This window comes from Citrobacter sp. Ce104 (assembly GCF_030334595.1).
In the GTDB taxonomy this organism is placed as follows: Bacteria; Pseudomonadota; Gammaproteobacteria; order Enterobacterales; family Enterobacteriaceae; genus Citrobacter; species Citrobacter europaeus.
Genome location: NZ_JAOWDP010000053.1, coordinates 57,672 through 106,160 on the forward strand (window position 1 = coordinate 57,672; position 48,489 = coordinate 106,160).

Here is a 48,489-nt window from a genome sequence, read left to right on the forward strand (position 1 = left end):
GCCAGCACTATTAACCTGAAATCGAGGGCGATTCCCAGCGATTATCGACCGATTGTTGACGATGCGCTGAGTAAACTAGGCTATCGGTTTCGCTTAGCGTCTCTAAGCCATGAATCCGTGTGGGACGGCGGACAAACGCTGACATTAAACAGCACGTGGTATAACGAAGGTATCGCCCCGATTTATCTGCCCTACACGCTGGCATTTCGTGTGGTGGATAAAGCTAATAAAGTGGTGGCGCAGGGGAATGCGGCGGATGATATACGACGTTGGCTCCCGGGTGTTTATCAGGTCAGCTATGCCTTGCCCATGCCGGGAGGACTGGCGAAAGGGCAATACGTGATTGAGGTCGCGATGCTGGATAAATCCGGTGCGCCGAGAATTAACTTCGCCAACCAGGGTAAGCAGAGCAGCGGCTGGTATCGCGTATCAACGATAACGGCACGCTAACCCAGCACGGCAACGCGCCTGGCGGTCAGGCGCGTTGCCGCATACATCAGATGTGATACCCATTCGGGTTATTTTTTTGCCAGTTCCACGTGTCACGCATCATTTCATCAAGGTTATAGATGGCCTTCCAGCCTAACTCTTTGTATGCCAGTGACGGGTCAGACCAACATTCGGCAATGTCGCCGGGTCTTCTGTCGACAAACTGATAGTTTATTTTTGTCTGCGCCGCTTTTTCAAACGCCTCAATCAGATTAATTACGGAATAACCGACTCCGGTACCGAGATTAATCACCTTGTAGGCAGCGCCTTTGTTCTGGCAATCCAGTGCGGCTAAATGGCCGGTCGCTAAATCCATTACGTGGATATAATCACGCACGCCGGTGCCGTCGGGAGTGGGATAATCATTACCGTACACCGACACGGTTTCCAGCTTACCAATCGCGACCTGGGAGATGTACGGAACCAGGTTATTAGGGATACCGTTAGGATCTTCACCAATCCGACCCGATGGATGGGCGCCGACCGGGTTGAAATAGCGCAGGCAGGTAATGCGGAAATCGGGTTGCGCGCGTGAGAAGTCGGCCAGGATTTGTTCGACCATTAATTTAGAGGTGCCGTACGGATTGGTGGTTCCGCCCGTACGCGATTGCTCGCTCAGCGGTACGCTTTCCGGATTGCCATATACTGTAGCTGATGAGCTAAAAATGAATCGATTAACGCCTGCGGCCAGCATCTCATCCAGTAAAACCAGCGTACCGGTGACGTTGTTTTCATAGTAGGCGAGGGGGGCTTTTATCGACTCTGAAACCGATTTTAGCCCGGCAAAATGAATGACATCGGTGATGTTATGGTTGGCGAAAATATTTTTCAATGCCTGTCTGTCGAGAACATCGGCGATATAGACAATGGGTTCTCTTCCGGTGAGCTCCGCGACCCTGTCCAGCGAGATTCGGCTCGCATTCGCCAGATTATCGATGACTACGACATCATCGCCTCTTTCCAGTAGCGTTAACACAGTATGTGAACCAATATAACCTGCACCACCAGTGACAAGAATTGCCATACAGACTCCAGAAAAATGCTATCAAAATGGGCATTAATTCACGTCACTGCCCTGGAAGAAGGTTATGGGTGACGCCTGGTAAGATAATAGTTACGATACCTCACCATACACTTGTAAGATATTTTTTTAAGTATAGATAAAAAGCTGAATTTGTTTATTTTTGTATCATAAGCAATATAGTTACTTGAGAAATTCAGCGTGTGGACACCGTCACTGTGGTTGATCGACGAGTTGATTTGTTCGATCAGATTCTCATCAAAATTAGCGTTATTCAGGGTGACTAATTCCTTGATGTAGATAGATTTTCCATAGGTTTCAGGCGTGCATTCCTGGGTGAGAAAATACATTTTGTTATCGACAAGATAAGGAGCGCCCGCTCCACGATGATGAGGGTTGCTCACCTTCAAGGCAGGAGTAATTCGCTGCCACTGTCCGTAAAGATGCTCTGCTGAATGAATAATTATTTTATTATCCATGGTGGTGGACATCAGATAGCAGGTCTCATTCATTGAAAGAAAAATGTTATCGGTTACTTCGGTATCAGAGATTAGAACTTTAATTTGCTTCCAGCGAGCTGGAAATTCTACCGACTGAAACAGTATTACTTCTTTTCTTTCTGATGACTCAGGAATCATGAAGAGCTGATCGTTGATATTAATCAGGAAGGGAAATGACAAATGACACATCAGGTCGTCAAAACCTTCGAGCTTCACATCATCAATTTCAGTCAGTTCACGATCAAGAATGCGGCATCGGAGCGTGCCTTTCGAGTTGCGAAAGCTAAAAGCTTCATAAAAAACATAGAGTTTGTCGTCTTTTTCAATAAGAAAAGGATCGGCCTGAAACGTATATTTCTTTTTTAACTGCTGTGCGGCTGATTTACTTAATATTTCCAGCGTATTATTTGGGAATAAGTGTGTGCCGTGATCCTTAATAATCATGATATCCCACGACTCATGATAGAATAACATATTTATTATTCTTTTTATTTTTGCTTGCATTCGTACCGGCTCCTTTTATCGCCTGCACCATGTATGAACGGCCGTTTGCGACTCAGTGCATGAGACCTGCCGCAATGTTATATTAATGTGCGAAAACCGATGTGGGAACACCAGTGGCTATTTTAAAGCTAGTCGCAAGTGTGTTTTTTGTCTATAGCACAAAAGTAGGTAAAAGCTATCCAGAGCATCCTTGCTCCAGTGAATGATTTACTCGAAATGCACCTGCGGGTTATCTGCAAGAGAAACGTAGGTTTTGCTGTTTTTATCCAGGGTACGGATTTCACCGCTTTCGATGTCATAAACCCATCCGTGCAGACGAAGCGCGTTGTTTCGCAAGCCAACCGCGACACAAGGATGCGTTTTAATGTTGTTGAGCTGTGCGATAACGTTCTCTTCCACCATGGCGTTAACTTTATCGATTGGGTTATCCCAGGTTTTCTTCTCGACCACGGCTTTCGCGGCATCGGCATAGTGCAGCCAGTGAGCGACAGCAGGCATCGGATCCAGAGGCTGGCTATCGGCAATGGCTTTCATCGCGCCGCAGTTGGAGTGCCCGCAGATGACGATATCCGTCACGCCAAGTGCCACTACCGCGTATTCAATAGTCGCGGAAACGCCGCCTGGTTCCGGTCCAAAAGACGGTACGATATTCCCGGCGTTACGGATAACGAAAAGCTGTCCGGGCTCTTGCTGAGTAACGAGTTCTGGCACCAGACGACTATCGGAACAGGAGATGAAAAGCGCTTTAGGATTCTGGCTGGACGCCAGGCTGCGAAAGAGTTCCTTACGTTGAGGGAAAATCTCTTTTTGGAAGTTGAGGAAGCCCTCAATGATATGTTGCATAGCAGTGTCTCTTTTCTCTGTTTAAGCAGGTTATGATGAAGATCACACTTTCCAGTTTAACACCAGCCGACGGAAGGGAAAGAGTTTATAGCAGTTCTGCAACATCTTTGGATAATTTTGCCCCACAGTAGTGGGGCGAATAGTGTGCTGTGCGTTATGCTCTCTGCCGTTTTTCGTACGCCGCTTTAAGCCGGTTCATCGCTTCTACCAGTACCGGGCGCGGGCACCCAACGTTGAGTCTCATGTGGCCCTCGCCGCCGGGACCATATTGCGCGCCGGGCGACAGACCAAGCTTTGCTTCATGCACAAAAAAAACGTTTAGCTGTTCATCGCTAAGATTCATCTCTTGTGCGTTCAGAAACAGAAGATACGATGCGCCGCCATACACAATTGAGATTAAAGGGCAGTGCTGTTCAAGTTCACTTTTAACAAATGCCACATTGTCGGCCAGGTAGGCTAATAATTTCTGGTGCCAGTCGCCGCAATGGGTAAAGGCGCTGTAAATGGCTGCCTGCTGTAAGGAATGCGTCTCGGCAAGGTAGCAGTTATCCAGGAAACCATAAAACTGATGGCGTAATTCATCATTTTTAATAATGGCTATTCCGCCCTGGATCGCAGCGGTATTGAAGGTCTTGCTGATAGAGGTCAGCACGATTGATTGGCTGCCTGCCGCTTCGTCGAGAGTAAAAAACGGCAGATGGCGCTTGCCGGGCAGCGTTAAATCACTGTGCACTTCATCAGACAGAATAATGACGCCAGCAAGCTTGCAATAGTGACTGACTTTTTCCAGCGTTTCTCGCGACCACACCATACCGCCCGGATTATGCGGCGAAGGGAAAAGAAACATTTTGCACTGCTTGAGCTTCTCGCTGAAATCATGCCAGTCAAATTCGTAATGACCGTCATTTTCAATGAGGCGCGTTTGAATCAAATTCCTGCCGCTGGTTTTTACCAGATTAGGATAGGGGTCATATATTGGCGTACAGGTTAAAATATTATCGCCCGGACGGGTAAGCGCCATTAAAGAAAGTACGATAGTTTTTATGACACCGGGAATAAAATGTAACCAGTGTGCCTTGATGTCAGTATTATACTGTTGTTTATACCAATCGATAACGGACTCTTTCCATTGTGGATAATCCATGTTATAGCCTTGTACCGGTTGTGACACCACCGAACGCAACGTGCTCATGATTGGCTCTGGCGTTACAAAATCCATATCTGCAATCCACAGCGGTAATACATCGGTGGTACCGTACATCTGTTGTAATTGTCCGTATTTACGGCAATTCACATCCCTTGTGACAATATCATCAAACAAAGACATTGCTGACTCCTGGAAAGTCTCTGAAAATAATTTAAGCAACGCAATACAGCGAAGAATGTTTATGTATATCTAATAGATATAGTAATTAACCCTGGTGGTGGTTAATTTTAGCGATTAATAACCTATGACTTTTGCTCCACCATATGCTCTGTAGATTCGTTGGGTTCATATTTAGCAATGCCAATACCGGTTGCTGCCCACAACAAAGCAAAGATAACCCCGCTGTAGCAGAGGATTGCCCATGGCAAATAATCAAGCGTTGCCACGCCCAGCATCGTGGCGCAATAAACACCTGAGGCAGACCAGGGAATAATCGGTTCGACAACGGTTCCGGCATCTTCGGTAGTACGCGAAAGATTCTTTGTCGCAAGCCCTCGTTTTTTGTACTCCTCTTTAAAGGCATCACCACACAGCAGCAATGGCAAGGTCCCATTTGCCGTGCAGGCACAAATGGTGACCGTCGTTACAATTGTGGTAGCCACCAGGCGAAATGTGGATTTCACGCCTTTAGTAAGCGCGTTTATCACGGTGTGTAGAGAGCCTGTCGCACTCATTGCTCCGGCAAAGCTGAAGGCGCTGAAAACGGTAACGAAGCTGCTAAACATTGAAATGGCGCCGCCGCGTTCCAGTAAGCGAGAAACATCGGAAGACAGTGTTGGCAGATTGTCTCCGGTGAGCATCGCGAGCTTAAAGCCGCTGACCACGGATTCACCGACCGAAGATGCGGTAAATTGCTGAAAGACTAATGCCAGAATCATTGAGACGATTGTGGATAAAAAGAGCATCGGGATTGGTGGTCTTTTTGATAGTGAGCCATACAAAACGATGATCGGCGGCAGCAGTAGCAGAATGTTGAAGTGATAAATCTGACCGATAGAGTTCATCAGGCTGGTGATATTTGCCGGCGCGCTGGACGAAGCATCAATGCCCATGCCCATATAGCTGTAAACAACGCAGCAAACAATAAAGCCCGGGCCGGTGGTCCACAGCAGATGGCCGATATGTGAGTACAGGTTTACCCCGGCAGCCAGCGCCGCCATGTTGGTTGAATCAGAAACCGGCGAGAGCTTATCACCAAACCAGCAGCCGGAGACAATAGCGCCAGCAGCAATCGGCAGCGAAACATTCAGGCCAATTGCTACGCCAATCATGGCAATCCCGACGGTGCCGATGGATCCCCAGGAAGTGCCGGTACATACTGAGATCAACGCTCCCAGCATAAATGCTGAAATATAGAAAAACTGCGGATTAATCCATTTCAGACCATAATAAATCATCATTGGAATAGTGCCTGACACCATCCAAGCGCCAATTAAGAAACCGATACTGGCAACAATTAATATAACAGGCAGCGCTTCAGATATTTTATTACAAATAGATTGTAGAATGTCATCCCACGTGTAGCCGTGCGCGATGGCGATAAACGAGGCGGTTGCCGTTCCCATCAGGATCATGGGTTCAGCACGAATATTAAAGATAAAATACCCGATGCTAATTCCGCCCAGCATGACAACCATCGGTAAAACTGACCAAAAGAAAGACAATGGCTTTCTGTTGTTAGCGGTGCAGCTATTTAATTCCATAATTCCATCCCAATCGTTAATGGTTGAACACGTCAAATAAATACCTGCTACAGGTCACTCATGTCTGAGTAACATAGTTGCCAGAGCTCATGGCTGAACCCTATTTTATTAACTGCAGCAGATTATCTGTTTTGACCTGCTATTCTGGTGCTTATATTTTGGTAGTAAGGTAAGAGAGAGTCTGGCGAATAAATTACCCCTCGGCATAAGGTGAATGATTTCGGCGTTGTTGGCTCAGTTTGCGATACTGCTGCGGCGGCATGCCGACGTATTTATGAAACGAGCTGTAAAAACGGCTGCTGGAGCGAAAACCTGCAATCGTCGCGATATCCAAAATTGTTTTATCCGTGTCGCTGAGTAAAGCCCGCACATGGTTGATACGCATTGCGGTAATGTACTGTTTCATGGTTAGTTGCATCACCCGGTGAAAAATACCCATCGCGTAATTGGGGTTGAGCTTAACGTGTTCGGCAATAGCATCGACCGTGAGTTGTTTGTCGCAATTGGCGGCAATAAACTCCAGCATCTGGCTAACGTAAAATTGTGAATGCCGTGAAATGCTGTTTTTCTGGGTGCGTGACGTCTTGTTACCCAGTACCGGCCGCCAGCCAGCGAGGCTAAATCGCTTGAGCATCAGGGCGATTTCATCAATGGCTAACTGACGAATTTGCTCATTGTCGCTGTTGAGTTCACCCTGCCAACGCTGCACTTCAAATGCGCTCAACTGCTGCGAAACAAGCGAAGTGATCACCATTCCGTGCGTCACGTGGTTAATCAGTTCCCTGTCCAGCGGCCAGGACAAAAACAGATGCATCGGTAAGTTGAAGATGGCCATCTGTTTACAATGCCCGGCATCCGTCAACTGATGAGGTGTGCAGGCCCAGAACAGAGTGATAAATCCCTGTTTGCTCTTCACCACTTCGTCATTGAAAAGGTACTCCACATCGCCATCAAACGGCACATTCACCTCAACCTGACCATGCCAGTGGCTGTAGTTCATGGCCAGCGGCGCCCGCAGCTCGACGTCCATACGCTGATACTCAGAGTAGAGTGCCAGCGGACTTCGCGACTTTTTTTCATAGCTGCGACACATATGTGGGTCGAGCGGCAGCTGCGGGGTACTTTTTGCCATTATGGGTGGGTTCCTGAATAGTGGATCTGACCATGGGTAGCGCCAAAGCATGAACATAGCTTAACTGAAAAAAAACGCCGTTTTCTCTCCATTTTCGCGAAGTTATTCCCAAAAACTCAGATCCTGTGCCTGCCGCTTGCCGATCTGAGTTAACGGGAAAGGGGAGTTTTAATCTTAAAAACGGTCAGACATAGGAGGCTTTGTTTTACCTGCCGGATGGCGGCGCTGACGCCTTATCCGGCCAACTAAAGCTTGTAAGCCGTAGCCCTGATAAACGAAGCGTCATCAGGCTGTGCCGATCTCCAGCCCTGTTACAGCCTGTTTTTTGCTCTCATCCTGTCCCCTCAATCATGCGTTTTGGTATCCGATTTTACCCCTTGAACCCTAATCTCATGACCGCTGTCACATTTATAACCTGATTTATGAACGATCATGTTCAAAAATTATTTTTAGAGTGATAACGTCAGATTGTGCGAGGTTGATGTCCGCTTGTTACCCAGCTCATGCAATTTTTTATTGCATGAAAACAATTATTTAAAGAAATTCAGGGGGAGCAATGAGTGAAGCCAATTTAGACAGAGTAAGCCAACTGGATGTCCCGGAAGAACAGGGTGCCAGTAAGAAAACGATCCGCAAAGTTATGTTCGCCAGCATTTCAGGAACCGTTATTGAATGGTATGACTATTCGCTGTATGGAGCAGCTGCTGGACTGGTTATTAATAAACTCTATTTTCCGAATCTTTCGCCAACCATTGCCACGCTGGCCGCTTTTTTAACCTTTGCGGTCGGCTTTGTCTCTCGTCCTTTAGGTGGGGTAATTATTGCCCATATTGGCGATCGTTATGGACGTAAACCGGCCTTGATTTTTGCTGTGGTATTAATGGGCATCGCCACATTGGCGTTGGGACTGTTACCCACGTATCACCATATTGGTATTTGGGCGACAATTGCGCTGGTGGTTATCCGCCTGATGCAGGGATTTGGTTCGGGCGCGGAGCTCGCGGGGGCGCAAACCTTTGTTGCTGAATACGTACCGGTTAAACAGCGTGGTTTTTATACCTCGCTGATTAATGCCTCTACCGGGGTCGCTATTCTTCTTTCATCGCTGGCGTTTTTTCTGGTAACGCAATTGCCGGATGAGGCCTTTATGAGCTGGGGGTGGCGTGTTCCATTCTTGTTCTCCATTGTATTGTTTATTGTGGCTATTTATATCCGTAAACATCTGGATGAAACCCCTGAATATGTAAGATCAATGGAGAAAGCTGAAACTAATAAGAAAACCCAGTCTGTCCCTATTAAAGCGTTGATCGTTAATAGCCCGAAAAACCTCATCTGCGGCTTCTTCAGCCTGGCAGGCCATCAGGCAAATGGGTATTTGCTCAGCGTTTTTAGTATCAGTTATCTGACTAATACGCTGGGGATGGCGAAATCTGAGGGTTTGATGGCGCTGATGATTGCCGTGACGGTCAATACCATTATGACGCCGATAATGGGAAAAATGGCCGATAAATATGGTACTACCGTGGTCTTCTCTTTTGGCGCGATTTTCCTCGGTGCTTTCGCTTTCCCATTATTTTGGTTTCTTGATAGCGGTAATATCGTGCTGGCAACCATCGGAATGTGTATTGCTTACGGTATTGGGCATGGCGCGACGTCTGGGGCGCAAGGCGCATTCCTTGCGAATCTCTTTCCAACTCAGTACCGCTACTCTGGTATCGCTTTATCACGGGAGCTTAACAGCGTTATTTTTGCCGGTTCGACCCCCGTTATTGCCGCAGCGCTTATCACCTTTGGTGATGGTGAGCCAACTCTTTTAATTTGCTATCTCATGTTTTGCAGTTTGTTGACTTTAGTGGCCGTACAAATGGCAAGGGGATTAAAAGAACATCATTAATGGACGTTCAGGGAATAGCGTAAAATTCACTAATGAGGTAAAGATGAAAATTATCATTGCAGAAAATAAAGATATTTTAGGTCAGAAAGCCGCTGAAGCAGGTACCCTTGCCATGCAACAAGCATTGGCTCAGAAAGAACACATTGCCATTATTCTTGCGACCGGTGCCAGCCAATTCCAAATGCTGGAAAATCTCATTCAGGCGGATATTGACTGGTCCCGAGTGACGATTTTCCATCTGGATGAATACATTGGTTTAAGTGACGATCATCCGGCAAGCTTTCGCCGCTATCTTCGTGAACGCGTAGTTGAAAAACTCCCTACATTGAAGCAGTTTGTCGGCGTTAATGGTTCTGCTGAAGATATCGATCTGGAGATTGACCGTCTGAACAGGTTGATCGGCGCACAGGCTATTGATGTTTGCTTCGCAGGAATTGGTGAAAATGGACATCTGGCCTTTAACGATCCGCCAGCTGATTTTACTACCACTGTTCCCTATTTACAGGTTGCACTGGATGATGCGTGCCGCCAGCAACAGTTAGGCGAAAAATGGTTTAGTTGCATAGAAGAGGTTCCGTCCAGGGCTATTTCAATGAGCATAAGCCAGATTATGTGCTCCCAAGTGCTGATCCTAAGTATCCCTGACAGCCGTAAAGCGCAGGCAGTAAAACAGGCCCTGCAAGGCCCCGTGATAAATACGGTTCCAGCCTCTATTGTTCAGCGTCATCCCGCATGCCAGATATTTCTGGATAATGAATCCGCATCGCTAATGACTGAACGGTAAGGGATGAAAGATGAAAGTCACTCCAGGTTTGTTTGATATACAGGTAAATGGGTTTGCCGGCATTGATTTCAATGATGAAAATATTGATGCCGAGATGCTGGACTCTGCGTTAGAAGCTATGCTGAAAACCGGCGTGACCTGCTGTCTGCCAACGCTGATCACAGCATCTAAAGCTGTATTGATGAAACGCTTTCAGGCGCTCGATAAAGCGGTTGCTAACAGTGAGCTCGGTGCGTTAATGGTTCCGGGATATCATCTGGAAGGACCTTTTCTGAACCCGGCAGACGGATATGCCGGGTGTCACCCTGCGGAAGATATGACGCCACCTGACCCCCAGTTCATTGCTGACCTCGAACACGGCCTTTCAAGACCGATTCTGCTGGTCACCTGCGCCCCTGAATTTGATGAAGGAGGGGAATTTGTGCGAGGGCTAGCGGCAAGGGGAAAACGCGTTGCAGTCGGACACTCCAGTATTGGTCATGCCCAGCTTCAGATAGCGGTCAGTGCAGGTATCAGTTTGTGCACACATCTGGGAAACGGTATTCCTCAGGAATTGGCAAAGTTGGATAACACATTACAGGCGCAATTGAGTTGCGATGCGTTACATGCCAGTTTTATTGCTGATGGATTACATATTCCTCCGTTTGCGCTCAAAAACCTGCTACGGGCGAAAACGGTGCCCCGTTCAATTTTGGTAACGGATGCGATGAGCGCTGCAGCCTGTGAACGCCCGGGGATGTACCCTTTTGCCGGGGCAATGGTCGAACGCGCTGAAGACGGTACGGTTCGCCAGCCAGGGGCAAGCAATTTGGCGGGTTCCAGCCTGACGTTGGACAGGGCGGTGCGTAATCTTGTGACCTGGCAACTTGTCGGCTTTGATGAGGCCGTCGCGATGGCGAGCGTTCACCCCATGCAATTTATGCAAAAAACCATGGCGCACCACCAGTGTGCAAACATGGAGAGCAGAATCATTTGGGATGAAAACAATACCGTTATTGAATGCCGCATTGGCACTGCCTTAAGCAGGTGCTTTCATTAAAAAACGGGGCAGCAATGCCCCTGTAACATTCTTACCGTCTTTCCCTTATCTAGTAATATCTCTCAACGTTGTAACTCTTTGTTCCTGCTCATATGAAAAGGTAAATCAGGGTTGATCGATGCGTTGCCTTTCTGGATACTTCGTCAGGTAGCTCTGATGACAACATGTGCCTCTGCAGAGTTACTGTGGGGGAATGCGGCAAACTTCCCGGTCTGAACCCGAAACGTGTTAATAAGAGCATGAATAATAAACGCACAATAGACTTTCTTACCCATTTACCGATTACCCGCGGCTTGCTCAATGATAAGGAACGCGTGTTTCTTGCGGTTCTGAAGGGTGAGGTTAAAACCCGAAGTGAAGCCACGAAACGATTGAAGATTCGTTCAACGACGATCTCTGACTATGTGGCTGAACTTCTGGAGGCTCGCTTGTTAACGGAAGAACCCAGCGAGCATGTCGGACGAGGGAGGCCATCATTGACGCTTGGCGTCAATGCCAACAGAGTGGTGACGATTGTTTTTCAGGTGATTAGTCAGTCAGTGCACACATTTATGGTCAACCTGGCGGCGCAGATTATTGCACATGAGCATACCGAGGCGCCTCCTGGCAGCGACAATAAGGCTCTGGAAGCTATTTTTCGTCATCTTTATAACGACATTATTGCCAGGCGACCTGAAGATGCAGAAATAGCAGGCATTGTCTTTTCGCTGGGTGGGGTTTTTGATCGGACCACGAATCGCTGGATCCACACCTCTCGCTGGCCCAGGATGCACAACCTGGATATCAGCGCTGTTTTTCCAAAAGAAAGCGACTCAATCACGCTTTCACGCACGCTGGACAATGAGCTATTGATTCATCTGCTCCAGCAAGATGAAAGTACATTGCTGTTACACTGGGGATACGGTGTTGGTTTTGCGTTTGGTCAGTCCGGGGACAATATTGTCGAAGGGGGGTATGCTTTTGGCGAAATTGGTCACTGGCATATCTCAGGACAAAATGCACCTTGCCACTGTGGACAAAAAGGGTGTCTGGAAACGGTTGCAGCGCTGTGGTCAATCGGACACGAAGTGCTCGGAAAAGAGTTTCAGGCGGGTGATGATGAAGAGAATATTGCTACTCTTCTGGCATCAAAGGATCTGGCAGATAACCCAGCAATACAGCAAGCGATTGATCAGATGACAACCGCAGCTTCAAACGTTTGTCGCGTATTCTTTCCTAAAAAGCTGATTGTTTCTGGCCCTTTCGTTAAAAATACCGGTATTTGGCAAGCGTTTTGCGCAGGGTTTGAGCAACAAAACAGCTTCTTTGGGCAGACGATCCAGCAATTGTCCGTTAGTCAGGTTAGCCGCGATCTCGGTGTCTACGGTGCGGCGATACCCATACTCGAACAAGGGCTCGCAAAGCTGTTACAGTGAAGACGCATTTCTTCATGGCCCGATCTGAATTTGCTCGAGAATTGTGCGGAGTAGCTGAATAGCGCGCCAGATGTCATCCTCTGTGTCACCATCCCACTCAGGAATGGTGACCAGTTCGGATTTAAACTGTTTCATCAGGATGTGCGCATCAGCAATCTCATCCCGACCGCAGCCCGTAGCAATGCGCGATATCGATTCTGCGGACAGGCTGGAGTAAGGGGTGAACTCCTCACGCTCTGCGCTGATAAGCTTTTGTATTTTTCGCATGATACGTACGTGCCCAGAGTCTCTAAATCAATCGCTTAATTGAATTTTCCAGAGAAAATAACACAGGGGGTTTTAAACCGCAAAAATGAGAGGGTTTGTTGTTTTTATTTGCTATAACAGGAAAAACATAAATAACTTTATTTTTAGGGCGATATATATTTTTATATGGTTTAACACTTCGCTGTTTAATGGTCTGGCTTGTTGACAAATTCCCATGCGGTTTAATTTCCCGGGATAAACCTTGTAAAATAGAAGAATATACGGCACGTAGTCCACTCTGTGATTTTTTTATACTCAGCGTACTGATTATTTTAACTTTTTCATTAAGAATGAGCCGTGATACATGAAAGGTTTGTCCTACATGTGTAGGAATATTCTCTTTGCTGCGTGTTAATGATTTGATGTTCACTAAGTATCAAAGTTTAAATTTTGTAAACCAAAATGTTATTTTCATGATTTATTCACTTGAATTATGAAAAAATCATAAAATAAGCGCATGGCTATGTTAGAATTTGCGTCCTGAGTCTAATGATATATAAATCAATAATATTGCAGACTCACCTGCTCTATAGCCATCGCCTCTCTTTATTTATCGGGATTCTTAAACGCAATGAACGCGATAATCGTTGACGATCACCCATTGGCTCGCATAGCCATCCGCAACTTACTCGATACAAATGGTATTACCGTAACCACCGAGCTCGACTGCGGGGATCACGTGGTTCAAACCGTTGAAAAAACGAAACCGGAACTGCTGATTGTTGATGTGGATATACCGGGTATTAGCGGCATCGAAGTGCTGGAGCAGTTGAGAAAGCGGCACTATGCTGGTGTAATCATTATCATTTCAGCTAAAAATGAATATTTTTACGGTAAACGTAGCGCCGAATATGGTGCCAACGGATTTGTGAGTAAAAAAGAAGGTATGAATAATATTCTTGCCGCCATTGAAGCCGCTAAAAATGGTTACAGCTATTTCCCCTTTTCTCTTGAGCATTTTACGGGTTCATCTGTCAGCGAGCAGGATAAGCTTGATACATTGTCGACCCAGGAAATGAGAGTGTTGCGTTATATTCTCAACGGTATGGATTACAGCACAATTGCCAGCAAAATGAACATCAGCAATAAAACCGTAAGTACCTATAAAAGTCGTTTGATGGAGAAATTAGATTGCTCATCATTAATGGAAATATATGATTACGCGCAGAGAAATAAAATAGGATAGAGTAATGCTGGAACGCTTGTTTATTTTTTTGATGGTCATATTTACCATCGGGGTGTCTACGGATGTAAGCTCTGCCCGGCAAGTTGAGCTGAAAAGTAACTATAGTACCTCTGTACAAAAAATCAGTCTGAACAGGGAAGAAACGAACTGGTTAGCGCATAAAAAAACCTTGGTTGTTGGCACCTGGTTACCGGAAGTCTCCCCCATTGTTTACCAAAATAGTGGGGAATATTACCGGGGAGTCAATGCGGATTATCTTGCGCTAATGCAAAAGAATCTCAATCTAAAAATTGTTATAAAGCAGTATGATAATGAGCAAGAAGCACTGGCCGCGCTCGCCAGTAACGATGTCGATACGCTGATAACCCAGCTTTCAAGGCGCCAGGATGTCGGCGGGAATTTATTGCGCACTTCGGCATTGCTGACAACGTGGCCGACGCTTGTGACCTCGCTAAAAAACACCATGCTGCCGCTGACCACGGACCATCAGGTTAGCGTCGCGTGTGTCCGTGATTGTCCTTTCCTTGATGTTATCCAGGATGCTTTTCCTGATGCTAAAGTCTCATTTTACGATGACGAATATCAGGCCATGGCGTCGGTTGTGAATGGTGATAGCCAATATTACATTGGTAACAATATCACCAGCAGTCATTGTATCTCCCGATATTTTTCACAATCACTGGTTATTACGCACTACTTTGATAAACAAGAGCAATATAATTATTTTGTGGTTAAGGAAGAACAGCCGGTATTAAGAAATATTCTTGATGGTTTCATTACATCAATCAGCAATGAAATTCATATGCAGGTCATGCAGAACTGGCTGAACCGCGGCAACCTGGCCTATCTGAATGCGCCGATTCCATTCACCGATCGGGAGAAAGCGTGGCTGAAGAAAAAACATACTATTCGTATTTTAATCAATCCAGATTACCCGCCCTATACGCTTGTTGATCGCAGTGGTGAATTACGCGGTATCCTTGGCGATTTGCTGAATATTATTCATCTGCAAACGGGGCTTGATTTTGAACCCGTTTTAGCTGATTCGAAAAGTGAACAGATGAAAAAAATAAGCGGCGAACAATGGGATATGTATCCCACCATCACCCTGACTAATCAAAATCAGCGCAATTCGACCTTTAGCGATCCGCTGATGAATGTCGCATTTGTGATTATCACTTCCCGCGAGGAAACGGCCGACTCGCTACTGAATAAACCGATCCGTATTGCGTTGCCCGCTGGACATGTGTTGGAAAGTGACCTGAGACAACGCTACCCCAAGGCAACCTGGGTGGATGCCGATACTGGTAGCGTCGCGATGACTATGCTCAGGGATGGCAAGGTTGACGCGGCAATCGCTACCGAATTGTCGGCAAGGTACATGGTCGATCATGACTACCAGAAAAATATGCACTTTTTTAGGCTTCCTGATATGCCGGGTGCCTCGGTAAGTTTTGCGGTCTCTCCTCACGAGCCCATGTTGAAGTCCGTAATGGATAAAGCGCTGCAGGCCATACCGCCACGTGAAATTTTGCAGATGACGGAGAAGTGGTCGAAAATTTCCAATACGCAGGTCGATATCTGGAGCCGATATAGCAAACAGTTCTATCAACTGGTGGTGTTTGCGCTGCTGCTGATAGCGATTAGCCTGATCTGGGGGATCTCACTTTCGCGTGAGGTCAATAAAAGAAAGCAATCGCAGCGTCTGCTGGAAGAGCAGCTCCATCTTAAAGAAGCATTGTCTCAAGAGCTGGAAATCGAAAAGAACAAAGCAATTGAAGCGACCAAGGCCAAAAGTCGTTTTCTTGCGAGCATGAGCCATGAATTACGTACCCCTGTAAGCTCGATTGTGGGTTTTCTGGAATTACTATCGAGTTCAGAACTCAGTCCGGCGCAGCGAAAGGAGGCGATTGCCCTTACCGGAGCGACGGCCCAGTCATTACTTGGGCTGATTGGTAAGATTCTGGACGTGGATAAGATTGAGTCTGGTAAATACCAGGTTGTTCCTCAATGGACGGATCTCTCGCAGCTCATTGAATTGCAATGTCACTCTTTCGATGCCTTAGCCAGACAGAAAGGCATTACGCTTGCCTGCGTTAGCCAGTTGCCGGCGAACGAGCGGGTCTTTGTCGATCAGCAGGCTTTACGGCAAATTCTCACCAATCTGGTGGGTAATGCGCTGAAGTTTACCGAGCAGGGCAGTATTCACGTGACGGCCCGTTTGACGCCTGACGAGGAGAATCACGGCAACCTGACCATCGCTATTAGCGATACCGGTTGTGGGATTAGTGAAGAGGAGCAGGCTGGGCTATTTCATCGTTATGCTCAGGGGCGCTGTGGGCGTCAACAAACGGGTTCCGGTCTGGGGTTATTTATCTGCAAAGAGCTGGTGACGCTGATGGGCGGTACGCTTGAACTGATGAGCGTCCCGTCGCAAGGAACCACGTTTACCATCACGTTGCCGGTTGAGACTGCCCGACAGTCAGTTGTTCCGGATGGCGACACGCCAGGCGCTCTGTTGCCGCTACCGTGCCTGTCTATTTTAATAGCAGATGATAACCCGACCAATCGTCTGCTGCTTAAGCGACAGTTGAACGCCATTGGTTACAGCGTGGATGAAGCGTGTGATGGCGAGGAGGCCGAAGCCAAACTGGTTAAAAAATCATACGACCTGTTGATAACCGATGTGAATATGCCGAAGAAGGACGGGTTTGATCTCGCGGCTTCATTGCGTCGTCAGCAGCCTCATTTACAAATATGGGGGCTAACGGCCAGCGCGCTCCCGCAGTCACGCGATCGGTGTCTGCAAAATGGGATGAATTTGTGTCTGTTTAAGCCCGTGTCGATTAAGACGCTGACGCATGAACTGAGCAAAATCGAAACCGGTTATTCGTCTCCTTGTTCGATCCGACATCTGAAATTCAATGTTCTGACGGAAAATACCGGCGGCGATCGTGCATTAATGAATGAGATACTCGAAACATTTCGCGAGGCAACGCTCAGCGATTTACAGGCGGCCGGAAAAGCCGTTTTGCAAGATGAACCTCAGCTGTTTTTGCGGGCTCTTCACCGGTTGCATGGTTCGGCGCAAATTCTGGGTATTACTGCTCTTCAGACGCTGTGTGAACCTTTTGAATCTATGCGACATGACTGTCTTCCTCTGGCTGTACGCCAGGAAGCATTACAGAAGATTGTTGCGGTCATGCGGGAAATTGAGATTGAGATCGACAGTCTGATTAGCCATTAACCCCCCCAATCGGGTAGCCGTAGCTGCCCGATCGGGAGAGAAAGTCCTGGTTCAACACTCCGTAGTGCTGAGTATTACTGGCCTGCGCCCAGCATCTCGCTATCGATAACAATGCCTTCTTCAGCACCCTTTAACACAAGGTTTGCCTCGTAGTATTTACCAGAAGACAGCAGTTTTTGTGCGCTGGCAACGGCTTTACGAGTCTGATTTAAAGGCATCAGGTATTGAGTCTGAAGTACGTTGATACCCGCCAGCTGTAAGGTATCCACAGCACCTTTCCAGTCGCCTTTGGCCATTTTACCATTCGCTGTATTGATAGCGGATTCTTTGGCTGGAGTGGCAATGTAGTCTTCTGACAGCGCGACAGTCGCGTTAATAATCACGTACTGATCGTCAATCATTTTGGCTTTAGGCGCAGTTTTTACAAATTTCGCCCAGTCGTGGCTGTCACCTGCCAGCAGGGAAGCGGCATCGTCGGTTAATTTTTTAGCACTGTCAGGCTGTCCATGAAACAGGGCCAGACGGGCAAGCTGAATATCACGCATCGCATTTGCACCTTGCACCGCGACCTGCATAATATCGGCAGCTTCTTTTTGTACATTGGCTGTAGCGGTTTGTGCCGGAGTGGTAGTGGTCGCTGCCAGTACCGGAGCTGAACCCATCATGGTTGCAAGCAGACCCGCAAGAATAATCTTTTTCATTACTTTCTCCTGAATAAAGTTGGCATATGTCACCAAACGCAATAAGCATATTAAATAAATTAAAAGAGTGGAATCAGAGCCAGGAAAGAATAATGAGCGTTTAATCCTACAGGTGTCAGACGTCTGACGCGTGTAGGATTATACGGATAACGGCAGTCCTTTTATCTTATATACGAACGCTGAGTGAAAGTCTTATCATTTCATTGTAAGTAATATGTATTAAGTGAGAATTACTCTTTAATTAGCAGGTTACATTGCGTTTCTATGTAACGGAGGATGTATGTTTGTTTTTAATCAGCGTAGCCTGAAAGCATTTAATGAAAAAACACTAACTCATTATAAGAGACACGCCACAATCATGGCGGTGCTGTTGTTGGTTTGTGGCATCTGCTGCTTAATCTATCCAATCGCTGCGGGTGTTTACTTAAGCTACGCAACAGGTTTTATGTTTCTGGTGTGTGGTTTCTATTCTATCTATAGCTTGTTTAGCTCTGGTAAAAAGCAGTTGAAAGCCAAATTTACCTATGCCTTTTTTGCTATCGCGTGGTTACTGCTGGGATACTGTTTCCTCGAGAATCCTGTGATAGGCATGAATTCATTGGCAATGGTTTTTTGCTGCCTGTTTATTCTTGGCGGTATTTTTCGTGTTGCTTCCGGTGTCAAAATGTTCCGCAGTCCGGGTTATGGATGGAATATTTTCATTGGTATTTTTGATCTGCTCATTGCAGCCGTGTGGCTGAATATGGATCCCGACAGGTCATATGTGTTTACCTCAATATTTATTGGCGTTGAGATGATCTTTAGTTCTTTAGCTTTTATCAGTCTGCGTAGAAATACGACGTTGGTAGAAACTGATAAACTCGCCGATAAAAATTAATGCTACCTCTGGAGTGCATTGTGAATATTAAATTGGTTGTTTCTGCAGTTATTCTTATGACTTCTGTTATGGCGCCGATGAGCCGTGCTTTTGCTACGCAGGCAACGGAAGCTGCGCCACAGGATATGACCTGTAAAGAATTCGTTGATATGAGTCAGCAATACAAGACGGCAATTGCCTTTGTGATTGTTAATAAAAATTCGGACTTTAAAGGTGATGATTATGTTCCACTGCATCAGGTGGAAACGGAAGCTGTACCGAAAATGGTTAAAATGTGTCATCAGCATCCGAATATAAAACTGGGTGAACTGGCTGTAAATCTGAAAGGTTCCGGTCTGCACTATTAATTAACCGTTTTGATAGCCTGGCATTAGTTAGAATTGACAACCTCTGTACCTACCCCAGTTGTTCCCCTACAAGAAAATACCCGTGTAATGTTTACCTTGCTAGCCACGAGAAACTCGCTGGATAGCAAGGCCCGCTAATGACCGTAGATCTGACAAACAAAGTCCTATCCCTGGGATAAGATCCCAGGGATAGGACAACGAGTCAGCGTCGGGCTTTAAATCGCGCCAGCATGTTTTCAACGAGAACAAAGAATAGCGGGACAAAATAGATAGCCAGCACGGTTGCGGCCAACATCCCACCGATAACCCCCGTACCGACGGCATTTTGCGCGCCAGAGCCTGCGCCGTCGCTTATTGCCAATGGAATAACCCCCAGGATGAAAGCCAGTGAGGTCATTAAAATAGGACGTAAGCGCATTTGCGCGGCCTCCACCGCGGCTTCAAGCGGTGCTTTTCCTTCGTTTTGCATAATCTCGACGGCGAACTCGACGATCAGAATGGCGTTTTTAGCCGACAGCCCCATGGTGGTGAGTAGCCCGACCTGGAAGTAAACATCATTGCTCAGACCGCGCAGATCGGTAGCCAGCAAAGCGCCGACCACCCCGATTGGCACAACCAGCATCACCGAGAAGGGTATTGACCAGCTTTCATACAGCGCCGCCAGTGCCAGAAACACGACGATCAGCGAAATGCCGTACAGCATTGGCGCCTGGTTTGTGGACAGTGCTTCCTGATAAGACAGACCTGTCCAGGCATAGCCAACGCCTGCGGGCAGTTTATTAATCAGCGACGCCATAAATTTCATTGCATCGCCGCTGCTTTTTCCTTCGACCGGCTGGCCCAGAATTTCCATTGCAGGCTGACCATTGTAGCGTTCAAGGCGGGGGGAGCCGTAGGTCCACTCGGTGGATGAGTAAGCGGAAAGCGGCGTCATTGCGCCAGAGGCATTACGTACGTACCAGTGATTGATATTGTCCGGCAACATACGAAACGGCGTATCGGCCTGTACATACACTTTTTTAACGCGCCCCTGGTTCAGGAAGTCATTGACATAGCGGCTACCAAACGCGGTGGAGATGGTCTGATTGATATCCGATAACGCAACGCCCATGGCTTCTGCCTTCCTGGCGTTGACGTGAATGCGGAACATCGGCGTATCTTCCAGACCGTTCGGACGCACCCCGTCAACCTCTCCTGACGACTGGCTGGCCAGCGCCAGAAGCTCGTTTCGGGCCTGCATCATTTTTTCATGCCCAAGGTTACCGTTATCCAGCAGCTCCATATCAAAGCCTGAAGCGGTCCCCAGTTCCGCGACTGCGGGTAAATTAAACGGATAAACGACGGCGTTATTAATGGTGCTTAAGGCCATCATCGCCCGTCGAATAATGGCGGTAACCGAGTTTTCCTCGCCAACGCGTTCTGACCAGGGCTTCAGGCTGATAAACGCCAGACCGTTGTTTTGCCCCTGACCGCTGAAGCCAAATCCGCCGACGGTGAAAACCGAAGCGACGTTTTTCTGTTCTTTCGTCAGATAGTAATCCGTTATTTCTCCGAGCACTTTGCTGGTGTTCACCATCGTTGAGCCGGAAGGTAATTGCGCCGTGGTCATGAATACCCCCTGGTCTTCTTCTGGCAAAAATGAGGTCGGGGTGCGTGAAAACAGCACGATCATGCCCGCGCCAATCACCAAATACACGACCATGTAACGGCCCGTGCAACGGAGAAGTTTACGGGTGCTGTCCGTGTAGTGCTGAGTACATTTCTCCATGAAGTGATTGAAACGGGTAAACAGAAAATGTGTGTTTGCTTTTTCTCCCTCATGGGATTTCAACAGCATGGCGCAAAGTGCAGGCGTCAGGCTCATCGCCACAAACACCGACAGCAGCATCGAGGAGATTAAGGTGATAGAAAACTGGCGGAAAATCTCCCCCGTCGCTCCGCTCATAAATGCCATCGGCATAAATACAGCGGATAACACAACGGCAATACCGATCAGCGCTCTCTGGAGCTGGCCCATCGCTTTATGCGTCGCCGCTTTTGGTGACAAATGTTCTTCGGCAATAATGCGTTCTACGTTCTCAACCACCACGATAGCATCATCGACTAACAACCCTATCGCCAGCACCATGCCAAACATCGTGAGTGTATTAATCGAAAAACCGGCGACGTCGAGTATTGCAAAGGTGCCGAGGATAACTACCGGAACGGCGATTGTGGGGATAAGCGTTGCACGGAAACTCTGCAAAAACAGGTACATGACGAGGAATACCAGAATGATTGCCTCGATCAATGTATGAAAAACGCCCTGAATCGAAATCTCGATAAACGGCGTGGTGTCATAGGGATAAACGGTTTTCATACTGGCCGGAAACCAGGCCGATAATCTGTTCAGCTCTTGTTTGACCGCCTGGGACGTTTCCAGGGCATTGGCGCCAGCGGCAAGTTTAATCGCAATCCCGGCGGCGGGTTTGCCGTTGTAACGTGCAACCGTGGCATAATTTTCCGCACCCAGTTCAATGCGTGCGACATCGCGCAGCAGAACCTGGGAGCCGTCTTGCTGGACTTTGAGGAAGATCTGGCCAAATTCATCGGTAGTTTGCAGGCGCGTCTGGACGATGATCGACGCATTTAGCTGCTGATCGGCTGACTGAGGCATGCCCCCCAGTTGCCCGCCGGATATCTGATTGTTCTGAACTTTGAGTTGAGTAATAACGTCTTGCGGAGTGAGGTTATACTTGTCGAGCTTTTGCGGATCCAACCAGATGCGCATGGCGTATTGCGAACCAAACAACTGTACGCTTCCCACCCCGGCAGTGCGGCTTAGCGGGTCTTTAATATTTGAAGCCACATAGTCGGCAATATCATATTGGCTGAGACTGTTATTATCAGAGATAAAGCCGGCGACCATTAAGATGTTGCTGCTGGATTTATCAACGCTTATCCCTTGCTGCTGTACCTCCTGCGGCAGGGAAGGCATCGCCAGCTGTAATTTATTCTGTACCTGAACCTGCGCAATATCGGGTGACGTACCCGTTTTGAAGGTCAGGATAATCGAGGCATTACCTGCCGCATCGCTGGTGGATGACATATACATCAGGCCATCAAGACCATTCATATTCTGTTCAATCACTTGCGTCACGGAGTCTTCAACGGTCTTTGCGTCTGCCCCTGGGTAAGCGGCGCTGATGGTGATGGTCGGGGGAGCAATTTGTGGATACTGGGCGACAGGCAGGTTCATTATCGCGATACCGCCCGTAAACATCATGATAATGGCGAGTACCCAGGCGAAAACCGGGCGCTCAATAAAAAAGTTGGCCATGAAGAAAGTGTCCTTAATGCCTGAAATATTACTGTTCAGTTACCGCGTCAGGTGTGTTCAGTTTTGAATGGAGGACCCGGGCTTTGATTCCCGGACGAATCCTTTGTAGTCCGGACACAATGACCCGATCGCCAGGGCCTAATCCCGCGGTCACTAGCCATTGATTGCCAACGGCCTTCACGGCGTTTATTTCACGCAGTTGCACCACGTTTTCCGGGTCAAGGATCAGCGCGGTGGCTTTTCCTTGTTCGTTATGCGTAATCCCTTGCTGGGGAACCATCAACACGTTCTGCTGACTGCCTTCGTCCAGCAGCGCCGTGACGTACATGCCGGGTAAAATTTCACCCTCAGGATTGGGAAATACGGCGCGCAGGGTCACCGAACCGGTGGTCTCATCAACGGCGGGATCGGAAAACTCAAGCGTACCGGTATGGCGATAGGGCTTGCCGTTTTCCAGCATCAGTTCAACCGGAATTTTGCCTTGTTGTTGGGCGATTTGGCCGTTGGCTTTCTCTTCTTTCAGGCGCAGGAAGTCTTGTACTGACTGGGTTAAATCAACATAAATCGGATCCAACCGTTGAACGGTGACCAGCGCATTTTCCTGATTGGCAGTGACCAGGGCACCCACGGTCACGGAGGATTTACCGCTGATGCCCTCAATTGGCGAGGTGACATTGGCATAGCGCAGGTTGATAGTGGCTTGCTCAAGCTCCGCTTTAGCAACGGCGACATTGGCCTGTGCTTCATTAAGCTGTGAGCGCGTCGTGTCGTAGTCCTGGCGGCTGACGTAATTGGATTTTATTAACGCTGACTGCCGATTTAATGTCAGACGTATGTTATTGGCCGTCGCCATTGCCTTAGCCAGCGCACCTTTGGCTGAATCCAGTCGCGCCTGCAGCGGGGCAGGATCAATTTGATACAGTGACTCTCCTTTGCTGACTTTATCTCCTTCAATAAAGTTGCGCTTTATGATGATCCCCCCAACCTGAGGGCGAATTTCGGCGATCTCAAATGAAACTGCGCGGCCCGGAAGTTCACTTTTAATATTCACTGAGGAGGGCGCTAAGGTAACAACGCCGACCTCGGGCGCCATGGCGGTGGTTTTTACTGCAGGTTTATTATCGCAGGCGGTGATGATGGCGCTACTAAAGAATAATGGTATCAACAGTAAGCATTTTCTGTTCATTGTAATCCCTGAATAATGTGAAAACACAAAGGTTCTTTTATTGCATGCAGGGTGGGGGAATTGTCGGTAAATAACAAAAGATGGTCAGGCATGAGAAGGATAAAGCCCATTTCTTCGCTAAAGAATTAGCGGTTAAAAATTATATGTAACAGGAAGAATACATGTTAAGCGAAGGATCTCATGAAGCTGGATGGCGCAATTAGATAAACGCGAGTTGATGTGGTGGGCGTTAGTTAGCGCCCGACTCCGGAATATATTAGCGCCATCTTACTACTGGGATTATTTCACTAGCTCCGGAGTTACCTGAGTTACTGTGTTGGCGTAGTAGGGGCCTCCCCACATGGGTTCAGGCCAGAACGCGCCATAGCCGTAATCCCACATATTATAGGTGGTGTTGACAGACTCAGTTAAATGCCAGACCTGAATACCCTGTAAATCAACTTTAACAAAGTTATACGGGACCTTGTTGATGAATCCTGATTCATCTCCTTGAATTGTTCCCAAAATAGTCACGAAATGGTTTCTGTAGTTTACCGGATCGAGAAAACCTTTCTGCTGGGCAAGAATTCGTCCCTGATAGCTCGCGTCTATTTGTGGCTTAGCAGAGTCGTTCAGTGGCAAAACGGCGATTTCCAGTAACGTATCCGTTTTGGTGTTAATCACATTGATGACTTTACCACCAAAGCGGGCCTGTTGACCGGTATATAATCCCGGCTGGTTATGCACGGAGATAAAGTTTTTTTGTATATCAGGTTGATTATTACCTTTGATATTCTCAGGAATGGAAGCACATGATGCCAGGGTGAAAGCAAGGGCAATAATCATCAACCCTTTTGTTTTTTTCATTTTTACTTTCCTGCTAAAAAAAGACAGGCCTATAGTAAACCTTTGCTCATTGTTGTCAGCAAACGTGCTGTTGATTATCTAAAATTAATATAATTGTAGCTTATGGTAATAATAGACTGTGTTGTAGCTGGTCGCTGAATGAGGACTATATTTTCAACGACCATAAAAGCAACGCGTGCAATTGCTCTTGCGCCTCACGCTGGGGGTGTTAATAAAGCGGGCGATCAATTTGCTGACCGCTATTACCCGACGGAATGACCGCGTTCATTACTCCCGTCACCCAGACGGTAAGCCAGCGCCACCACTAGCGACTGCACCAGGCACAGCGTTGCTGACTGGGAGCGAAACGCGTCAACCTGTGCCTCCTTCACCACAAAGCAGAGATCGCTGAATGTTGCCAGCGGGCTTATCTGGCTGTCGGTAATGACAATCTGGCGCGCGCCTGCATTGGCCGCGGTTTCGCTGACCATCACCGTTTCTTCCGCATAGGGCGAGAAGCTGATCGACACGACTATATCACGCGCTTTGATGCGGTTAATCTGCTCGCGCAGCATCCCGCCCATTCCATCGAGCAAAATAGGGCGACACTCGAGATGGCTCAGGGCATAGGTGAGATAGGCCGCCACGCTAAACGAACGACGCAGACCAGCGATGTAGATGGTGTCGGCTTCTGCCAGTAATTGTACCGCGCGTTCCAGCATTTCTGGTTCGGCACGGGCTGCCAACTGCTGTAGGGCCTGAGTATTCGAACGGGCGAATTCCTGCAAGATATCGAGCGGCGTTTCCGGCACGGCTTCGCTTTCCATCTCACGGAACAGGCGTGCGCGGTCGCTGTAACTGGCAGTTTCCTCCACCAGATTCATACGAAACAGCTGTTTCATTTCGTTAAAGCCGGTGAAATCAAAAGCATTGGCAAAGCGGATCAGCGTCGAGGGAGGCACTCCGGCACGTTCGGCAATGACGGCAACCGTATCAAAGGCCACGCTATTTGTATTATCCAGCACATAGCGGGACACCTGCTGCAGCCTTTTGCTCAGGCCATCGTAGCGATCGCGGATCTGCTGCTGCAGCTCGTTCAGGCTGGTTGCTGTCGTCATTTTACCTCCTGTTGCATAGTTTTATGATTCTAAACGCAAAACCGCGTCTTTGAAATGTCACGCATTCATCTGGCCGTAAAAACGAAACAAAAGCTTCAGTCTAATCGCTTGCTGAAACATTCTGCCAGTACACGTTAATCATGCGATTCCGCTTGTTAACATAAAAATCCATCCTTGATCACATTAATCATTATTTATTTTATTTCAACTTAAAATGGAATGTTTGTTTCATATATAGTACACAGATAACGGCGTTCAGGTAACAATCACGTATCAACAGCGAGAGGTTAAGGATGGAGACAGTAGCGAATTTTATTCATGGCGAATGTGTCACCGGTTCAGGCCAGCGCGTTCAGGCGATCTTCAACCCGGCCACCGGTGAGCAGATCCGCCAGGTGGTGATGAGTTCGACACGGGAAACCGAACAGGCCATCGCGGCAGCGCACGACGCATTCCCCGGTTGGGCGCGGCATTCTCCGCTAAAACGTGCGCGAGTGATGTTCCGCTTTAAGGCGCTGCTGGAACAGAACATGGAAAGGTTGGCTCGCATCATCAGCGAAGAGCATGGCAAGGTGTTCTCTGACGCTGTCGGTGAACTGACGCGCGGCCTGGAAGTGGTGGAGTTTGCCTGTGGCATCCCGCATCTGCAAAAGGGCGAACACTCCGCCAACGTAGGTACCGGCGTCGATAGCCACTCTCTGATGCAACCGCTTGGAGTTTGCGTCGGGATCACGCCGTTTAACTTTCCGGCGATGGTGCCGATGTGGATGTTCCCCATCGCGCTGGCAACCGGAAATTCCTTCGTGCTGAAACCCTCCGAAAAAGACCCTTCTCTCGCGCTGGCGCTGGCGAAACTGCTGCAAGAGGCGGGATTACCGGACGGCGTGTTCAACGTGGTACAGGGAGATAAAGAGTCCGTTGACGTGCTGCTTACTGACCCGCGCGTGCAGGCCGTAAGCTTCGTCGGCTCAACGCCGATTGCGGAATATATTTATCAGACGGCCTCGGCTCACGGTAAGCGTTGCCAGGCGTTGGGTGGCGCTAAAAATCACTGTATTTTAATGCCGGATGCTGACATGGATATGGCAACCAACGCCATTATGGGCGCCGCTTACGGCGCGGCGGGTGAACGCTGCATGGCGCTTTCGGTTGTGCTGGCGGTGGGGGATAAAACCGCGGATGAGCTGTGCTCGCGACTGGAAAAACAGATTGCGGCGCTGCGCGTCGGACCGGGGCTTGATCAGACGCCGGAAAACGAAATGGGGCCGCTTATCTCCTCGGCGCACCGTAATAAAGTACTCGGATACATCGACAGCGGGGAATCACAGGGGGCCAGCCTGCGTGTGGATGGTCGGCGTTTTAGCGTTAAAGGCCATGAGCAGGGCTATTTTGTCGGGCCAACCCTGTTTGATAACGTCACGCCGGAAATGACCATCTATAAGGAAGAGATTTTCGGGCCGGTTCTTTCTGTGGTGCGTGTAGCCGATTACAACAGCGCGGTGGAACTGATTAACCGCCATGAATATGGTAACGGCACGGCGATTTTCACGCGCGACGGCGGCTGCGCGCGTCGCTTCTGCGAAGAGGTGCAGGCGGGCATGGTGGGCGTAAACGTGCCTATTCCGGTGCCGATGGCGTTCCACAGCTTCGGCGGCTGGAAGCGTTCGATTTTTGGCGCGCTCAACGTGCATGGTAACGATGGCGTGCGCTTCTACACCCGCATGAAGACCGTCACCGCACGCTGGCCGGAGATGCTGCAGGACACTGGGGCTGCGTTCTCCATGCCAACGCTGGGCTGACAGGAGGGGTTATGCAAACCGAACGTATGACCATGGCTCAGGCGCTGGTCAAATTCCTTAATCAACAATATGTCTGTGTCGATGGTCATGAAACGCCCTTTGTTGAGGGCGTTGCCACCATCTTTGGTCACGGTAATGTGCTCGGTATCGGCCAGGCGCTGGAGCAGGAACCCGGTCATCTGCAGGTAATGCAGGGATGTAATGAGCAGGGAATTGCGCACATGGCGACCGGGTTCGCTAAACAGCATCGACGCCAGCGTATTTTTGCCGTGACGTCGTCGGTTGGACCGGGGGCGGCGAATATGGTGACCGCCGCGGCGACCGCGACGGCGAACCGTATTCCGCTGTTGCTGTTGCCAGGCGATGTCTACGCCAGCCGTCAGCCGGACCCGGTATTGCAGCAAATTGAGCAATTCCATGAGCTTGGCATCAGCACCAACGACTGCTTCCGCCCGGTCTCGCGTTATTGGGATCGGATTAATCGCCCGGAGCAGTTAATGAGCGCGATGCTGAACGCGATGCGAACGCTCACTGACCCCGCAGACACTGGCGCAGTTACCCTCTGCCTGCCGCAGGATGTGCAGGGAGAAGCCTGGGACTATCCGCTGAGTTTCTTTGCGCGCCGCGTCCATCTGATCGAACGTCGCCCGCCCGACCCGCAGCGTCTGGCGATGGCGCGGGCGCTGATTGCCCGCAAACGCCGCCCGCTGGTGGTGTGCGGTGGCGGGGTACGATATTCCGGCGCGCATGAGGCGTTGCGTGCGTTTGTTGAAACGCTGCAACTACCGTTTGCTGAAACTCAGGCTGGAAAGGGGGCGCTGGTTAGTGACCACCCACTTAACCTCGGAGGCATTGGGGTAACCGGTGGGATGGCCGCCAACCAGCTTGCAACCCAGGCCGATCTGGTGATCGGCATCGGCACGCGACTCACCGACTTTACCACCGGTTCGAAAGCGCTGTTTTCCCATCCTGAGGTTGAGTTCCTGCTGCTGAACGTGGCGGAGTTTGACGCACTGAAGCTTGATGCCACCGCGCTTATCGCCGACGCCCGTACCGGGCTTACGGCATTAACTGAAACGCTGCAAGACTACCGTAGCGATTGGGGGGGCGAGATCGCACAGGCGCAGGCGGCCTGGCGTGATGAGTGCCAACGTTTATGGGATCGCGACTGGCGTCCTGACGATGTTCCCGAAGTGGCAGGGCATCTTGACGCCCAACTGGCGGAATATGGCGACACGCTCAACACGCGGTTGACCCAGACGCGGGTGCTGGGGCTTATCAATCAGCACATCGAAGATAACGCGATTGTCGTGGGCGCCGCCGGATCGCTGCCTGGCGATTTACAACGCATCTGGCAGGTCAAAACCCCGGACAGCTATCACCTGGAATACGGTTACTCCTGTATGGGCTATGAGATTGCGGCTGCTATTGGGGCCAGGCTGGCGAAGCCGCAGCAGCCGGTGTATGCCATGGTGGGGGATGGCTCATACATGATGCTGCATTCCGAACTACAAACTGCCGTTCAGGAAGGGATAAAAGTCACTATCCTGCTGTTTGATAACGCCAGCTTCGGGTGCATTAACAATCTGCAGATGGGGCACGGGATGGGGAGTTTCGGCACGGAAAACCGTCACCGCAACCCGCAAACCGGGAGGCTGGATGGGCCGCTGGTGAAAGTTGATTTTGCCCAGAATGCCGAGAGCTACGGCTGTCGTGCCTGGCGGGTGCATGATGAAAAAAGCCTGCTGGCGGCGCTGGAAGCCTCTCGTGCGCATCCTGGCCCGACGCTGCTGGATATTAAAGTCCTGCCGAAAACCATGACCCACGATTACGCCGCCTGGTGGCGAACCGGTGATGCGCAGGTGGCTGATTCACCGTCGGTGCGCAAAGCCGCTGAGCAGACGTTTGAACAGGTGAAAAACGCTCGTCAATACTGACGCTGGGTAATGCCGGATGTCGCTGCGCTTATCCGGCCTACAACTACTTCTAACCTGTAGGCCGGATAAGGCGTTTGCGCCGTCATCCGGCATGCTGCAACAACGAAATTTTCATTTCATTTTTCCTGCCCCTTCATCCTTCGCCTCCTTCCTGAACGGAAGGGGGCTAATTCCTTCATCTTTCCTGTCTTTATGTTGTGATATTGATAACAAATTTTATCTCGTTCATCTCAAAAGTGTTAACTTGCACTCAAAAACATAATTTTCACTATTTATAAAAATGAAATAAATGTTTTATTTAAGGGGTCGTTAGTTCATCGCATTCACCAACACCGGGAGCCGTTATGTTTAACATTGCTTTACTGGGCGCTGGCCGAATTGGCCAGGTACATGCAGCTAACATTGCCAGTCACAGTGCCACCACCCTCTGGTCCGTCGTCGACCCGAATCAGGAATTTGCCACCCGTCTTGCCACTCAGTACCAGGCTCGTCTGCAAAGCCTGAATGAGGCGATGGCGGATCCTAATGTTCACGCCGTACTGATCGCCTCCGCGACCGATACCCATGCGGATCTGATTGAACTGGCCGCTCGTCATGGCAAAGCCATCTTCTGTGAAAAGCCGGTCCACCTGGATCTGGCCCGCGTACGCGACTGTCTGAAAGTGGTCAAAGAGTACGACGTACCGTTGTTCATCGGCTTCAACCGCCGCTTCGATCCACAGTTCCGCCGTGTGAAAACGGATGCACTGGCCGGGCGTATCGGTAAGCCGGAATCGCTGCTGATAATCTCCCGCGATCCGTCGCCGCCGCCTGCGGAATATGTGCGCGTGTCCGGCGGTATGTTTCGCGATATGACCATCCACGATTTTGATATGGCGCGCTTTATCATGGGCGAAGAGCCGGTTTCTGTGTATGCCCAGGGCAGTAACCTGGTCGATCCGGCGATTGGCGAGGCGGGCGATATCGACACCGCGTTCATCGTACTGAAATATGCCTCCGGCGCGATGGCGACCATCGTCAACAGCCGCCGCTCCTCCTACGGCTACGACCAGCGCCTTGAGCTACACGGCTCTGAAGGGCTGCTGTGCGCGGGCAATATTCTCGAAAACCAGGTGCAACACTACGCGAAGACAGGCTGCACCAGCGCGTTACCTGAACACTTCTTCTTGCAGCGTTATAAATCGGCCTATGCCGCGGAATGGGAACACTTTGTTGCGGTTCTGCGCGGCGAAGCAGTCCCTGATTGCAGCGGGGACGATGGTGAGCGTGCGCTGTATCTGGCGGATAAAGCGCTGGAGTCACTGCATAGCCAACGTGAAGTTCTCCTCTGATTGTCACCACAACCTACCCTACACAGAGAGACATAATAATGAAAAAACTGATCTTAGCTGTCCTCATCGCCATGACATCCGGGGCAGCCATTGCTGAAAATGAGCAAATTGTTTTCAGTACGCCAAACCTGGCGATGCCATTTGAAGTTCACATGCAGCGTACGGCGGTGAAAGCCGCAAAAGAGATGGGCGTGAATTTACAGGTCCTGGACGGGCAAGGTAGCTCGCCAAAACAGGTCGCTGACCTGGAAAACGCCATCACCCGTGGCGCACAGGGTTTTATCGTTTCGCCGAACGATGTCAACGCGGTGTCCAGTGCGGTAGATGAAATTCAGGATGCGAAACTGCCCGTTGTTACCCTCGACCGCTCCGTTGACAGCCAGAAAAAAGTGCCGCACTTCGGCGCGAACAACTACAAAGGCGGCCAGGCGATTGGCGACTTTGTCAAAACCAAATTCCCTGACGGGGCGGACATCATTCTGCTGACCGGCCAGCCGGGCTCCTCCTCCAACATTGAACGTACTAAAGGCATTCGCGACAGCCTGAAGGCGGGCGGTGAAAAGTACAAGATTGTCGCCGATCAGACCGGAAACTGGATGCGTTCTGAAGGGATGCGCATTGTCGAAAGCGTGCTGCCTTCGCTGCCGAAACGTCCGCAGGTGATCCTCTCAGCTAACGACGATATGGCGCTGGGCGCGATTGAAGCATTGCAAGGACAAGGGCTGAAACCGGGTGAGGTTCTGGTTACGGGCTTCGATGCCGTGCCGGAAGCGCTGGCGCGCGTGCGCGAGGGCTGGCTGGCGGTGACGGCGGATCAGCGTCCGGGATTTGCGGTGAAAACGGCCATGACCCAGTTGGTGAATAACGTACGGGAGAAGACCGCGATAACCGGGGCTGACTATCCGCCAACGCTTATCACCAAAGAGAACCTGCAGCAGGCCGAGCGTATTAGTGAGGCCGGTAACTGATTCAGTGTATTTTCGCAGCCGCCGCGTAAGTGGCGGCTCACTATGAGGAGGAGCAGACCGATGTCGCAACCCTTACTGAAAGTGACTGACCTGGCGAAAAGCTTTTCCGGCGTCTGGGCGCTGAGCAGCGCGCAACTGACCGTCGGAGCAGGCGAAATTCATGCGCTGTTAGGTGAGAACGGCGCCGGAAAATCGACTCTGCTGAAAGCGCTGGCGGGTGCGCAGCCGCAAACACGCGGGGATATCTGGTTTAACGGCGAAACGTTGCCGGTAGAGGACTCTCCGGTAGAGCGGCAGAACAAGGGCATTATCACTATTTATCAGGAATTTAATCTGCTGCCGAATATGACCGTCGCCGAGAATATGTTTCTCGGGCGTGAACCGCGCAAACGCAATCTGATTGTTGACGAAAAGGCGGTGAATCAGGAAGCGCAGGTAATTCTGGATTATCTGCAACTGAACGTTGCGCCAACCACGGCCGTGGCCCGACTGAGCGTGGCGCAGCAGCAAATGGTGGAAATTGCGCGGGCGCTGACGTTGAACGCAAAGCTGATCATCATGGATGAACCTTCCGCCGCGTTGAGCGACAGCGAAGTAGAAAGTCTGCACCGGGTGGTGCGGGAACTTAAAGGGCGTGGCGTGAGCATTATCTATGTGACCCATCGCCTGCATGAAGTGTTTCAACTCTGCGACCAGTTCACCGTTTTTCAGGATGGACGTTTTACCGGAAGCGGTGCGGTTGCACAGACCACCGTTGAACAGCTGATCCGACTGATGGTTGGGCGCGATGTGGCCTTTAATCGCCGCCCGGCCAGCGAAACTCACCATGAAGATAAACCTGTGCGTCTGGCGGTGAAGGGGCTTAGCCGCGAAAAACCACCGCTGGATCCGCATGGTATCGCACTCCATGACATTAGCTTCCATGTTCATGCCGGAGAAGTGTTAGGCATCGCCGGGCTGGTTGGCGCCGGGCGTACCGAAGTGGCCCGCTGCCTGTTTGGCGCCGACGGTTTTACTTCCGGCAGCTTTGAACTTGATGGCGTGCCCTATCAGCCGCGCGATCCGCTGTTTGCGCTGGATCAGGGGCTGGCGCTGGTACCTGAAGATCGTAAAAAAGAGGGCGCGGTGCTTGGGCTGTCGATCCGTGACAACCTGTCGCTCTCCAGCCTCTCGTCACTGCTGCACTGGCGCTGGTTTGTGAACACCCGTAAAGAGGATGCCCTGATCGAATCTTACCGCCAGGCGCTACAGATCAAAATGGTCAACAGCGCGCAGGAGGTACGCAAACTCTCCGGCGGGAACCAGCAAAAAGTGATCCTCGCGCGCTGCATGGCGCTTAATCCTCGGGTGTTGATCGTGGATGAACCGACGCGCGGCATCGATGTTGGCACCAAATCAGAAGTCCATCAGGTGCTGTTTGATATGGCGAAAAAGGGCGTGGCGGTGATCGTGATCTCCTCCGATCTGCCGGAAGTCATGGCGGTTTCCGATCGGATCATCACGCTGAGTGAGGGCCGGGTGACTGGCGAGATCCACGGTGACGACGCCAATGAAGAGCGGCTAATGACGATGATGGCCATCAACCACAACGCCCTGAATGCGGCATAACGGAGTGATTCATGACGCAGATTATTTCTAAAACGCAGGTTCCTGCCAAACGCGGCGGACGTCTTGATCCCATTGCCTTTTTTGAGCGCTTTGGGGTACTGATTTTCATGATCCTGCTGCTGATTTTCTTTCAGTTGCAGAACAGCAACTTTCTTTCTGAACGCAATATTTTCAACATCCTGACCGAAGTCTCCATCTACGGGATCATGGCTGTGGGGATGACGTTTGTCATTCTGACCGCTGGGATCGATCTGTCGGTGGGTTCCATCCTGGCGGTCTGTGCTATGACCGCCGCGTATGTGATTAAGGGCGACAACTTCACTACCGTTGACCCGAATGCCTGGGGCGGCATGAGCTGGCTGATTGGCCTTGGGATCTGTATGGCGATGGGGACCGCGATTGGTTTCCTGCATGGCCTCGGTGTGACCCGCCTGCGTCTGCCGCCGTTTATCGTCACCCTCGGTGGGATGACTATCTGGCGCGGCCTGACGCTGGTGATTAACGACGGCGCGCCGATTGCCGGTTTTGACGCGGGCTACCGCTGGTGGGGGCGAGGCGAACTGCTCGGTATCTCTATTCCAATCTGGATATTTGCGCTGGTGGCCGTAGGCGGTTATCTGGCGCTGCATAAAACCCGCTGGGGGCGCTTCGTGTACGCCATCGGCGGCAACCCGGAGGCGGCACGTCTGGCAGGGGTTAACGTGAAGCGCGTGCTGGTGAGCGTCTACGTGTTAATTGGCTGTCTGGCTGGGCTGGCGGGCTTCATTCTCAGCGCGCGGTTGGGCAGTGCGGAAGCAGTGGCCGGGATCTCGTTCGAGCTGCGCGTCATCGCTTCGGTAGTCATTGGCGGCACCTCGCTGATGGGCGGCTACGGGCGTATCGGCGGCACCATTATCGGCTCGATCATCATGGGCATCCTGATTAACGGTCTGGTGCTGATGAACGTCTCGGCTTACTACCAACAAATTATTACCGGCTTAATTATCGTTCTGGCGGTGGCGTTCGATACCTACGCCAAGAGCCGTCGCGGCGCACTGTGAGGATCATGATGAAAGAGGTTCGTATTGGATTGATTGGCACCGGGTATATCGGCAAGGCGCATGCCATCGCCTATGCCCAGGCCCCGACGGTGTTTAACCTGCGCGGCAAATTGGTGCGTGAAATGGTGGCGGAGGTCTCGCCGGAGCTGGCGGCCGAGCGGGCGCAGGCGTTTGGCTTCAATCGCTCAACCGGAGACTGGCGTGCGCTGGTGGCCGACCCGGCAATTGATGTCGTTGATATCTGCTCACCCAACCATCTGCATAAAGAGATGGCGCTGGAAGCGATTCGCCATGGCAAGCATGTGTACTCAGAAAAGCCGCTGGCGCTGAACGCCCACGACGCACGTGAAATGGTTGAGGCCGCAAAACGGGCGGGGGTGAAAACGCTGGTGGGATTCAACTACATGAAGAACCCAACGGCGCAACTGGCGAAAGAGATTATTGCGCGCGGTGAGATTGGCGAGGTGATCCATTTCTACGGCACCCACAACGAAGACTACATGGCCGATCCCCTTGCGCCTATCCACTGGCACTGTTTTAAAGAGACCGCCGGACTTGGGGCGCTTGGCGATCTGGCGGCGCATATCGTCAATATGGCGCAGTACCTGGTGGGGGATATTCAGCAGGTCTGCGGCGACCTGAAGATTGTGGTGCCACAGCGTCCAGCGCAGGTTGGTTCCTCGCAAATGGTGACGGTAGAAAACGAAGATCAGGCTCACGCAATGGTGCGCTTCGCGGGCGGCGCGCAAGGGGTGATTGAAACCTCCCGCGTGGCTTGTGGCCGCAAGATGGGGTTGTCGTATGTGATTACCGGGACCAAAGGGACTATCAGTTTTACCCAGGAGCGTATGGCCGAGCTGAAGCTCTATCTGCATGACGATCCGGTCAACCGCCAGGGATTTCGTACTTTGCTGGTTGGCCCGGCACACCCGGACTACGGCGCATTTTGCATGGGGGCCGGGCATGGTATCGGTTTTAACGACCAGAAAACCGTGGAAGTACGTGACCTGGTGGACGGTATTGCCGCCGATGCGCCGCTGTGGCCGGACTTTGAAGAGGGCTGGAAGGTGTCGCGCGTGCTCGACGCTATCGCACTCTCGCACCAGGAAGGCCGCTGGCTGAACGTGAACGACATTGTCTGAAGAGGTATCAACGTGGAAAAGCAGTTTGATGTGATATGCATGGGCCGCGTGGCGGTTGACCTCTACAGTCAGCAAATTGGCGCGCGCCTGGAAGATGTGTCGAGCTTTGCCAAATATCTTGGCGGCTCGTCCGGCAATGTGGCTTACGGCACGGCACGCCAGGGATTGCGCTCCTCAATGCTGGCGCGGGTTGGCGACGAACATATGGGGCGTTTCCTGCGTGAAGAATTAAGCCAGGTAGGCTGCGATACCAGCCATCTGATCACCGATAAAGACCGCCTGACGGCGTTGGTACTACTCGGCATTAAAGACCGGGACACCTTCCCACTGATTTTTTACCGTGATAACTGCGCGGATATGGCGATTACCGCCAGCGATGTTGATGAACAGTACATCGCTTCTGCTCGTTGTCTTGCCATCACCGGGACGCATCTCTCTCATCCACAAACCCGCGAGGCGGTGTTGACGGCGCTCGCTTACGCCCGGCGTCACGGCGTGCGTACGGCGCTGGATATCGACTATCGCCCGGTGCTGTGGGGACTTACTTCCTTAGGCGACGGCGAAACACGTTTTATCGCCGCCGATCAGGTCACTCGCCAGTTACAGGAGGTGTTGCATCTTTTTGATGTGATTGTCGGCACTGAAGAGGAGTTTCATATCGCGGGCGGCAGTACCGATACGTTGCAGGCGCTGGCGCAGGTTCGCGGCGTGAGTCACGCGACGCTGGTCTGCAAGCGCGGTGCGCTCGGCTGCTCGGTGTATACCGACGCGATCCCGCCCCGGCTTGACGATGGCCTGACGGTGACAGGCGTGCGCGTGGAGGTGCTGAACGTGCTGGGGGCGGGGGATGCGTTTATGTCCGGTCTGCTGCGCGGCTATCTCAACGATGAGGGATGGGAGCAGGCATGCCGCTATGCCAACGCCTGCGGTGCGCTGGTGGTGTCGCGTCACGGCTGTGCGCCGGCGATGCCGAGCAAAGTTGAGCTTGATGATTATCTTTCTCGCGCTGCAGAGGTTCCACGTCCGGATCTCGATCCGCATCTCAACCATTTGCATCGCGTGACGACCCGTCGCCGTGCATGGCCGGAACTGTGCGTGATGGCCTTCGATCACCGCAGTCAGCTTGAAGAGATGGCGCTGCAGTGCGGCGCATCCCTGAAACGTATTCCGGCATTGAAACAGCTTATTTTGCAGGCCAGCCGTGAAGCGGCCAACAGCGCCGGGCTGGAGGGCAAGGCCGGGCTGCTGTGCGATGGTACGTTTGGTCAGGATGCGCTGAATTCGATAACCGGAGAGGGATGGTGGATCGGTCGCCCTATCGAACTGCCGGGATCGCGCCCGCTGGAGATGGAGCACGGCAATATAGGTTCACAGCTCATCAGTTGGCCGCAGGAGCATGTGGTGAAGTGTCTGGTCTTTTTCCATCCGGAAGATGCCCACGCGCTGCGTCTGGAACAAGAACAGAAAATTACCGAAGTGTACCGCGCCTGTTGCCAGTCCGGGCATGAGCTGCTGTTGGAGGTGATTTTGCCCGCCAGTATGCCGCGCAGTGATGAACTGTATTTACGCGCCATTTCCCGCTTCTACAACTTAGGTGTTTACCCGGACTGGTGGAAACTCCCGCCGCTCACTTCTGCTGGCTGGAGCTCGCTGAGTGAAATTATCGCGCGACGCGACCCGCACTGCCGTGGCGTGGTGATCCTCGGGCTGGATGCTCCGGCTGAGCAACTGCGTGCTGATTTCAAAGCGGCTGCGGGCCACGGGGTGGTGAAAGGGTTTGCTGTGGGACGCACGCTGTTCGGCGACGCTTCCCGCGCGTGGTTGAAACACGATATTGACGATGCGCAGCTGGTGGCGCGCATTAAAGATAACTACCTGCAGCTTATCGCCTGGTGGCGCGAGCGCGGACAAGCATAATTCAGGAGAAGATGATGACGGTACAATTAGGTATTAACCCACTGACATGGACGAATGATGATCTTCCTTCACTGGGCGCTGAGACGTCGCTTGATACCTGTCTGAGCGAGGGCAAAGAGGCCGGATTTGCCGGTTTCGAACTGGGCAATAAATTCCCGCGCGAGGCGCGACTGCTTGGCCCCATTTTACAGCGTCACGACCTGCAACTGGTTTCCGGTTGGTACTCCGGACGTCTGCTGGAACGCAGCGTGGAGGAGGAGATTGCCGCCGTGCAATCGCACCTGACGTTACTGCGCGAACTGGGCGCGAAGGTGCTGGTATTTGCCGAAGTCAGTGGCTGCATTCACGGCGAGCAGCAGACGCCGGTGCATCTGCGTCCGCGTTTCCCGCAGGCACGCTGGCAAGAATACGGTGAAAAACTCACCGAGTTTGCGCGCTACACCCAGCAGCAGGGAGTGCAAGTTGCTTATCACCATCATATGGGCACGGTGATTGAGTCTGCTGAGGATGTGGATAATCTGATGACGCATACCGGTGATGAGGTTGGGTTACTGCTCGACACCGGACATTTGACCTTCGCCGGGGCCGATCCGCTGGCGGTGGCGCGGCGCTGGGCATCGCGTATCAACCATGTTCACTGCAAAGACGTGCGCGCCGACGTGCTGGCGGATGTCAAAAATCGCAAAACCAGCTTCCTTGATGCGGTACTGAGCGGGGTCTTCACCGTGCCGGGCGACGGCTGCGTTGACTATCCGCCGATCATGGCCTTGCTGAAGGAGAATCGGTATCAGGGTTGGTTAGTCGTGGAGGCGGAGCAGGATCCGGCAATCGCGCACCCGCTGACGTATGCGCGTCTGGGTTATAACAACCTTAGCCGTCTGGCGCGTGATGCCGGGCTTATCTGAGGAGGTGACATGTCACGTTTATTATCACGCTGGCAGCAGCCGGACGCGCAAGGGTGTACGCAGTCGGTGACGCCTGAAGGCGCTGGCTGGGGATATGTCGGGTTTAGAGCGTATGAACTGGAGGAAGGGCAGCAGTTGACGTTGCCCGCTGTCAGCGAAGAACGCTGTCTGGTACTGGTCGCTGGACGCGCGACCATCACCACGCCGGGCGCAACCTTTACGGATATCGGCGAGCGGATGAGCCCGTTTGAACGCATCAAACCGTGGGCGGTGTATGTCACTTCTGGCGAGGCAATACAGGTCCAGGCGGTGACCAGACTGGAGCTGGCAGTTTGCGCTGCACCAGGAAAAGGAACCTACCCGACGCGGCTGATTGCACCTAAGGATATCGATGGTGAAGCGCGCGGCAAAGGCCATAACCAGCGTTACGTGCATAACATCTTACCGGAAGATAAACCTGCTGATAGCTTGTTGGTGGTGGAGGTGTGGACCAATGAAGGCTGCACCAGTTCTTACCCAAGCCACAAGCATGACACCGATAATCCTCCTCACGAAACGTATCTGGAAGAGACCTACTACCATCGGCTCAACCCGCCGCAGGGATTCTGTATGCAGCGGGTATACACCGACGACAGGTCGCTCGATGAGTGTATGGCGGTCTACAACCGCGACGTGGTGATGGTGCCAAAAGGGTACCACCCGGTGGCAACCCTGGCGGGATATGACAGCTACTACCTTAATGTGATGGCGGGTCCGGTACGCAAATGGATGTTTACCTGGGAAGACGATCACGCGTGGATTAACAGCGATTATCCGGTTGAGAGATAGGATGAAAGCGTGTGGCGACAGTGAATCGCCACACGTGGAGTCAGGGCCCGTGCGTTGCCGTGGCGCTGCTCTGGTTCAGCAGTAGGAACAGGGTAAGAGGGGAAGTCGATGCTGGATGGCGGCTCACTCCTACAATTTACTGACGCAGACGTTTGTGGGCGAAAAGGTATTGCCTAACAGATAGGCATTATTCATTTTATACATTTGCGCACGTTTTCCGGGCGTGAACGGATCGTAGATATTATGGGTAAACATCTCATCCGACACATTATCCAGACTGTGTTTACTCATTTTCATGTCTTCCAAAAACACAACGCCTTTGTCTCCTATGCGGTAATTAAAACTGACGGAGCGTTGCAGGATAAGCCGATGTCCTGGACGGTTGTCTGCTGGTGGCGTCGTGGTAATAATTCCAGAAAAATCAAGGACGCCGGTGTTATCTTTTTGCAACTGGAGCATCAGGCTACCGTCGTATTTCCCGCCCCTGGGTAGTTCGGGGAGTGAGAGTGTTGAAACGCAATGCACGCTTATCCCCTGATTAACTGTAATGAGCGCAATTCCATTCGCGCTCAACAAGGCGCTGACGGCGACCAGAACGGCGGCTCCTGCAAGTAATATCTTAGTTTTATATTTAGTATTCATGGATATAAAGGTCCTTGCATCCAGCAAACTTTGTTTTTTCTACATTATTGAAAGTGCAGCGGGATAAAAATACACGACCTTTTTCGCCGTAGACGTACAGATCGTCAGGCTGGAAAATAAACAATGCGCCAGCCAGACACTTCAGGTGTAAATCAGCCATTTTTTGTGCTTTTTCAAGCTTTGCGGTCGCTACTTCTCGCGAGCTTTCAAAAACGGTATAGACCGGACAGAGGTCGATATTGCCAAGTTTATACAGGTGTACATCGGGAAGATTGGTTTTAGCGCTGTTAAACAATGTGTTGACTGGGTAAAGAAGCATGATTAAGGAGATGCCCCCAGCAGCTAACAACATCATTTTTACGCGTTTAGACAGGGAAGGCGTGGCTTTCGGCGGTGCAAGGGAAGTCACGGTAACTGAAGGCGGTTCTTCAATGGTGGCTACCAGCCCTTCAGCGATGAAAAAGCCGACCCGCGGCACGGTTTGAATAATCTCATGTTCACAACCGAGTTCCTGTAATCCTTTACGAATCAAAGAAATATATTGGCTTAACGAATTATTTGAGGCCTGCAGACCATTTTTGTCCCAGACATTGGTAAACATCTCTTCTCTCGAGACCACTTTTCCTTCCTGCTCGAGGAGATAGGTGAAGATCCTGTTTGCTGTAATAGACAGGGTAAGGGCGTTATCCGACGGATTCAGACTGGCCAAAACGCCATCATCAGTTCTGAATGTAACTTCATTGTTAATTAGATATTTCATTTTTTCATCATTAACAGAGTATTACTTAATTATAAACCATAGTGGTATTTCTTCTTCACTACAGGAGCGCGGGATGTTACAAGTCCGATGCAGGAGGCGGGGCGTTTCATTTTAGCATCGTAAAGGACACTCCCGGCATAAAAAACCATGAAATTACTCATTTTAAGTATAAATACCTGCTTCATTTTGATGAAATTATAAGAGCGCTACTATTTTCAGATAGACCACTATATTCATTCACCGGTTTGATAACTCCGTAATTCTGGGTCGCTAGTTGATTTACAAATTGTCGGTAGCTTAGTAGATGGCAATTTTTATAATGAGAAAACGATAAATTACTTAAGTAAAATAATCGAAAAATAGTATGGTATCAAGAGTCTTAAACAATAATTAGAAACGGGTTGAGATTTTTAACTTATTACGGTCAATTCCTGATGGTACAGATTTCCCGGAACTTGCTTATCGCGAAGTTGTGTTTTTTGATTGACTGTAACCCTCTTTCTCGCTTTCACAATTTAACTAACTCCAATGAGTTACGTTTATCAAATAAATCTTACAATGAGATTGCTCTTATAAGTTGTTTGTTATTTCAGAACTGTGCTGATAAGTAATTTTTTTACGGGGCGCGAAATAAATTAATATGCGTTTTACTTAATTTGAAATGTTTGTTAGTTGTATCAGAGATGGATTTGTCACATTACATTGTTTATGCAATTCATTAACACTCATCTGTTCGTTTTTTCAGCTCAATCAAAAGTTAAACCTATAATTAAATTGAATTATGGATAAATCATCTATAAATTGCGAATTTATCAGTATAAATAGATTGTTGGTTGGTGCGGCCATATCATTCGTCACGTACAAGTTGCTCAATGTTTCAGCGGGAAAATCTCCAGAGAAGAGGTACCTGACCGCTGGGTAATTACGAGCATCCCATAATGCTATGTGACCACGAATTTTACCAGGAAGGGTAATCGTGGAATTATTCGGAATGGTAATGATGAACAAGATCTTTAAAGTGGTATGGAGTGTTTCGCACTCGTGCGCTGTTGTTGTTTCTGAACTGGCAAAGCGTTGCAGCGCTTCTATAGAAACCAATAGCTCAGGTAGTATTGAATCTAAAACGCATAAATTCAATATTTCAAAAATAGCGCTAAGTATAATCGGTGCCGTACTGGCTACGCATTCCATATATGCTTTTGCCGCCGACTACGTCTTGCCAGATTACTTACCATCGACTAACGCTAATGGCGCAGGGCAACTTGTTGTCGGTGACGGTGAAACTATGAATATTATCACCGGTACCAAAGGATATGGCAGCATTGCCTCAGGTGCATCGGGCTTTAAAACGATGACGATTCAACAGGCAATGGATAATGGGTATATTTCGTCAGGGAGTGAAAATATAAACCTGACGCAGACGACTTTAGGTGGCCGAACCCACAGCATTCAATATGTTGACCCCATCACCGGGGCTTCGCGTACACTCCAGGTGTATGACAGCAATAATTTTGCAGCAAATAACGTTGGCGATCTGACGACTTATCTGGGGGTCGGCGTCGGTGATGGGCAGTATGTGAACATGAAGCTGGCGACGGTGACATCAGGCGGTACGCTGGATGTGAATGTCGGTTCAACGGGAAGCGACTGGGCATCAAACCCGGCAAATATCTTCAATGCTGTCACGAAGGTCTCTGGAGTTTATAACGTTGAGAGCAGCGCCAGCGATACAAAAGACGCGGTACTGAATTACAACGCCAAAACTATCGTGCAAAGCGGTAGCGTTGGCAATGTCGCGAACAATGCCGGTAAAGATTATAACTTTGACACCGCAACCTACAACGGCACCTTCTCCAGCTCGCTTGGCGAGTATACGGTCAATAATCTGGATGATTTAAAAAACTACAATGATGCTCTGGTGAAAGCCGTAGAGGCTGGCCAACTTTCGCCCGCGGACTACGAGGCTGAGCTGCATAAAGCCTACACTACAGAACAGAAAAACATTCACTTTGACACCAATATCCCGGACGGCGATGCGGTGTTGCAGGCTGCAAATCGTGATGTGAACAGCTTTATTAAAGCGTCCGGGGCGCGCTCTGTCGTCAATATTTCTGCTGATGCCAATATTCAGGCGGTGTTCAGTGATACTTCCGTGGTGACGCTAACCGACGGAGCCACGCTCAATAACAACGGTACGCTGGGGGCTGCAGCCGGTGCATCTGGTGGTGATTATGTCGTTTCCGCGCGTGATAGCATCGTAAATAACAACGGGATTATTGACGCGGGAACCAGTCGTGATGTGAAAAATGCGTGGGTTGGCGCTCATACCGGGATTCTCGCGACCGGAACGACGAAGGTACAGAGCGACGGCGTTATCAACCTCGCCTCGCACCAGGATATCTATAACGCCTATGGCGTGCTGATGAATGACACGGCAACCTTTATTAATAACGGGGTAATGAATATTGCCACCGGAGGCGAGCCTGCGAAATCTTCCGATAGCGTCTATACCTACGGCGTATTTGTTCAGCGTAATGCTGTTGCTACCAATAACGGCACGATTTACATCGGACGTACTGCGCAAGCGGTAAAAGATGAGGCGACCAGCGAGGTTCAGGTCACTCTTCCGGCCATTGGTATGTATGTGAAGAGTGGGACCATCACTAACACCGGTAACATCACGATTGGCGAAAAAGTCGAGAATGCTGTTGCCATTCAGGCCAACGGTAGTACGTCTCCTGGCGCAATCAACGTTACCCAGGACGGCGTCATTGATATCAATGGCACCGGCACTGCGCAAAATATTGGCTTGATGGGAATTAACGGTGCAAAAGGGCTGGTAAACAGCGGCACGATTAACCTCAATGGGTACAGTGCCAGCGGCATTGAGCTGCAGGGAGGGAGTCAGGCGCTGCATTCGGGCACGATAAATATCACCAATGGCAGCACAACGGACAATTCGTTAAAAAATATTGGCGCCTGGGTCGAAGGGGCCGGGTCTCAGCTTACGATGAGTGGGAGTGTGAACCTTGCCGCAGATAACGCCATTGGTCTGCACGTTCGTGACGGCGGTGTTATCGATATTACCAATACGGGCAATGTCTCATTTACCAGCGGCAAGAACCAAATTGGCTATTTTGTTTATGGTGCAGGTTCAAAAGTTAACGCTTCTTCTACTAATACGCAGGACGTCTCGACTGAAGGCTCAACGTTATATCGCATAGAGGGTGGCGCGACTTTTGATGGCAGCGGGTCGTCTGGTACGACAATGATGGCATCAGGCACAAACAGCACAATTCTGCAGGTGACCGGGGCGGGGAGCCATTTTGATTCCGGCTCGCAATCGCTGAGTATTACCGGGGACGGTGCGACCGGGATTAGGGTTGAAGGCGGAGCGGATGGGGTTATCACCAAAGACGCGGTGATCGTGAAACTTTCCGGTAAAGACACCACAGCCGGGATTGTTGATGGTAATTATTATGACTTGTCCGGGAATGTTGATGAGAGCCAGAAAGGCGACTCAACCCTGACCAGTTATGCCTCGCTGAATACCAGCAATACGGCGGATGGCGCTTTCGGCTACATCGCTCGTAACGGCGGTACGCTCAACCATAAAGGTAAAATCGACTTTGATCAGGCGGGCAGCACAGGCGTGCTGGTTTCCGGCGGTACGTTGAATAACGACGGCGACATCAAGGTTAATGGCGTGGCGGTCAGCATTGAAGGCGCTGATTCCGTTGTGAACAACAATGCGACGGTTAGCGCGACGGATGGCACCGCAGCCTATCTCGTCGGCAATGATGCGTCATTAAGTCTGACGGGTTCGGGAGAAACCAAAGCATCAGGAGACGCGCACGGTATCTTGCTGGCCGCTGGCGCGCAAGGTCTGCTGGTCGATGGAGCCACTATCACCATGGACAGCACGGGTAAAGGCAGCGCCATTGAAAACGTCGCCAACATCGCGGGTATTCAGCTAAAAGATACAACCATCAGCGTGGGGAATGGTATCGGTATTCATACCGGGGCATCCCTGGCGCAGACCAACTCCGGAACGATTAACGTGATGGGGAGCGGTACGGGGATCCTGTTTGAAAATATCGACGGCAGCGAAACGAATCAAACGCTGGATATGTCTGACTCGCGCGGACTGGTTATCAATGTTGAGCAGGCTGCGGGGAAAGGGATCGTCACCAATGCGTCAACTGACCTGAAAACGGGCGTCAGCGTTAACGTGCTCGACGCTAACGGTGGTGAAGCGTTGATTGTTGGTGGCACGACCAAAAATGTTGAACAGGCTGGTGAGCTGACGTCGAAATCGACCAGCCACGCGGTGGTGAATGTTGATAACGGTTCCCTGGAAACGTTTATCAATAAAGGCGTTATTAAAGCGCTGGATGCGTCGCAAAAAGCGGTAGAAATGCTCTCGGGGGTAGGCATCGCGTTTACTAACGCGGCGGGCGCCAGCATTGTTGGTCAGGTTAACCTGATGAGCGGTGATAACACCGTTACGCTGGAGTCTGGCAGTACCGCAACCGACATCCAGACGGGCAGTGGTAACGATCTGTACGTCCTGAAAGATGTCAAAGAGACAGAAACCTCGCTGTTTACCAGCCTCAATGGTGGTGACGGGGAGGATACACTTCAGCTGAATAATGCACAGTACATCCTCAATCGCGCCGATGCTATTACCGGCATGGAGCATATCGATCTCACCGCAGGTTCAGTATTTACCGTTAATAATGTTGATTATGCGTTGGGTGATAGCCAAAACGATGCGACCGGTACGGGTTACAATATTGATGCGACCAGCACCTTGACGCTGAATTCTGACGCTGCGCTGGCCTTTAACAGCCATCTGGCGGGAACGGGAACGGTCGCCGTTGATGCCAGCGGTAATGCGTTTGATTTTACCAGCAACAATGCGGCTGATGGATTCAAGGGGACGCTGACGCTGATGAACAGCACCTTTGAGCTGGCCGGATTAAATACCCAGGCGCTGAGCCAGGCAACATTAAATATCGGCGAGGGGAACGTCACCCACGTAGGCTCCGGTGAGCAGAATATCGGCGGTCTGGCGTTTAACGGCGGCACCGTCAGCTTTGACGGTGTGACGCCGGGGCAGAGCAGTGCCGCAGGAACAATTCATGCTGGCGCGATGGATCTCTCCGGACGCGGAACCGTGCAGGTTGATACCGGCACGATTACCAACGATCGTCCGCTGGCTGATACCACGCTGTCACTTCTTGAACAGGACGATGCGCAGTCGCTGATCCAACTGGCGACATCAGATACTGCCGTCTCCGGCGGTGCGGGTAATCTGACGCTGACTGATAGCAATGGCAATATCATCAGCGATGGGGTTGAAGCCGGCATCAGCCAAAATGGAGAGATTGTTGCGAACGGAACCTATGATTATCGCCTCACCGGAGGGGAAAACGATGATGGACTGTATATTAGCTATGGTCTGACGCAGGTCGAACTGCTGGCCTCCGGAGACAATGCACTGGTCCTGGATGCGAACGGAAAAGCCGGTAATGCCGCAGATCTCAGCGCCCGCGTGACAGGCACTGGCGATCTGGCGTTTGACAGTGCCCGGGGCCAGACGGTATCGCTGTCGAATATGGATAACGATTACACTGGTATCACCGATGTACGCAGCGGTAACCTGCTGATGAAAAACGATAATGTTCTGGGACAGACCAGCGAACTGCGTCTGGCCGCTGATACCGGTTTTGACATGAACGGTTATAGCCAGACTGTCGGTAAGCTGACGGCGGCGGCTGACTCACTGCTGAACATCAATGGCGGTAGCCTGACCCTGGCGCAGGGCGGAACAGCCGACGGGATATTGACCGGAAGCGGCGCGCTGAACATCAATGGCGACACGCTGACCATCACCGGTGAAAACAGCACGCTGACGGCAAAAACGACCATTGCAGAAGGCGCGCGCGTGCTGATGAACACCACGCTGGGCCTTGGCACCGGCGATATTGTGGCGGCGGGAACGCTGACGATGAGCAAGGCCGCAGGCGCGCTTTACAACAGCATCAGCGATGCCGGACGGGTTGAACTCAGCGAAAGCGATGTCGCGCTGGTGGGCAACAACAGCGCCTTTACGGGGCAATTTGCTGTGGATGCGGATTCCCGGCTCACCGTGTTTACTGCAGAAAATCTGGGCAGCGCAGAGGTGAGCAACAGCGGTTCACTGGTGCTGAACAGTAATACCGACTGGCAGCTTAATAACGATGTTTATGGTAGCGGGGACGTGACCAAGCTGGGAGCCGGCTCCATTACCGTCGGCGATAACGCCGCCTGGACGGGCAAAACGGAGATTGAGCAGGGCGGCCTGGTACTGGGGGACGGCACATCTCCGGTCACGCTGGCCAGTAGCGAAGTCAACATTGCGGCTGCGGGGATGCTCTCGGGCACGGGGGGCGTTGCAGGTCATGTGAATAACGCCGGTGTGCTGCAGGTGGGAACCGGGACCGGCGACAACCTCCTGTTCACGGTGGGGGGCGACCTGGTTAACAGCGGTACCCTCGCAACCGGTGTGAATGGTCAGCAGGCCGGTAACCAGCTGGTGGTCAATGGCAATTATACGGGGAATGGTGGGCATCTTTCCCTGAATACCGCGCTGGGGGATGACAATTCCGTTACGGATAAGCTGGTGGTGAAAGGCGATACCAGTGGCACCACCTCCGTCAGCGTCACCAACGCCGGTGGGAAAGGGGCCGCCACGATTGATGGGATCGAAGTTATTCATGTTGATGGCGCATCGGACGGTGAGTTCACCCAGGCTGGCCGTATTGTGGCAGGGGCATATGACTACAGCCTTGGGCGCGGTCAGGATGAGAACAGCGGCAACTGGTATCTGACCAGCGGCAAAACCAATCCGGATCCCGAACCAAATCCGGATCCGGATCCCGATAAAGATCTGCGCCCGGAAGGCGGCAGCTACACGGCTAACCTGGCGGCAGCCAACAACATGTTCGTCACCCGTTTGTACGATCGCCTGGGCGAAACGCAGTATACCGATGCCCTGACCGGCGAGCAGAAAGTCACCAGTATGTGGATGCGCCACGTTGGCGGGCACAACAACTGGCGTGACGGCAGCGGCCAGCTGAAAACCCAGAGCAACCGTTATGTATTGCAGCTGGGAGGCGACATTGCGCAATGGAGCCAGAACGGACTTGACCGCTGGCACCTGGGCGTGATGGCGGGCTACGGGAACGACCACAGTAACACCCGGTCATCACGCACGGGTTATCGTTCCCGGGGTTCAGTCAATGGCTACAGTACCGGCGTGTATGCCACATGGTATGCCAATGATGCGTCGCATAACGGCGCCTGGCTGGACAGCTGGGCTCAGTACAGCTGGTTTGATAACAATGTTAAAGGCGATGATCTGCAGGGCGAGTCATATAAATCGAAAGGGGTGACCGCCTCGCTGGAAATGGGATATGCCCAGAAAATGGGCGAATTTGCCGGCAGTCATGGCACGCTGAATGAATGGTACATCCAGCCTCAGGCGCAGGCGGTCTGGATGGGCGTGAAGGCGGACGATCATCAGGAAAGCAACGGCACCCGTATCACCAGCAACGGTAACGGCAATGTACAGACCCGGCTGGGCCTGAAAACCTGGATTAAGAGCCATCATCAGATGGATAACGGTAAAGAGCGTGAATTCCAGCCGTTTGCCGAACTGAACTGGCTGCACAATTCACGAGATTTCAGTACGACCATGGACGGCGTGAATGTTCGTCAGGACGGGGCGAAAAATATCGCCGAAGTAAAAGTGGGTGTGGAAGGACAGGTGAGTCCGCGTCTTAATCTGTGGGGCAACATCGGGGTCCAGGCTGGCGACAAAGGCTATAACGACAGCGCTGCGATGGTCGGTGTGAAATGGAACTTCTAAGCTGATTCTGCCGGGCAAGTTCAGCCAGACTGGCATATGTCAGTCTGGTTATTT

The 48,489-nt window shown here is 50.9% G+C and carries 35 protein-coding genes (1 of these 35 cut by a window edge); 20 read left to right on the forward strand and 15 right to left on the reverse strand.

Features of this window, described 5'->3' with window-relative positions; genetic code table 11:
• Nucleotides 1-450, forward strand: partial view of a DUF4832 domain-containing protein gene (locus tag OGW16_RS05385; protein WP_220771555.1) — the end only. 942 nt of this gene lie to the left of the window's left edge; the window shows 450 of its 1,392 coding nt (coding positions 943-1,392); its start codon lies beyond the left edge, outside the window; the stop codon is at nt 448-450.
• A 46-nt stretch (nt 451-496) separates the two neighbouring features.
• Here the strand turns inward: OGW16_RS05385 and galE are convergent, their stop codons facing one another.
• The 6 genes from galE to melR all read right to left on the reverse strand — a co-directional run bounded on the left by galE (nt 497) and on the right by melR (nt 7,399).
• The gene (gene galE, locus OGW16_RS05390; RefSeq protein WP_220771556.1) at nt 497-1,513 is read right to left on the reverse strand and encodes a UDP-glucose 4-epimerase GalE; all 1,017 of its coding nucleotides are present in this window, start codon (nt 1,511-1,513) and stop codon (nt 497-499) included.
• A gap of 62 nt (nt 1,514-1,575) precedes the next feature.
• On the reverse strand, nt 1,576-2,514 hold the full coding sequence (locus OGW16_RS05395) for a glucosamine inositolphosphorylceramide transferase family protein (RefSeq protein ID WP_286518045.1): 939 nt from the start codon (nt 2,512-2,514) through the stop codon (nt 1,576-1,578).
• A 207-nt stretch (nt 2,515-2,721) separates the two neighbouring features.
• Nucleotides 2,722-3,357: a carbonic anhydrase gene (locus OGW16_RS05400; protein WP_016154107.1), complete on the reverse strand. Its 636-nt coding sequence runs from the start codon at nt 3,355-3,357 to the stop codon at nt 2,722-2,724.
• Between the two features lie 154 nt (nt 3,358-3,511).
• Nucleotides 3,512-4,684 carry a MalY/PatB family protein gene (locus tag OGW16_RS05405; RefSeq protein WP_220771558.1) on the reverse strand — a complete coding sequence of 391 codons (1,173 nt, stop codon included), beginning with the start codon at nt 4,682-4,684 and terminating at the stop codon, nt 3,512-3,514.
• A gap of 122 nt (nt 4,685-4,806) precedes the next feature.
• On the reverse strand, nt 4,807-6,267 hold the full coding sequence (nhaC, locus tag OGW16_RS05410) for a Na+/H+ antiporter NhaC (RefSeq protein ID WP_075145763.1): 1,461 nt from the start codon (nt 6,265-6,267) through the stop codon (nt 4,807-4,809).
• Nucleotides 6,268-6,460: 193 nt separating this feature from the next.
• On the reverse strand, nt 6,461-7,399 hold the full coding sequence (gene melR / locus OGW16_RS05415; RefSeq protein ID WP_043017272.1) for a transcriptional regulator MelR: 939 nt from the start codon (nt 7,397-7,399) through the stop codon (nt 6,461-6,463).
• Between the two features lie 556 nt (nt 7,400-7,955).
• Between melR and OGW16_RS05420 the strand changes: the two genes are divergently transcribed.
• From OGW16_RS05420 to OGW16_RS05435, 4 genes are all read left to right on the forward strand, one after another.
• A complete protein-coding gene (locus OGW16_RS05420) occupies nt 7,956-9,293 on the forward strand; it encodes an MFS transporter (protein ID WP_181231150.1) in 1,338 nt (445 codons plus the stop codon).
• 43 nt (nt 9,294-9,336) lie between these two features.
• Nucleotides 9,337-10,077, forward strand: coding sequence for a glucosamine-6-phosphate deaminase (locus OGW16_RS05425; protein WP_286518046.1), 741 nt, complete (start codon nt 9,337-9,339; stop codon nt 10,075-10,077).
• Between the two features lie 10 nt (nt 10,078-10,087).
• Entirely contained in the window at nt 10,088-11,116 is a 1,029-nt protein-coding gene (locus OGW16_RS05430; protein ID WP_080626205.1) for an N-acetylglucosamine-6-phosphate deacetylase, read from the forward strand.
• 239 nt (nt 11,117-11,355) lie between these two features.
• A complete protein-coding gene (locus tag OGW16_RS05435) occupies nt 11,356-12,531 on the forward strand; it encodes an ROK family transcriptional regulator (protein WP_043017268.1) in 1,176 nt (391 codons plus the stop codon).
• A gap of 12 nt (nt 12,532-12,543) precedes the next feature.
• Here OGW16_RS05435 and OGW16_RS05440 read toward each other — a convergent pair whose 3' ends face one another.
• Together OGW16_RS05440 and OGW16_RS05445 are read right to left on the reverse strand one after the other, a co-directional pair.
• Nucleotides 12,544-12,798, reverse strand: a complete 255-nt coding sequence (locus OGW16_RS05440) for a hypothetical protein (RefSeq protein WP_080626207.1) — start codon at nt 12,796-12,798, stop codon at nt 12,544-12,546.
• A gap of 22 nt (nt 12,799-12,820) precedes the next feature.
• Nucleotides 12,821-13,207: a hypothetical protein gene (locus tag OGW16_RS05445; protein ID WP_286518047.1), complete on the reverse strand. Its 387-nt coding sequence runs from the start codon at nt 13,205-13,207 to the stop codon at nt 12,821-12,823.
• 201 nt (nt 13,208-13,408) lie between these two features.
• Between OGW16_RS05445 and evgA the strand changes: the two genes are divergently transcribed.
• Both evgA and OGW16_RS05455 read left to right on the forward strand, forming a co-directional pair.
• On the forward strand, nt 13,409-14,023 hold the full coding sequence (gene evgA / locus OGW16_RS05450) for an acid-sensing system DNA-binding response regulator EvgA (RefSeq protein ID WP_043017266.1): 615 nt from the start codon (nt 13,409-13,411) through the stop codon (nt 14,021-14,023).
• A 4-nt stretch (nt 14,024-14,027) separates the two neighbouring features.
• The gene (locus OGW16_RS05455; RefSeq protein ID WP_286518048.1) at nt 14,028-17,270 is read left to right on the forward strand and encodes an ATP-binding protein; all 3,243 of its coding nucleotides are present in this window, start codon (nt 14,028-14,030) and stop codon (nt 17,268-17,270) included.
• 74 nt (nt 17,271-17,344) lie between these two features.
• Here OGW16_RS05455 and OGW16_RS05460 read toward each other — a convergent pair whose 3' ends face one another.
• Nucleotides 17,345-17,971, reverse strand: coding sequence for a YfdX family protein (locus OGW16_RS05460; protein ID WP_043017264.1), 627 nt, complete (start codon nt 17,969-17,971; stop codon nt 17,345-17,347).
• A gap of 280 nt (nt 17,972-18,251) precedes the next feature.
• Here OGW16_RS05460 and OGW16_RS05465 point away from each other — a divergent pair, with 280 nt between their 5' ends.
• Both OGW16_RS05465 and OGW16_RS05470 read left to right on the forward strand, forming a co-directional pair.
• Nucleotides 18,252-18,848, forward strand: a complete 597-nt coding sequence (locus OGW16_RS05465) for an HdeD family acid-resistance protein (RefSeq protein WP_043017263.1) — start codon at nt 18,252-18,254, stop codon at nt 18,846-18,848.
• Nucleotides 18,848-19,195, forward strand: coding sequence for an HdeA/HdeB family chaperone (locus OGW16_RS05470; RefSeq protein WP_043017262.1), 348 nt, complete (start codon nt 18,848-18,850; stop codon nt 19,193-19,195). Before OGW16_RS05465 ends, OGW16_RS05470 begins: the two co-directional genes overlap by 1 nt.
• Nucleotides 19,196-19,397: 202 nt before the next feature.
• Here the strand turns inward: OGW16_RS05470 and OGW16_RS05475 are convergent, their stop codons facing one another.
• The 4 genes from OGW16_RS05475 to OGW16_RS05490 form a co-directional block, all read right to left on the reverse strand.
• Nucleotides 19,398-22,514, reverse strand: a complete 3,117-nt coding sequence (locus OGW16_RS05475) for an efflux RND transporter permease subunit (RefSeq protein WP_047409345.1) — start codon at nt 22,512-22,514, stop codon at nt 19,398-19,400.
• A 28-nt stretch (nt 22,515-22,542) separates the two neighbouring features.
• Nucleotides 22,543-23,700: an efflux RND transporter periplasmic adaptor subunit gene (locus tag OGW16_RS05480; RefSeq protein WP_047409348.1), complete on the reverse strand. Its 1,158-nt coding sequence runs from the start codon at nt 23,698-23,700 to the stop codon at nt 22,543-22,545.
• Nucleotides 23,701-23,979: 279 nt separating this feature from the next.
• A complete protein-coding gene (locus OGW16_RS05485) occupies nt 23,980-24,546 on the reverse strand; it encodes a Slp family lipoprotein (RefSeq protein ID WP_047409353.1) in 567 nt (188 codons plus the stop codon).
• Between the two features lie 242 nt (nt 24,547-24,788).
• Complete coding sequence (locus OGW16_RS05490; protein ID WP_043017258.1) at nt 24,789-25,643, reverse strand: MurR/RpiR family transcriptional regulator; 855 nt, start codon at nt 25,641-25,643, stop codon at nt 24,789-24,791.
• A gap of 293 nt (nt 25,644-25,936) precedes the next feature.
• Here OGW16_RS05490 and OGW16_RS05495 point away from each other — a divergent pair, with 293 nt between their 5' ends.
• The 10 genes from OGW16_RS05495 (at nt 25,937) to iolB (ending at nt 39,118) form a co-directional block, all read left to right on the forward strand.
• Complete coding sequence (locus OGW16_RS05495; protein WP_087050862.1) at nt 25,937-27,442, forward strand: CoA-acylating methylmalonate-semialdehyde dehydrogenase; 1,506 nt, start codon at nt 25,937-25,939, stop codon at nt 27,440-27,442.
• An 11-nt stretch (nt 27,443-27,453) separates the two neighbouring features.
• Nucleotides 27,454-29,379, forward strand: coding sequence for a 3D-(3,5/4)-trihydroxycyclohexane-1,2-dione acylhydrolase (decyclizing) (gene iolD / locus OGW16_RS05500; protein ID WP_100194749.1), 1,926 nt, complete (start codon nt 27,454-27,456; stop codon nt 29,377-29,379).
• 344 nt (nt 29,380-29,723) lie between these two features.
• Nucleotides 29,724-30,710, forward strand: a complete 987-nt coding sequence (gene iolG, locus OGW16_RS05505) for an inositol 2-dehydrogenase (protein WP_043017255.1) — start codon at nt 29,724-29,726, stop codon at nt 30,708-30,710.
• Nucleotides 30,711-30,748: 38 nt separating this feature from the next.
• Nucleotides 30,749-31,678, forward strand: a complete 930-nt coding sequence (locus tag OGW16_RS05510; protein WP_043017254.1) for a sugar ABC transporter substrate-binding protein — start codon at nt 30,749-30,751, stop codon at nt 31,676-31,678.
• 60 nt (nt 31,679-31,738) lie between these two features.
• Entirely contained in the window at nt 31,739-33,286 is a 1,548-nt protein-coding gene (locus OGW16_RS05515; RefSeq protein ID WP_043017253.1) for a sugar ABC transporter ATP-binding protein, read from the forward strand.
• Between the two features lie 11 nt (nt 33,287-33,297).
• Nucleotides 33,298-34,326, forward strand: coding sequence for an ABC transporter permease (locus tag OGW16_RS05520; RefSeq protein WP_003826102.1), 1,029 nt, complete (start codon nt 33,298-33,300; stop codon nt 34,324-34,326).
• Between the two features lie 8 nt (nt 34,327-34,334).
• Nucleotides 34,335-35,468 (forward strand): Gfo/Idh/MocA family protein, encoded by a 1,134-nt coding sequence (locus OGW16_RS05525; protein ID WP_047409368.1) that lies wholly within the window; start codon nt 34,335-34,337, stop codon nt 35,466-35,468.
• A gap of 12 nt (nt 35,469-35,480) precedes the next feature.
• Nucleotides 35,481-37,385, forward strand: coding sequence for a bifunctional 5-dehydro-2-deoxygluconokinase/5-dehydro-2-deoxyphosphogluconate aldolase (locus OGW16_RS05530; RefSeq protein ID WP_043017251.1), 1,905 nt, complete (start codon nt 35,481-35,483; stop codon nt 37,383-37,385).
• A gap of 14 nt (nt 37,386-37,399) precedes the next feature.
• Complete coding sequence (gene iolE / locus OGW16_RS05535; protein ID WP_043017250.1) at nt 37,400-38,290, forward strand: myo-inosose-2 dehydratase; 891 nt, start codon at nt 37,400-37,402, stop codon at nt 38,288-38,290.
• Between the two features lie 9 nt (nt 38,291-38,299).
• On the forward strand, nt 38,300-39,118 hold the full coding sequence (iolB, locus tag OGW16_RS05540; protein WP_200001155.1) for a 5-deoxy-glucuronate isomerase: 819 nt from the start codon (nt 38,300-38,302) through the stop codon (nt 39,116-39,118).
• A gap of 129 nt (nt 39,119-39,247) precedes the next feature.
• Here the strand turns inward: iolB and OGW16_RS05545 are convergent, their stop codons facing one another.
• Nucleotides 39,248-39,760 carry a hypothetical protein gene (locus OGW16_RS05545; RefSeq protein ID WP_286518051.1) on the reverse strand — a complete coding sequence of 171 codons (513 nt, stop codon included), beginning with the start codon at nt 39,758-39,760 and terminating at the stop codon, nt 39,248-39,250.
• Nucleotides 39,750-40,520 (reverse strand): winged helix-turn-helix domain-containing protein, encoded by a 771-nt coding sequence (locus OGW16_RS05550; protein ID WP_087052111.1) that lies wholly within the window; start codon nt 40,518-40,520, stop codon nt 39,750-39,752. The genes OGW16_RS05545 and OGW16_RS05550 overlap by 11 nt, the downstream gene beginning before the upstream one ends.
• Before the next feature lie 976 nt (nt 40,521-41,496).
• Between OGW16_RS05550 and OGW16_RS05555 the strand changes: the two genes are divergently transcribed.
• Complete coding sequence (locus tag OGW16_RS05555) at nt 41,497-48,435, forward strand: autotransporter outer membrane beta-barrel domain-containing protein (RefSeq protein WP_286518052.1); 6,939 nt, start codon at nt 41,497-41,499, stop codon at nt 48,433-48,435.
• Nucleotides 48,436-48,489 lie beyond the last annotated feature (54 nt).

Coding starts and splice junctions, on each gene's coding strand:
- OGW16_RS05495 (WP_087050862.1), top strand. CDS start 25,937: ATGGAGACAGTAGCGAATTTTATTCATGGCGAATGTGTCACCGGTTCA.
- melR (WP_043017272.1), bottom strand. CDS start 7,399: ATGGCAAAAAGTACCCCGCAGCTGCCGCTCGACCCACATATGTGTCGC.
- OGW16_RS05395 (WP_286518045.1), bottom strand. CDS start 2,514: ATGCAAGCAAAAATAAAAAGAATAATAAATATGTTATTCTATCATGAG.
- OGW16_RS05515 (WP_043017253.1), top strand. CDS start 31,739: ATGTCGCAACCCTTACTGAAAGTGACTGACCTGGCGAAAAGCTTTTCC.
- nhaC (WP_075145763.1), bottom strand. CDS start 6,267: ATGGAATTAAATAGCTGCACCGCTAACAACAGAAAGCCATTGTCTTTC.
- OGW16_RS05510 (WP_043017254.1), top strand. CDS start 30,749: ATGAAAAAACTGATCTTAGCTGTCCTCATCGCCATGACATCCGGGGCA.
- OGW16_RS05465 (WP_043017263.1), top strand. CDS start 18,252: ATGTTTGTTTTTAATCAGCGTAGCCTGAAAGCATTTAATGAAAAAACA.
- OGW16_RS05470 (WP_043017262.1), top strand. CDS start 18,848: ATGCTACCTCTGGAGTGCATTGTGAATATTAAATTGGTTGTTTCTGCA.
- OGW16_RS05475 (WP_047409345.1), bottom strand. CDS start 22,514: ATGGCCAACTTTTTTATTGAGCGCCCGGTTTTCGCCTGGGTACTCGCC.
- iolD (WP_100194749.1), top strand. CDS start 27,454: ATGCAAACCGAACGTATGACCATGGCTCAGGCGCTGGTCAAATTCCTT.
- iolE (WP_043017250.1), top strand. CDS start 37,400: ATGACGGTACAATTAGGTATTAACCCACTGACATGGACGAATGATGAT.
- OGW16_RS05525 (WP_047409368.1), top strand. CDS start 34,335: ATGAAAGAGGTTCGTATTGGATTGATTGGCACCGGGTATATCGGCAAG.
- OGW16_RS05550 (WP_087052111.1), bottom strand. CDS start 40,520: ATGAAATATCTAATTAACAATGAAGTTACATTCAGAACTGATGATGGC.
- OGW16_RS05440 (WP_080626207.1), bottom strand. CDS start 12,798: ATGCGAAAAATACAAAAGCTTATCAGCGCAGAGCGTGAGGAGTTCACC.
- iolG (WP_043017255.1), top strand. CDS start 29,724: ATGTTTAACATTGCTTTACTGGGCGCTGGCCGAATTGGCCAGGTACAT.
- iolB (WP_200001155.1), top strand. CDS start 38,300: ATGTCACGTTTATTATCACGCTGGCAGCAGCCGGACGCGCAAGGGTGT.
- OGW16_RS05435 (WP_043017268.1), top strand. CDS start 11,356: ATGAATAATAAACGCACAATAGACTTTCTTACCCATTTACCGATTACC.
- OGW16_RS05430 (WP_080626205.1), top strand. CDS start 10,088: ATGAAAGTCACTCCAGGTTTGTTTGATATACAGGTAAATGGGTTTGCC.
- OGW16_RS05405 (WP_220771558.1), bottom strand. CDS start 4,684: ATGTCTTTGTTTGATGATATTGTCACAAGGGATGTGAATTGCCGTAAA.
- evgA (WP_043017266.1), top strand. CDS start 13,409: ATGAACGCGATAATCGTTGACGATCACCCATTGGCTCGCATAGCCATC.
- OGW16_RS05485 (WP_047409353.1), bottom strand. CDS start 24,546: ATGAAAAAAACAAAAGGGTTGATGATTATTGCCCTTGCTTTCACCCTG.
- OGW16_RS05490 (WP_043017258.1), bottom strand. CDS start 25,643: ATGACGACAGCAACCAGCCTGAACGAGCTGCAGCAGCAGATCCGCGAT.
- OGW16_RS05480 (WP_047409348.1), bottom strand. CDS start 23,700: ATGAACAGAAAATGCTTACTGTTGATACCATTATTCTTTAGTAGCGCC.
- OGW16_RS05400 (WP_016154107.1), bottom strand. CDS start 3,357: ATGCAACATATCATTGAGGGCTTCCTCAACTTCCAAAAAGAGATTTTC.
- OGW16_RS05455 (WP_286518048.1), top strand. CDS start 14,028: ATGCTGGAACGCTTGTTTATTTTTTTGATGGTCATATTTACCATCGGG.
- OGW16_RS05545 (WP_286518051.1), bottom strand. CDS start 39,760: ATGAATACTAAATATAAAACTAAGATATTACTTGCAGGAGCCGCCGTT.
- OGW16_RS05520 (WP_003826102.1), top strand. CDS start 33,298: ATGACGCAGATTATTTCTAAAACGCAGGTTCCTGCCAAACGCGGCGGA.
- OGW16_RS05460 (WP_043017264.1), bottom strand. CDS start 17,971: ATGAAAAAGATTATTCTTGCGGGTCTGCTTGCAACCATGATGGGTTCA.
- OGW16_RS05420 (WP_181231150.1), top strand. CDS start 7,956: ATGAGTGAAGCCAATTTAGACAGAGTAAGCCAACTGGATGTCCCGGAA.
- galE (WP_220771556.1), bottom strand. CDS start 1,513: ATGGCAATTCTTGTCACTGGTGGTGCAGGTTATATTGGTTCACATACT.
- OGW16_RS05425 (WP_286518046.1), top strand. CDS start 9,337: ATGAAAATTATCATTGCAGAAAATAAAGATATTTTAGGTCAGAAAGCC.